Genomic DNA, 55,309 nt, shown 5'->3' with positions numbered 1-55,309 from the left:
CTCGCGCCGGTCCTCGCCGAGCTCCGCCGGCACCGCCCACTGACCGCGGCGGAGACGGCGCTCGCCGACGGGATCGTCGAGCGGCTGGCGGCGCAGGCCGGGACGCGCGTCGAGCCCTCGCTCTACGACGGCCTGGCCGGAGACGTCACCGCGCTCCGGCTGCTCGCGCCGGGACGCGAAGGCGTTGCGCTGGAGCGCCTCGCGGAGCTGCGTACCCCCGCCGGATGGCCGACCACGATGCGGTCCGACAGCCGCGAGCCGTCGACCGACGTGGTCATGGGCAGCGCCGGGGTCGTGCACGCCGCGGTGTGGGCCGGCGGCGACCGGGCCGAGGAGATCATGACGACCGGCGGCGAGGCGCTGCTGGCCGTCGCCGAGCCGACGGAAGCTGGCCTGGACTGGCGGATGTGGCCCGGCCACCGCTCCAGCACCCCGAACTTCTCGCACGGCACCGCCGGGGTGGCGGCCGCCCTCGCGGTCGCCGGGCGGGCGCTGGACCGCGCGGACTTCGTCGAGGCCGCGCGCCGCGGCGCCGACCACCTCCTCGCCGTGGCCGACCTGTCCGGCGACGGGTTCGTCGTGCCGCACACGTCGCCGCCGTCGCAGCGCGAGGTCGAGCCGGTCACGTACAACTGGTGCCACGGACCGGCGGGGACCTCGCAGCTGTTCCCCGCCCTCGCCCTCGCCGGGGTGCAGGAGGTCGGCGGTCACCCGGTCGGCGAGCTGCGCCACCGCTGTCTGCACTCGGTCCTCACCTCCGGCCTCCCGGCCCGGCTGCGCCCGGGCTTCTGGGACAACGACGGCCGCTGCTGCGGCACCGCGGGCGTCGGCGACATCCTCCTCGACGCCGCCCAGGACGCCCCCGACCCGGCGCCGTACCTTGACGGCGCACGGGCGATGGCCGACGCCCTCGCCGACCGCGCGATCCGCGACGAGACCGGCGCCTGCTGGCGGTTCGTCGAGCACCGCCAGGACCCGCCGCTGCTGCCGCCCGGCACCAGCTGGATGCAGGGCTCCGCCGGCATCGCGGCGTTCCTGCTGCGCCTCGCCCGCGTCGAGGACGAGGGCCTGGCCGCCGCCGTCGTCGACCGTCCGGACCAGTGGTGGGCCGTGCCCGCCGACCGGCGCGTCACCGGGCGGCGGTGAAGCGGGCCACCAGGTCCGGGTCGGCGAAGACGGAGACGACCGCGATCCCGTCCACCGCCGGGGTCAGCACGGCGACGCCGGCGGGTTCGCCGTGCCACCACACCAGCGCGGCGGGTTGGCCGTTGGCGCTGGTCGGCTCCATCCGCCACGCGCCCGGGGTGTCCATCGACGGCGCGGCGACGGCGATGCACGCGGCGTTGCCGTCGGCCCGGACGCCGGACGGCAGCAGCTCGAGCACCGCGTCGGTGCGCAGCACCCGTTCGAACGCGGCCGGATCGGCGTTCTCCCAGGCCGCCATGTACAGGTCGAGCAACTCCCGGGTGCGCGGGTCGGACGGCTCGGTGATCCGCTCCGGTGACGGCGCCACCTCGGCCAGCCGGGCCCGGGCACGCTGCAGAGCGCTCTTGACCGCCGGCACGCTGATGTCCAGCATCCGGGCCACGTCGGCGGCCGGGAACGCGAGGACCTCCCGCAGCAGCAGCACGGCCCGCTGCCGGGCGGGCAGGAACTGCAGCCCTGCGACGAACGCGAGCCGCACCCCTTCGCGGGCCACGACCTCGGTCGCCGGGTCCGCGGCGACGAGCGCCGTCGGGATCGGCTGGATCCACGGCCCGGACTCCGCAGGGTCCGTCGCGAGCCCCGACGGCAGCGCCCGCCGGCTCCGGCCGGTCAGCGCGGTCAGGCAGGCGTTGGTGACGATCCGGTAGAGCCACACCCGCACCGACGAGCGTTCCTCGAACGCCGGCCAGGCCCGGAACGCCCGCAGATACGCCTCCTGGACGGCGTCCTCGGCCTCGTCCCACGAGCCGAGCATGCGGTAGCTGTGCGCGAGCAGGCCGCGGCGTTCGCGCTCGAACTGGTCGGTCAGCGTGGCGGTGCGGTGGGCGGTCGTCATGTCCATGTAGACCCTGGCCGGCTGCGAAAGGAATCGCCGGTGGGACCGATGCCTTTCGGGCCGGGCGACGGTCAGTACCGTACCAGCGCCGCAGCGGGCGACGCAGGTGATGGGAGGAACGCGATGCGTGAGGACGATCCGGTCCGTCGGCACTGGGCCCTGTCCCGGCTGCAGTGGCAGGGCGTGCCCGACGCGGCGGAGCCGTGGGAGTCACTGACGGCGGAGCCGGCCGGGGTCGAGCACCGGGAGACCGACGCGGGCGGTGCGCCGGCGCTGTGGGTGGAGCCGCGCGAGACGGCCGACGGGGCGGTCATGATGTACATCCACGGCGGCGGGTTCGTCAGCGGCAGCGTCTGGACGCACCGCAAGCTGGCCGGCCACCTGGCGGCCGCGACCGGCACCCGGGCGCTGCTGGTGACCTATTCGTACGCCCCCGAACACGTGCACCCGGAGCAGCTGGACCAGGTCACCCGTGCGTACACGTGGCTGCTCGAGCAGGGAACCGACCCGGCCCGGCTCGTGCTGGCCGGTGACTCCTGCGGTGCGTGGCTCGCGGTGTCGCTGGCCGTGCGCGCCCGCGACCGGGGCCTGCCCCTGCCGGCCGCGCTGCTGCTCATCTCGCCGTTGGTGGACCTGACCCAGAGCGGAGCGAGCTACCGGACGAACGCCGCGACCGACCCGTTCTTCGCCAAGGAGATTGTGGACGGCCTCGCGGCGGGGTTCCTCGGACCGGCGAGCGCCACGGACCCCGGCATCGACCTGCTGCAGGCCGACCTGACCGGCCTGCCGCCGATGAAGATCCAGGTGGGCGGGGACGAGGCGCTGCTCGACGACAGCCGCGCCCTGCACGCCATCGCCGGCAAGACGGGCGTCGAGTCGGACCTGGAGGTGTTCGAGGGGCAGCTGCACACGTTCCAGATGGCCGCCGGCACCACCGACGCCGCCGACCAGGCCATCCGATCGTTCGCCGCCTGGTACGCTAGGCGCTCATAGGCGTCAATGTGCGGATTCGGTGGGGTTCGAGTCGGGGGTTTCGTATGCGTCCTGTCCGATGGCGTGCGGCGACTGCCACGCTCGCGGCCGGCGCCGCCTTCGCGGTGCTGCCGGCGACCGCCGCCCTCGCCGACCCGGTCGTGCCCCGGCACGCCGTCGTCACGTGCCAGAGCGCGAGTTTCTACGCGAACTACGACTCCGCCGCCGGACCGTACGGCCTCAAACGGGTCCTCGGCGCCGGCAACAAGATCGGTCACACGCCGGGCGCCCACCCGGTCTACAACGGCTGGGCGGCGACGTTCGACTTCGGCCCGAACGACTGGGGCTACGTCCGCATCGAGTGCATCGGCGGTTACGACTCATGGTGATGCTCCGGCAGGTCGCCGTCGTGGCCGCCGCAGCCGCCGCGCTGGTGGCCGTGCCGGCGACCGCGTATGCGGCGGACGGCAGGATCGGTGTGCGGGAGACCGTGTGCGCCACCGACCTGTTCGTCCGCACCCAGCCCAACGGCGCCTGGATGGGCACGCTGTCCAAGGGGCAGACGTTCCTCGTGGAAGGCCCCCGCAGCGGCGGTTACATCTACGGCTTCGCCTACGGCCACATCAACCGCCGCGGCTGGGTCCAGGACGGCTGGTTCTGCTGACCTGGCGCTGGTAGCCGCGCCCGGATCGTGCTCCGGTCAGTGCGGGTCGCCGGTGGGACGTGGGTGCGCCGCGCGGTGATCGGCGGGCGGGGTCGGGTCAGTGGCCGATGAGGGTCTGGGCGACCTGGCCGTCGCCGATGCGGCGGCCGTCGACGGTGGCGTGCACGTCGAAGAGGTAGCGACGGCCGCGGATGTCGGCGATGACGGCGGTCACCAGGAACTGCTCGCCGATGCGGGCCGGGCCGGTGTGCCGCACGCCGATCCAGGTGCCCAGCGACGCGGTCGCCGGGGCGAAGTGCGGGCGCAGCGCGTCGGCGGCGGTGTCCTCGAGGCAGGCGATCAGCGCCGGGGTGCTCAGCACCGGCTCGGCGTCCGGGACGTGGTCGGTCGTCTGGCCGGCGGTGACCGTGAAGGCGCGGGTGCAGGAGACGCCGGGGGCGAGGTCGGTGCGCAGCAGCCGGTGTGGTGACTCGTCGCGGGGGGCGCCGTGGCGGACGCGGAGGTCGGCGACCAGCCGCTCGCCGCGCAGCAGCCGCAGGGTCACCACCCGGCCGCTGGGGCCGCCGTCGAACGAGACCAGCCGCAGCGGGGCGGTCCCTGCGCCGGCCGGGTCGCCGTGCCAGATGAGCTGCTCCACGTGGGCGCCCGCCGGGATCGGCAGCAGTGGCAGGACGGTGAGGTCCGCCGGGGTGCCGGCGGGGGCTGTCCAGAGGTCCGGCACGCGCGCTCCCTACCTTGACATGCTCGAAGGGCCGGGAACAGAATGACACAACCAAGCGCTTGTTTGGTAGAGTCTTGGGGGTATTCGTGCACGACGTGTTCCCAGCCGGCGCCGCGCCGGCGCCCGGCAGCGTCCACGAGCGCTATGTCGCCGACCGGCTCGCCGGCGTGCGGGACGGCGAGACGCTGCCCGACACGGTCCGCCGGCACGCCGCGGCGCAGCCGGACGGCATCGCGTTCGTCGCCGGCGAGGACCGGCTCACCTGGGCGCAGTTCGACGCCCGGTCCACCGCGTTCGCGCGGCGGCTCGCCGACGCCGGGCTTGCCCGCGGCGCCCGCGTCGGCGTGCTGCTGCCCGACGGCGTCGAGGTGCACGTCGTGTACCTCGCCGCGATGAAGGCCGGCATGGTCGTCGTCGCGATCGGGCCGCGGGCCGCCCGCCTGGAGGTCCGGCACCTGCTGACCGTCGGCGGCGCCACCGCGCTCGTCAGCCAGTCCCAGCACCGTGGCGAGCCCGTCAGCGCCCTCGTCGAGGGGCTCGGCATCGCCGTACACCTCGAAATCCAGCGACTCGAGGACGGTGTGGTCGCGCCGAGGTCGCCGCACGAGTTGCGCCGTGACGAGATCCACCTGCTGAACTCGACGTCCGGCACCACCGGCATGCCCAAGTGCGTGGTGCACAACCAGGACCGGTGGTTCTACTACCACGAGCTCGCCGTCGAGTGCGGCGACCTGCGCACCGACGACGTGTTCCTGACGCTGATCCCCGCGCCCTACGGCTTCGCGCAGTGGACCGCGAACTTCACCCCGACGCTGCTGGGTGCCCCGACGGTCGTCATGCCCCGCTTCAACGCCGACGAGGCGCTGCGCCTCATCGAACGCGAACGGGTCACCGTGGTCTGCTGCGTCAGCACCCAGTTCATCATGATGCTCAACTCGCCGGTCGCCGAGGAGGTGGACCTGTCGTCGCTGCGGGTCATGTTCACCGGCGGCGAGGCGGTGCCGTTCGAGCGGGCCGCCGAGTTCGAGCGCCGCACCGGCGCCAAGGTGCTGCAGTTCTTCGGCTCCAACGAGACCGGCGCGCTGTCGCGGACCTCGGTCACCGACACCGTCGACCAGCGGCTGCGCACCGCCGGGAAGGTCATCGACGCGATGCGGGTGCGGCTGTTCGCCGAGGACGGCACCGACGTCACCGCCGCCGGCGGCCCCGGCCAGGCCGCGTGCGCGGGCCCCGCGACGTGCCTGGGCTACTTCGCCGACCCGGCCGCCAACGAGAAGCTGTTCACCGCCGACGGCTGGATGCTCACCGGCGACATCTGCGTCATCGACGCCGACGGCTACCTGCGGGTCGTGGACCGCAAGTCCGACTTCATCATCCGCGGCGGCAAGAACATCAGCGCCGCCGCCGTCGAGGACCACGTGGGCTCGCACCCCGCGGTCGCCATGGTGGCCGCGGTGGCGGCGCCGGACCCGACGTTCGGCGAGCGGGTCTGCGCGTTCGTGGTGCTGCGCGAGGACACCACCCTCGACCTCGACGACCTGCGCAAGCACCTCGACGCGCGCGGGGTCTCCCGCGACAACTGGCCGGAGCGCCTCGAGATCGTGGCCGACCTGCCCCGCGGCTCCGGCGGCAAGGTCGCCAAGGCCCAGCTCCGCCAGCGCCTCCGCGCCTGAGCCACGGCCGGGCCTTCGGCGGGAGGCGGACGCCGGACGCCGGGCGCCGCCGGAACATGCCGCGACGGGTTCGGAGCGGCTCATGACGGTGGGCGCAACAGGGGCACGGTCAGCTGTTCCGCGACGGCGCTGAGCCACTGCACGACCAGGTCGACGCGCCACACCTCGGGGTTGTGCGCGGTGCCCAGCAGGCCGCCGAGCCCGGTGGGCGCGTCGCCGTGCCCGGCCGCGAGGTACCCCTCGACCTCCTGCGCCGTGGCAGGACCCGGGTTCATCCCGCCGGGAAGGTAGACCTGCGCGGGGTTCGCCCGGGCCCACGCCTCCGCCGCCGGGCCGAACCGGGCCAGCAGATACCGGCGGTGCTGGTCGGGAGCCGTCATCATGAGCGGGGCGCCCCGATAGCCGGGCGGGACAGGATCCCCGGGCAGGCGCTGCGTCGTGCGGCGCCGGGCGTCACCCTCCGCGACCCGGCGGGCGCGGTACCCGGCGACGTCGAGCAGCTGCGCCCAGATCGTCGCCGCCGTGAGGAGCTGATACCGGTCGATGACCGTGCCCACGTCGACCGGGACCGGGGCGCCGATGTCCACGAACACCGCCGCGGCGCGCTCCGCGGTCAGGTTCGCGTCGGTGGCGATGCCGAGCTCGTAGCACTCCTGCAGGAGGTGGGACTCCTGGATCAGCTCCAGCGCGTGCTTCTCGATCCGGGCCCGCAGGGTGACCCCGTCCGACTGCCCGGCCGGGCCCGGCGGCGTCGGGAACCGGATCTCCTTCTGCTGCGCGACGTTGAGCATCGACGCGAGATACTCGGGCAGGTCCGGCTGGCGCACGCCACGCAGCGCCTGATCCGTCTGCCGCAGGCCGGACCTGCGGGCGAGCACCTGCGCGCTCCACGCCCCGGGCGCCTGGCGCGACCGGAGGGCCTGCGCGAGCTCCTGCTGGGCCGCCTCGCCGGCGTTGAGCGCGGCCTCGATCCGCTGCCGTCGTGCGGCGGAGGTGAGCTGTTCGGACCGTCGAAGGATGCCGGACGCCCGCGCCTCCGCCGCCCGCTGGGCCGCGATCCGGCGGGCCTGCCGCAGCGCGGGGTTCGCCGCCTCGATCTCGACCTCGATCAGCCGGCGGTACGCGGTGCCGGACAGTCGCAGGTGCCGCTGCAGGCTGCCCACAATCGTCTGCTGCAGGCCGGCGAGGATCGTCGCGCCGAGCGGACCCTCCACCGACCACAGCAGCAGGAACAGGAACACGTCGAGGGCCGGGTTGGCCTCCGGTGGCGTCTCGGCGGCGAGGAGCCGCTGGTCCTGGACCTCCTCGGCGCCGAGCGTGGCGCCGCTGCGGACGGCCTCCCAGAACGTGCGCTGGTAGGAGAACGCCAGCCGGACCTCGGCGATGAGCTGATGGCGCTCAGGCTCGCTCAACACGGCGGCGGTGTCGGCCACGGCGACCTACGACCCGTCGCCGGCCGGCCGGCACAGCCGGGCCTGAGGATCGGTGGGCTCGTCGAGCCGGACGGCGTCGTTGTACTTCGGCAGCGACGGGTCCGGGTCGAGCCAGATCAGCGTCGTCGGCAGGCGCACCTCCCAGCTCTGCTGCGGCTCACCGTCGTCGGGTGCCTGGTTCAGGGAGCGGATCTCGTCCGCGATCGAGAGGTACGCCTCCTGCCCGGGCGCCGGCGCCGCGCCGCCTCCCCACGGCCGGCCGAACCACAGCCAGTGGTTGACGGCGTTGGCGTAGCCGGGCCGGGCGGCGACCACCACCCGGGCGGCACCGGACCGCAGGAACCGCGCGTAGTCGGCGTCGGCGCCCTCGATCGGCTGCAGCGCCGGCCATTCAGCGTCCGGCGCCCAGTAGTACGGATACAGCACGTAGGTGAGCTTGTCCCATTCGAAGACCTGTTCCAGGAACTGGATCTCCGGCCCCGCCGCGAGTGCCTGGTCGAGGTTGACGAACGGGGCGGCGGTGCCGTCCGGGACCCGATCGACGGCGGTGACCCCGGCGAAGCGGTGCCCGTGCAGCATCTCGATCACGAGTCGTTTCAGCTCCTCCCGGATCACCTCCTGGTTGCGGGCCGGCGAGGACCCTTCGATGACGACGCTGCCGGCCCGCGCCCGCAGCGAGCGGACCTCGTTGTCATGCTGGGCCTGCCAGCTGCTGTGGGCGTCCAGCAGCGCCGCGTACGTGTCCAGCCGCCACCGCTCCAGCAGGCTCCTGGTCGGTGCGCACTGCAGGGCGACCGAGACCGTTCCCTTGTACGCGCCGGCGAGCGTGACGCCGACGGACACCTCACGTTCGATGTCGCCGGTCAGGTTCACGACCGCGGACTCCTGCGACAGCCAGGCGTCGACGAACTGTGGCATCGGCTGGTTCAGCGCCGGCTCCACCGTCTTGATGTCGTTGCGGTAGAGCGCGACGGTGTTGCCGGCGACGGTGACCTCCGCCCGGATGATGTGGTAGCCGTCGCGGTCGTCCCAGCCGTCCTGCGCCGGGTCGCCCTGCCACTGTTCGGGGTGGTCGAGCCAGTCCGCGTGGACCGGCACGCCCGCCGCGGCGACCTTCACCGCGGTGGCCTGGTAGCCGTCCGGGATCACGAGGTCAAGGGTGCTGCTGGCGACGGGCGGGGACGCGAGCGTGGGCACCGAGGCCGGTGCGGGGCTCGCTTCGTCCTCGGACACGGCAACCGAACCGGTGACCCACGTCGTGTCCTCCGGCGGCGGGTCGACCCGCGCCCGCCACCGCGCCGCGTACCGCCCGTAGTCCCCGGCGCCGAACGACGACATCGTGAACAGGTTGCCCTCGTCGGCGCGCAGCGGCTTGCCGTCCGTCGTGAACGGCGGGGGTGCCGGGATGCTCGGCGCCGGCCCGGTGTCCTGTTTGCCGATCCAGCGGATCAGGGCCGCGGGTTCGGGGATCAGGAACTCCATCAGGTACCGGTTCGGGTACCGGAACAGCTGCAGCCGCTTGACCTTGTCGACCCAGCGGTACATGCCGACGACGTCGCCGGTCGGCGCGTGGCTGTTGTCGATCTCGTGGAGGTTCTTCTCCTCGATCCGGGTCAGCGACCGCCGGACGCGTTCCTCCCGGACGCGCTGCTCGACGCGGCTGACGGTCCGCTCGATGCTCTCCGACGTCACCTGGACGGCATGGCGCCGCGACTCCTCGACGGACCAGTCCAGGCTGCCACCCACGTGGGTCTCGACGCGGGTGGGCCCGTACTGCCCGCCGGTGTCGACCTGGGCGTCCACCCGGATCGCCAGCGCGGTGTCGCGGCTGGCCTCGTCGGTCAGCTCGTGCCGGTCGGTGGTCTGGGTGTCCCGCTGGTCGGAGCGGACGGTCTCGACCTCGGTGGTCTCCGTCGTCTCCGTCTCGTCGATCCGCCGGTGGACGCGTTGCCGGCGCTCGCCCTTGAGCACGTTCTCGATGTGGGCGATCTCGCTGGGCTGGTAGCAGGCCCATTCCTCACGGACGACCCACAGGTCGTCGAAGCCCGCGCGGCGCAGGATCTGACGCCGGCGGCGGGCCGTGGGCGACTCGACGTCGACGATCGGGAACGGCGGGCTGGGCACCACGACCACCCGGTCCCGCAGCAGCCGCTGCACGCCGGTGCCGGTGAGCGGCCCGGCGGCCGGGTCCGCCAGCGCGTCGACGAGCCCGGCGACGAGCAGGAGCCGTTGCAGCCGGGCGGCGGATCGGGAGGCCTCCTCGCTGTCGGCGGTGTCGGCCGCCAGGACGGCGCAGAAGCTGCGGGCCAGGCACTCCCACGCGGACCGCCAACGCTCGTCGGTGACGAGCCTGCGCAGCACCTGGGCGTCGTCGCAGTCGTCGTCGACGAGCGGCGCCGCGAACCTGACCGCCGCCTTCCTGAGCCCGTCGGGGTCCAGGTCGCCGCCCTGGGCGGCGATCCACTCGTCGAGCCGCCGCACGAAGTCGATCACCGCGGTGAACGGGCGGGGCTTCGCCGGTTGCTCCGGCTCATGCGGTGTCCGTGACCGGTCGGGATGGGCGAAGCACGAGCCGTCGCCGATCCAGCCGTTCGCGGCCGCGATGACGGCGTGCCCGGGGTAGTCGCCGCCGTCGATCGGCTCGGCACCGGGGCGGGAGAACAACCGGTCCGGGTCGAGGTCGTCGCCGAACAGGCGCAGGACCGCCGACCGTGCCGGCTTGGCTCGCTGTGGGCCACGGGCGATCCGGAACCGCATGGTCTCACTCATTGGTCATCCGTTCGTCGGGTCGTCCGCCGGGTGCGGAGGGCACGGCCGCGTGTTCCAGGGCCGTGTCTGGAAGAAACCCCGGCCCGCCGCGGCGATACCTCTGTGTCGCCCACCCGACAATCCCGACGGTCGTGCCGCTCCCGGGCCGCCTCAAGTTCCGGTTCTGGCGCCCGGGGAAGCGGTGAGCAGGTCGCGCAGGCGGCCACGCTGGATCTGGCCGGTCGCCGGGGTCCGCGGGATCGTCGCCGTGGTCGCGACCCGCCGCGGCACCTTGAACCCGGCCAGCCGACCGTCCACATGGGACCGTACCTGCGGCACCGTCGGCGGCGGGCAGCCGTCCGCGACCACGAACACCGCGCAGACCACCTCGCCCCACCGGTCGTCGGGCAGGCCGACGACGGCGACGTCGAGCACGCCCGGCAGGTCCCGCAGCGCGTGCTCGACCTCGGCCGGCCCGACGGACTCGCCGCCGGTGCGGATCACCTCGCGGGTGCGGCCGGTCAGGAACAGGTACCCCTCCTCGTCGATGCGGCCCAGGTCGCCGGAGCGGTACTCGCCGGTGAGCGGTGCGGCGCCGAGGTAGCCGTTCATGAGCGCCGGACCCGTGACGAGGACCTCGCCGTCGTCGGCCAGCCACAGGGCGTTCGGGGTCGCGGCCCGCCCGACGCTGCCGGGCTTGCGGGCCAGGTCCCAGTCGTGCAGGGCCGCCATCCGGCCGGCCTCGGTGGAGCCGTACAGGATCGTCGTGGTCGTGCCGGGCAGCCTGGCCTTGATCCGCTCGACCAGGTCCGCGGCCACGCTGGAGGTGCCGGTGTCGGCGTGCAGCAGCGAGCGCAGGTCGGCGGCGCGGTGCTCGTGGTCCAGCAGCCGCTCCCAGACGGCCGGGATGCAGTACAGCGCCGACGGCCGCCGTCGCTGGACCACGTCGATCACCTCGACGGCGTCGGCGCGGCGCACCAGGTGCACGGCGGTGCGGTGCTGCCAGGCCTCCATCACGTAGTGCCAGCCGCCGTAGTGGTACAGCGGGAACGTGCACACCACGCCGCCGTGCCCGCGCAGGCCGCTGGTGAACGTGCCGCCGCCGGGCGCGGCCCGCAGCCAGCTCGCCCGGTGGCTGACCAGGGCGCCCTTGGGGGTGCCGGTGCTGCCGCTGGTCAGGTAGACGATGTGCGGCGCACGGTCGTCGACCGGCCGCCGATCGAAAATGCTGGACCCGTTTTCCAGCGTCTGGTGGTGTACGACTCCCGCCTCGCCGAACGGTTGTTCCGACAGCACGAGCCTCGGGTCGAGGTACCGCCGGACGGCGTCGCGTTCGTGCTCCGGCAGCGCGGGGTTCAGCGGGGCGAACACCGCGCCGAGCCGGGCGCAGGCGACGAACACGTCCAAGGATCGCAGCGTCGGCGTGGCACACCACAGCACGACGTCGCCGGTCCGCACGCCGAGCCCGGCGAGGGCGTTCGCGGTGCGGTTCGCGGCGACGTCCAGCTCCGCGAACGTCACCGCCTCGGAACCCAAGGTGGCGGCGGTCTGCCGTGGGGAGGTCAGTGCGGCCAGGGTGACGATGTCGCCGATCAACAGGCTCATGCGCGGTCCCATGCGCCGACCGTGACCTGGGCGGGGCCGGCCGCGCCGTGGGCGGCCTTGTCGCGGGTGATCTCCAGGGCCTTGGGCAGCGCGTCGATGCCGTCCAGGCGGTGCGTCACCAGGCAGTCGACGTCGACGTCGCCGCGGCGCACCAGGCGCAGCGCCTGCTCGAACGCGCCGCTGCTGGGGGAGTAGCCGCCCGCGCCGGACCTGGGGTGCAGCAGCGCCACGGACCGTTCCCGCAGCAGGCCCAGCGGGGCGGTCGCCTGCCGGGGCAGGACCGCCACCATCACGATCCGCCCGCCCCGGCGTACACATCGGGCGGCGAGGTCCAACGTGGACGTTCCGGCGAGCCCGGCGCTCGGCATGCCGCCGGCCGTCTCGAACACGACGTCGGCGCCGATGCCGTCGGTCGCGTCCAGGACCGCGGCGAGGACGTCGTCGGCCGCGTCGAGGGCCAGGTCCGCGCCGGTCAGCAGCGCGAGCCGTCGTTTGGCGGGGCTGCGGCCGGTGACGATGATCTGGCCGGCGCCGCCGTGGCGGGCCACCTGCGTGTGCAGCACACCCATGACGCCGGCGCCGAGGATCAGCACGGTGTCGCCGGGCTGCACCTCCGCGATCGCGTGCCCGTGCAGCGCCCCGGCGAGGGGCTGCACGGCGGCGGCCTGCGACGCGGTGACCCCGTCCGGGACGGCGACGACCGACTTCGCCGGGACCGCGACCCGCTCGGCGAACGCGCCGGGCCGGGTGAACCCGAGCACGCCGGGGGACGGGCACGCGTCGGGACGGTCCCGGCGGCAGGCGGCGCAGGTGCCGCACGCGGCCGTCTCCACCGCGGTCACCCGCGTGCCGACCGCGAACCCGGTCCCGGCCGCGCCGACGGCTCCGGTCGCGCTGACGAGCCCGGCGAACTCGTGGCCGCCGAAGCGGGTCGGGCCGGCGGCGAGCCGGGCCGTGAGGACGTCGTGCATGGCGACCGGGTCACCGGCGATGAGCATGCACTCGGTGACGCTCGGCTGGACGCAGGCGACGTCGATGACGACCTCGCCCGGCCCGGGGACCGGGTCCGGGACCTCCTCGACAGTCGTGTCGCCGAAGCCGTGCAGTACCAAAGCCCGCATCTCATGCTCTCCTCGACCGCTTGACGGTGCGGTTAGATTTTGTATTCAATATTCAAATCTCGTCAAGGGAGGCACGGATGGAGCGGGAGCTCATCGTCACCGGGGTCGGCGGGCAGGGCATCCAACTGCTCGCCAAGACCCTCGCGCTCGCCGCCACCCGGGAAGGGCGTTATGCGATGCTCGCCGCGGACTACGGCGGCGAGATGCGCGGCGGACCGTCCAAGGCCGGCGTCGTCGTCGGCGACGCCCCGCTGCACGCCCTGCCGATCCTGCCGTCGGCCTGGTCCGCGATCTTCGCCCACCACCGCTTCACCGAGGGCGTGCAGGACCGGCTGCGCCCCGGCGGCATCGTCGTGGCCAACACCCCGCTGGTCGACCCCGACGGGTTCCGCGCCGACCTGCGGGTGTTCGCGGTCGACGCGATGGCCGCTGCGAAGTCGGTCGAGGCGCCGCAGGCGTCCGGCTTCGTGCTGCTCGGCGCCTACAACGCCCTGACGCGCCTGGTCGAGCCGGAGTCGTTGACGGCCGCGATGGAGGAGCTGCTCCCGCCGTACCGGCGCCAGCACGCACCCGCGAATGCCAGGGCGCTCGGCGCCGGCGCCGCCGCGGTGGAGGTCACGGCATGAGCCTCGAACTGCTCGACGGCGGCGCCGCCATGGCCGAGGCCGCGATCGCCGCCGGCTGCCGGTTCTTCACCGGCTACCCGATGTCGCCGTTCACCGGCCTGCTGGAGGAGATGTCGCGGCGAATGCCCGCCGCCGACGGGGTGTGCCTCAACGCGGAGAGCGAGATCGAGGGCGTCAACATGACCCTCGGCGCCGCCGCGGCCGGCGCCCGCGCCGCGACCGGCTCGTGCGGCCAGGGCATCGCCCTCATGCAGGAGGCGATCGCCGAGGCCGCGCTGAACGAGACCCCGTTCGTCGTGTTCAACCTCGCCCGCAACCAGCAGGACTACTTCCAGGCCACCCGCGGCGGCGGCTGGGGCGACTACCGCACGATCACCCTCGCCCCGAAGGACATCCCGGAGGCGGTCGAGCACACCCAGCTGCTGTTCCACCTCGCCGACAAGCACCGCGCGCCGGTCATGCTGTACGGCGACCCGCTCCTGGCCCAGACCCGCGTCGGCGTCGACGTCCAGCCGCTCGACTTCGGCGCGCTGCCGGCCAAGGACTGGGCCCTGGACGGCACCGGCGGCGGCACCGGCCGCAGCCGCCAGATCTGGACCTGGGCGATGGGCAAGGCCAACGACCCCGGCCCCGGCCCCGACGGGCACTGGCGCGCCGTCGCGGACAAGTTCGACCGCATCGCCGCGCAGGAGCAGCGGCACGAGGAGTCCATGGTGGACGACGCGGAGACCGTCGTCGTCGCGTTCGGCACCGCGGCGAAGTTCGTCGAGCACGTCGTGGCCGGGCTGCGCGCCGAGGGCCACCGCATCGGCTGGTTCCGGCCGATCACGCTCTGGCCGTTCCCCGGCGCCGCGCTGCGCCGCGCCACCACCGGCGCCCGCAACGTCCTGGTGTTCGAGCTCAACGCCGGGCAGATGCTCGACGACGTGCGCATCCACGCCGCCGACCGTGACGCGGTCCGGTTCGTCGGCGGGGTCAGCATCGCCGAATCCGGGCTCTCCTACGGCCCGCTGCTCGACGCCCCCGTGATCCGCGAACGAATCCTAGGTGCGACATGATCATCGACACGTCAGGTCCGCCCGTCATCCCCGCCAAACAGGTCGCGGACTTCAAGCCCAGCCTCCTGCTCGGCGAGCACTCGCTGTGCCCCGGCTGCGGCGAGCCCGTCGCCCTGCGCATCCTCCTGGAGGTGCTGCAGGAGCTGGACATCGTGCAGCGCACCATCGGCGTCGTCGGGCACGGCTGCTACGGCAGCTTCGTGCGCATCATGGACGTCGACGTCCTGCAGTGCCTGCACGGCCGCGCCCCGGCGTGCGCCACCGGCATCAAACGGGTCCGGCCCGGCGTCGCCGTGTTCACCCTGCAGGGCGACGGCGACATGGCCAACGAGGGGCTGCAGGAGGTGCTGCACGCCGCCGCCCGCGGTGAGAACATCACCTGCGTGATGCTCAACAACGGGGTCTTCGGCGACACCGGCGGCCAGCAGACCGCCACCACCGTCCTCGGCCAGCGCACCAAGACCAGCATCGACGGCCGCGACCCGGACGTGCACGGCTACCCGATCCCGGTCGCCGACCTGGTCGCGTCGCTGCAGGGCGTCGGCTACGTCGCCCGCGGCGCCGTGTCGACCGCCGCCGGGGTGCTGCAGGCCAAACGCATGCTGCGCAAGGCGTTCCAGACCCAGCTCGACGGCGGCGGCTTCAGCCTGGTGGAGATCCTCACCATGTGCCCGACCGGCTGGTTCGTGCCGACCGCCGAAGGCCCCTCCTACCAGCAGGGCACCATGGAGCAGACCTACGGCATCGGCGAGCTGGTGACCCGGTGACCTCCTTCGACAGCGCCGACGCGGTCCGGCTGCAGCGCGCCAACACCAGCGAGGCGGTCGCCGCGCACGTGCTCGACCAGCTGTTCGCCGGCAAGCTGCGCAGCGGCCAGCGGCTCGACCTCGACGAGATCGCCGACCGGCTCGGGGTGAGCCGGGTGCCGGTCCGCGAGGGCCTCATCCAGCTCGAACGCGACGGCCTGGTCGAACGCGCCCACTACCGGCGGGCGTTCGTCGCCGACTTCGACGACGCCACGGTCCGTGAGGCGTTCGAGCTCTACGGCATGCTCAGCGCACTCACCAACCGCCGCGTCGCCGCCCGCCGCGACCCCGCGGTCCTGGAGACCCTCGGCAAGCTCGACGAGTCGCTGGCCGGCTGCGACGACCCGGCCGAGTTCGAGGCCCTGGCCCGCGAGTTCCGCCGGGTCGTCAACGTCGCCGGCGCCCGCAACCACCTGCGGGCGCTGCTGCGCACGTTCAGCGGCCTGGTCCCGGCGGCGGCCCGGTTCTCCATCGACGACGCCCTGCCCGCCGAACGCGCCGCCCTGCACGCCGAGTATGCCGCCATCCGCTCCGGCGACCCCGACGCCGCCGGCGCCGCGGCCCTCGCCCACCTGCGCCTCACCGCGGACAACGCCATTGCCGCACTGCGCCGCCGCGGCGTCTTCCCACCATCCGACGTGGACAGTCCCGAGTGGACCGACGCGGCGGCCGTTCTGAAGGGAGCGAATCCGTGAGCCGTGGGACCCTCGTGATCGACGTCGACCGTTGCAAGGGCTGCGAGCTGTGCCTGGCCGCCTGCCCGCCCAACGTGCTGACCATGTCCGCGACCGTCAACGAGCAGGGCTACCGGTATCCGGAGCTGCACGACGGCTGCACCGGCTGCACCGCCTGCCAGATCGTCTGCCCCGACTTCGTCTTCGCCGTCTACCGCTACACCCCGCCGCCGGCGTAACGGCGGCGGGGCATCGGGGCGCAGCGGTCAGTTGTTCGAGTTGGCACTGATCAGGAAGCCGGCGTTCGCCCTCGCGCCGCCGGTGTTGTAGCAGGCCACGTCGCGCGCGACGAGCGTGGTGCCAACGTGCGTCCACGGGTAGAGCAGGTTGCAGAACTCCGTACCGGCGCCGTAGGAGCTCACCTGCACGTTGTCCGGCAGCACACCGATGCTGGGGAACTGGACCAGCGACAGGCCGAGACCCGCGCCGGACAGGGTGTTGACGTTGAAGCCGAGCTGGGAGTTGAAGTTCGTCGGCGGCGGGCCGACCGGCGGGCGGAACCACAGGTAGCCGAAGTACCGCGGCGGCCAGCCGGCGCCCCACAGCGACTGGTTGTACTGGTACGTGAGGGTGAAGCTGGTCTTGAACGGCACGCCGGTCGAGGTGAAGCAGGCGACGTGGGCGAGCTGACCGCCGGGGTTGGACGTCCAGTCGCGGACCTTGCACCGGGCGGGGGTGCTGTTGACGGCGGTGACCTGGAGGCTGCCGTCGATCGGCCCGGCGGTCGACAGCCCGGGCAGTTTCACCTCGTACACCCCGACCGCGGGCGTCGGCGTGACGGTGTTGAGCGCGCCGGCGGAGTTGTACTGGTCGAGCAGGGCGCCGCTGGCCTCGTTGTAGTGGACGTAGCCGAACTCGCCGTTGATCGGCCCGGCCGGGCCGGAACTGCTCTCGAAGAACGCGCTGAACGCCGTCGGGGCCAGCACGCCGCCGGGTTGCGAGCACAGCACCACCACGATCTCGTCGGAGCCCGACGGGCCCCACTTGACCGCCTGGCAGAACCGGGGGCCGGTGTTGATCGCGGTCACGTGCACGACGCCGCCCTTGGCGGCCTGACCGGGGAACCTGATCGTGTAGACGCCGGACGGGCCGGCGGCGACGGTGGTCGCGGGCGGCCAGGTCCCCGACGGGACGGTGGCGGCGCCGCCCCACAGGACGAACGCGTGGGCGTCGGGCAGGGCCGCGGCGGCTGGCGGGGCGGCCACGGCAACCCCCACGGATGTGGTGACCAGTGCGATGAGCAGCGCGCCGATCAATCTGCGCATGTGGATCCTCCTTCTGGCGGAGAGGACAGGACGCCCGCAGAGAATCACGTGCGTCGATCAACGACACGACTGCGACGGTTTGCCGACAGTGCCGCCTTTACCGGCGTCGATCCTTGTGCGGCTCCGTGCGGCGCTGGTATGCGTACTCGATGGTCTTCGATGCAGCCGCCGTGACTGTCCCGCCCGACGGGCGCCGTGCCCGCCGTGTCCTGCTCGCGCTGCTGGCCGGGCTCGCCGTCGTGCTCGGCGGCGCGTGGTATTTCAGTCGCCCCGACCCGGTCACGGTCGACGCGGGCGACTGCCTGAAGAGCATCTCCTCGCAGTCGGTGAAGGTCGTCGACTGCGGGTCCGCCGAAGCGCGCTACGCGGTGCTCGGCCTGGTCGAGGACCGCAGCGAAGTGGACGCCGAGGCGGTCCAAACGGTCTGCCGCCAGTGGCCGGAGGCGAACGCCGACTTCTGGCGCGACCGGTGGGGCGACAAGGGGGTCGTCGTCTGTCTCAAGGCGAAGTAACCGGCTCGCCGCTGGGGGTCGACGAAAAACAACCAAGCGATTGCTTGATTTCTGGGTGCGGCACCTCTTAATCTTCTAAAAGATTTGGAGGTGAGCCGTGACACTCACGACAGCACCGCCCGGTCCCGCCGACGCGCCCATGCGCGACGGCGGCACCGCAACCTGGTCCCCGAGCATCACCCCGCCGATCGGCGTCGACCTCACCGAACGGCAGGCCCTGGCCTGCGCGTTCCGCATCCTCGGCCACAGCGGCTTCAGCGAGAACATCGCCGGGCACATCACGATGGTCAAGGACGGCGACACCGAAGGCGCCATGTGGGTCAACCCGTGGGGCCTGTGGTGGGAGGAGCTGACCGCGTCCGACCTGTGCGTGGTCGACCGGGACGGCACCGTCCTGGAAGGCCGGTGGGACGTCACCCCGGCCATCCACATCCACACCGAACTGCACCGGATCCGGCCCGACGCCAGGGTCGTCGTGCACAACCATCCGTACTACGTCACCGTGCTCGCCGCGATCGGTGTCCTGCCGCAGATCGTGCACCAGACCGGATGCATGTACGACGGTGACCTCGCCCTCGTGCACGAGTACACCGGCGAGGTCGACGACGCCGCGCTCGGCGCCGACCTGGCCCGCCAGATCGGCGACAGCTCGGTGGTCATCCTCGCCAGCCACGGCATCATCGTCACCGCCCCGACGATCCAGGAGGCGACGTACCGCTCGGCGAGCATCGACCGCGCCTGCCGCCTGGCCTACGACGTGATGCTGCTGGGCCGCGACCCGCTGCAGATCGCCCCCGGGCTGCGGCACGGGATGAAGAAGTCACTGCTGGAGCGCGGCACCGACGTGTACTGGGCCGGCGCCGTGCGCTCCCTGCTGCGCCGCGAACCCGAAGTATTGGACTAGGCACCGTCTGAGAGGCAACGCCATGGCATCGATCGACGAGCTACTGCAGAACACGGCGTTCACCGTCGCCGACCGCTCGAAGGTGACGTTCCTGCCGGACCCGCCCCGGCAGCCCCGCAAGTACACGTTCATCTCCGTCGACGACCACATCGTCGAGCCGCCCGACGCGTTCGAGGGACGGATGCCGGCGAAGTTCGCCGAGCAGGCCCCCAGGGTCGTCGAGCAGGACGGCAGCCACGTCTGGATCTACGACGGCAAGGAGTTCCCGAACGTCGGCTTCAACGCCGTCGTCGGCCGGCCCGTCGACGAGTACAGCATGGAGCCGAGCCGCTTCGACGACATGCGCCGCGGCTCGTGGGACATCCACGAACGCATCAAGGACATGGACCTCAGCGGCGTGTACGCCTCGCTGTGCTTCCCGTCGTTCCTGCCGGGCTTCGCCGGCCAGCGGCTGCAACTGTCCACGAAGGACACCGAGCTGGCCCTGGCGGCCACCCGCGCCTGGAACGACTGGAACATCGAGGCGTGGTCCGGCGCGTACCCCGACCGGATGATCCCGTGTCAGCTGCCGTACTTCCTGGACCCGGAGGTCGGCGCTGCGGAGATCCGCCGCAACGCCGAGCGCGGCTTCAAGGCCGTCACGTTCACCGAGGCACCCCACCTGCTCGGCATGCCGTCGTTGCACACCGGGCACTGGGACCCGATCATGCGCGCCTGCGAGGAGACCGGCACCGTCATCAACCTGCACATCGGCTCGTCGGGCACGTCACCGTCGACCGCCCCGGACGCCCCGCCGGACGTCGTGGGCGTGCTGTTCTTCGGGTACTCCATGTTCTCCGCCGTCGACTGGCTCTACTCCCGCATCCCGGTCCGGTTCCCGGACATCAAGATCGTGCTGTCGGAGGGCGGCATCGGCTGGGTACCCGGCCTCGTCGACCGGCTCAACCACATGCTCAGCTACCACGAGATGTACGGCACCTGGAAGGGCATCGACCTGACCCCCGCCGAGGTGCTGCTGCGCAACTTCTACTTCTGCGCGGTCGAGGACCCCTCGTCCTTCGCGCTGCGCGACGTCATCGGCGTCGACCACATCTTCCTCGAGCAGGACTACCCGCACTGCGACTCGACCTGGCCGCACACCCAGCGCACCATCGAGGAGGAGATCGGCGGCCTGCCCGAAGCCGACGTGCGGAAGATGACCTGGGAGAACGCCTCCAGGGTGTACCGGCACCCGGTGCCACCCGCGGTCCAGAACGACCCGGACGCCTACTAGACTCCGGCCCCATGGTCTCAGCCGACCGGCTCGCCGAGCAGGTGGCCGACCACATCCGCGGGCAGATCGTGCGCGGCGAGCTCGCCGACGGCGCCCCGCTGCCGAAGTCGGAGGAGCTCATCCAGCGGTACCCGGTGAGCATGCCGACGTTCCGCGAGGCGATGCGCATCCTGGAGGCCGAAGGCCTCATCACGGTGCGCCGGGGAAGGCTCGGCGGCGCGGTCGTGCACCGGCCCTCCCCGGCGAACCTCGGCTACAACCTGGGACTCGTCCTCGCCGCGCAGCGCGTCGGCATCGACGACGTCGCCACCGCACTGCGCCACGTCGAGCCGGCCTGCGCCGCCCTGTGCGCCGGCCGGCCCGACCGTTCGGTGTCCGTGGTCCCCGTGCTGCGGACGCTGCACGAGGAGTACCTCGCCCGCATCGACGACCTGGTCGAGGTCGTCGGCGTGTCCCGCCGCTTCCACGAGGCCCTCGTCGGCCTGTGCGGCAACCCACCCCTCATCGTGCTCGCCGGGGCCCTGGAAGCCCTGTGGTCCAGCCACGAACAGGACTGGGCCACCCGGATCCGGGAGACCACCGGCGTGCCGCTGCGCGAACGCCGCGCGGCCGGCGAGGTGCACGGGCGGATCCTCGCCCTCATCGAGCAGGGCGCCGCCGACGAGGTGCACCGGCTCGTCACCGAACACCTGACGTCCGCGCAGCGCAACCCCCGCCCGGCGGGCCCGACGTCCGTGATCGACGCCGGCCTGATCCGCCGCCAGCCGTGATATCAGCCAGGCCGCAGTATTTTCGAAAAGCGGCCGGAATTCGGGTGTCCGGCGGCAGCATGCTGTGCGATGCAGGTGGAGTCGGCTGGAGGCACCGATGGTGAGGTTGGATCCCGCGGGGGTGGGGCCGGTCCGCGAACCGGCGGACCAGCTCGCCGTGCGGCGGGCCAACCTGAGCCGGACGCTGCGCTACATCCGCGCCAACGGGACCCGCTCCCGGGCCGCCATCGCCGCCGCCACCGGCCTGCACAAGACCACCGTGTCCAGCCTCGTCGAGGAGCTGCTCAACCGCCGGCTGCTGCGCGAGGCCGGGTTCGAGCGCTCCGGCACCGCCGGCCGCCCCGGCCGGGGCGTGGCCCTGTCACCCGAGCTCGGCGCGGTCGGCATCGAGATCAACGTCGACTACCTGGCGGTGCACGGCTGCGACCTGACCGGCCGCACCGTCGTCGAACGCCGGGTCAGCTTCGACGCGCAACGCCGCGACGTCGAGGGCTGCCTCGACGACCTGGCCGACGCCGCCGACCGGACCCTCGCCGAGCTCGCGGAGCACGGCGTGACCCCGATCGGGCTGACCGTCGCGGTGCCCGGCCTCGTCGACGTCGCCCGCGGCGTGGTCGTCGTCGCGCCCAACCTCCGCTGGCGCGAGGTCCCCGTGGTGTCCCGCCTCGCCAAGGGCCTCGACCCCGCCCTGCAGGTCGGCGTGGACAACGACGCCAATCTCGCCGCGCTGGCCGAGTACACGTCGGGGGTCGCCGCCGGCACCGCCGACCTCGTCTACCTCACCGGCTCCGTCGGCGTCGGCGGCGGCGCGATCACCGGCGGGCGGCTGCTGCGCGGCGCCGACGGCTTCTCCGGCGAGATCGGCCACCTGCCCGTCGAGCCCGACGGCGACCCGTGCGGCTGCGGGCGCACCGGCTGCTGGGAGACCAAGGTCGGCCTCGCCGAGCTGGTCCGCCGGATCACCCCGGAGTTCGCGTACGGCCTCGGCGACGGACCCGTCCCCGACCCGCGGGAACGCATCGCCGAGGTGCGCCGCCGCCTCGACGCCCGGGACCCGGCGGCGCTCGCCGCGGTCGCCGGGATCGGCCGCTGGCTCGGCCATGGCGGCGCGATCCTCGTCAACCTGTTCAACCCGCGGGTGGTCGTCCTCGGCGGCTACTTCGCCGACCTCGCCGACCACCTCATCCCAGCCGCGCAGACCCAGCTCACCCGCCTCGCGATGGCGTCCCCGGCGGCCCGCTGCCACTTCGTCGCCTCGAACCTCGGCTTCACCGCCGCCGCCCGCGGCGGCGCCGGCGCCGTCATCGAGCGCATGATCGAGGACCCGACCGCCGCCCCGCCGGTTTAGCGCCGCCGGATGCGGGCCGGTTCAGCGCCGCGGGATGCGGGCCGCTTCGGCGGCGAGGTCCTGGCGGCTGAGGCCACCGCCGTACATCGACCCGGCGACCAGGTCGGTGAAGCGGACCAGCTCGGCGGTCCCTGGCGGCGGCCGATCGTACGCCGGCATGGGCGTGCTGCCCCTGCTCCAGTCCCGGCAGACCCAGGCACTGGCGTGCTGCGCGCGTTGCCAGACGTCCCACCATTCGTCCTCGTCATGGCCGAACAGCGGCTCGACCTCCGGCGCCTCGTCCATGCCGAACACGTCGGCAACGTTGTACACCGCCAGTTCGTCCGTGTGGTCCGCCAGCGCCGCGCCGAGCTGTGCGGCATCGGCGGCGAATCCGGCGGCGGTGCCCCAGTCGACCAGGTGCCGTACGAGCGCCGGCCGGTCCGCCGCCGGGGGATCGACCCCGGCGGGCAGCCGTAACGGGCTGAACCGGTGATGGTCGTAGGCGCAGCTTCCGCCGGCGTCCAGATGCAGGTCCGGGAAGTGCGCTGACCAGCTGCCGCCGTCCGGGGTCGCCGCGGCGAACTGCACGCACGCGGACTCGGAGACCCACGCGGCAAGGACCGGCGCACCGGTCACCGCCGCGGCCGGCCCGGGCCCCGACCCGACCGTCGGCCACTGATGGCCGAACGGCGCCGCCAGCGTCAGCAGCTGCCACCCGTCGTCGCGCCGGAGCAGTTGCTGCCAGGAGGTGCCGAACGCCGAACCGACCTCGGGCAGGTCCACCAGCAGCCGCTCCGAACGGGCCAGCACGATGGTGCCGTAGTAGCTCACGCGCCGGCACAGTACCCGCCGGCAGGGCCCGCTGTCCGTCAGGTGTCGGGTGTGACGGCGGACTCGGTGACCGGGCTGGTGCTGGACGCCTCCGGTTTCGAGGTGCTGGCCGGTGGGGACCGGGTCGGCGCCCGCCGCAGGATCGCCGCGTCCGACGTCGCGCTGCTGCACGCGCTGACGGTGCGGTACGTGCAGGCGGTCCGCGCCCGGTCGGACCCGGGAGTGTTCGTCGGGCTGGGCCGGGAGCTGTACCGCTGGCTGGACGGCGAATCCGGTCAGCTGGCGGGACTGCTGGCGGTGGCGACGGCGCCGCTGGTGTTCGAGGTGCGGGCACCGGCCCGGCCGTCGGACCCGGCGTGGGCGGTGCTGCGGGCCCCGTTCGAGCTGCTCGCCGACCCGGCCGGCGGTTTCCTGGCCGCGGACGTGCTGCTGCGGTTCGGGGTGGTGCGCCGGTTGGGGGTACCGGGTGCGCGCCCCGAACCCGACGGGTTCCGGCTGGGCCTGGCGTTCATGGCGGCCTCACCACGGGGCCAGGTGGAGCTGGACTTCGAGGCGGAGGAGGCGGCGATCCTCACCGCCGTCGGCGACACCCGCCTGGACCTGGTCGTGGACGACAGCGGCGATCCGGTGCAGCTCGGCCGCCGGCTCGCCGACCTGGGTGGCGTGCCGGTGGTGCACCTGTCCTGCCACGGCACCAACCAGTGGCGGCGGAGTCCCGGCGAACCCGGCGTGCCGGCGCTGTGGACGGAGGACGAGCTCGGCGAGGCCCGCCCAGCGACCGCCGGGGAACTGGTGGAGTGGTTGTCGCCGGCACCGCGGCTGGTGTTCGTGTCCGCGTGCCTGACGGCCGCCAGCGCTGAGGAGACCGGTCATCTGCCCGCAGGTCCGGGCGAACACGGCGACGCGGCGGACCGCGATCTGGGCGTTACCGGGCCCGTCCTGACGGACCCCGCGCCGGCCGATTCGACCAACGGTGTCGGGGTGACGCACTCGTTGGCGACGGCGCTGGTGTCGGCCGGGGTGCCGGCGGTGCTCGGCTGGGACGGGTCGGTGAGCGACCGGGCCGCGACCCTGTTCGCACAGCGGCTGTATGAGCGGCTCGGTGCCCGGGCGGACCTGGCCGTCGCGGTCGCGGATGCCCGGCAGGCGTTGCTGCGCTCCGACGACGCGGTCGTGCGCCGGGACTGGCATCTGGCCCGGCTGTGGCTGGGCCCGGCGGGCGGCGGCCCGCTGGTGGGGGGCGTGCGGCGCAGGAGCATGGTCCCGGCGAACCACGCGACGAAGACGTTCCTGGACCGCAAGCAGCACGTACCGGTCGCGGCGGCATCGATGTTCGTCGGCCGCCGGCCGGAGCTGCAGCGGTCGCTGCGGGCGCTGCGGTCCGGGGAGTGGGCCGGGGTGCTGTTGCAGGGTCAGGGCCGGTTGGGCAAGTCGAGCCTGGCGGCGCGGATCGCGGACCGCTGCCCGGACCGGGCGGTCGCGGTGGTGTTCGGCGACTACTCCGCGCTTGCCGTGCTGGACGCGATCGACGCCGCGGTCCGCACGAACCCGGCGGCCCGTGTGGTGATCGAGCGGGGCCGCGACGAGGTCCGGCGCCGGCCCGAGGCGATCGAACTGGTGCTGGTCGACCTGCTCACCGGACCGTGCGCCCAACCGGGTCCGCAGCAGCGGCCGCTGCTGCTGGTGATCGACGACCTGGAGCAGATCCTGGTCCCGGACGCGGCGGGTCCGCTCCGGGTCGCCGGCGAGCATGCCGCGACGTTGGCGGCGGTACTGCGGGCGTTCGACCCGGCCGAATCCGACAGCCGGCTGCTGCTGACGAGCCGGTTCACGTTCACCCTCGACGGGCTGGAACGCCGGCTGGACCTGGTGCAGCTGCCGCCGCTGTCCCCGGTCGCGCAGCTCAAGCTGCTCTGCCGGCAGCAGGGGGTGACCAGCGCCGCGCGGGTGTCGGAGCGGGCCGGCCTGGCGGGGCGGGCGGTCGGGGTCAGCCGGGGCAATCCGGGGTTGCAGGACCTCATCGGGCTGCGGCTGGTGTACGGCGAGCAGGTCGACACGAGCCGGGCCGAGCAGGTCCTGACCGGCATGGAAACCTACCTGCGGCGCGGGGACCTGCCGTCGGACGCCGAGGTCCGGGCGTTCCTGGAGAACCTCGCCCTGGACGCGCTGATCGAACAGGCCGGCCCCGCACACGTCGAACTGCTGCGCGCCGCCACCGTGTTCGAGACGCCGGTCCCCGCGACGGTCATGGACGCCCTGGCCGATGCGGTCGGCGGGTCGACGGCCCGGCTGCGCGGCCTCGGCCTGCTGGACAGCTTCCCGGACCTCTTCGACCCGGCCCGCGAGGCCGTCGCGGTCAACGCCCTGGCCGCCGGGCGGCTCACCGCCCTCGACCCCGGCGAGCGGCGCACCCTCGCCGCGCTGGCGGTCGGCCCGTTGTTCGATGCCTGGGGCGGCGCGACCGACGGGGATCGCCAGGTCCTGCAGCGGCCCGACGGCATCGCATCGCCCGCGGCGACACCTTGACGCTGCGCGGATGGTGACGGACACGTATAGATAAGGCATGACTGTCAGGTGGGGGATCGCGGTCGACTGCACCGACGCGGGCCGGCTGGCCGCGTTCTGGCGGGAGGCCCTCGGTTACGTGGACGCCCCGGTGCCGGAGGGGTACGCGAGCCGCGAGGAGTGGCTGGCCCGGTGGGAGGTGCCGCCGGAGGAGTGGAACGACAGTGCGTACCTGGTCGATCCGGAGGGCGCCGGGCCGAGCCTCTCGTTCTTGAAGGTGCCGGAGCCGAAGGTGGTCAAGAACCGGCTGCACATCGACATCAAGGCCGGCGGCCGGGATCAGCCGCAGGACGTCCGCTGGCCCAAGGTGACCGAAACGGTCCAGCGGTTGCTCAACGCCGGCGCCTCGGTGGTCGAGGAGTATTCCACCGGCGGCGTCCCCGACCACGTCACGATGGCCGATCCCGAGGGCAACGAGTTCTGCGTCGTCTGAACACGGCGGCGACCTACACGCCGTTGCGGGCGATGACGGTCTTGTACCAGTCGGCGCTGGCCTTGTGGGTGCGGCGCTGGCTGGCGTAGTCGACGTGGATGATGCCCCAGCGTTGGGTGTAGCCCTCGGCCCATTCGAAGTTGTCCATCAGCGACCACAGGTGGTAGCTCTCCAGCTTGACGCCGGCCTGGATGGAGCGGTGGGCGGCGGCCAGGTGGTCGTGCAGGAACGTGATGCGGTCCTGATCCTGCAGCGCGTTCTCGGTGGCCATCCCGTTCTCCGTGATCGTCACGGGGATGTCGCCGTAGTCGCGCTTGATCCGGGTCAGCAGGTCGAACAGGCCGTCGGGGTAGATCTCCTGCCAGGTCGCCTGGGACGTCGGGTGCTGCATGACCCGGCCGCCGGAGCCGGTGACGTGGGTGGGGCCGTAGTAGTTCACGCCGAGCAGGTCGTTGTGGGCGCCGATGACCGCGAGGTCGCCGTCCTTGATCGCGGCGCGGACCGGTGCGTCGGCGGCCTGCGAGTCCAGCCAGTCCTGCGGGTACTTGCCGCGCAGCAGCGGGTCGAGCCAGCGCCGGTTCTCCTCGGCGTCCGCCGTCGTCGCGGCCGCCGAGGCGGCGGGGGAGGAGTCGGCGGGGTAGGTGGGTGACAGGCTCAGCGCGGCGCCGATGCGGCCTTTGCCGTTCGCGGCGCGCAGCGCCTGGACCGCCAGGCCGTGGCCGAGCAGCAGGTGGTGACCGACCACGTTGGCCAGGCTGCGGTCCTGCTTGCCGGGTGCGTGGACGCCGGCGGTGTAGCCGACGTCGACGACCGTCTTCGGCTCGTTGAGCGTCAGCCAGGTCGGCACCTTGTCACCGAGGGCGGTGAACATCGTGTGCGCGTAGTCGGCGAACCACTTCGCGCAGTCGCGGTTCTCCCAGCCGCCGAGCTCCTGCAGCGCCTGCGGGGTGTCCCAGTGGAACAGGGTCACCACCGGCGCGATCCCGCGCTCGAGCAGCCCGTCGACGAGCTTGTGGTAGAAGTCGACGCCCTTGGTGTTGACCGTGCCCCGGCCGGTCGGCAGGACCCGCGGCCAGGAGATCGAGAACCGGTAGGAGGTCAGGCCGAGGTCCTTCATGATGTCGAGGTCCTCGACGTACCGGTGGTAGTGGTCGGCGGCCACGTCGCCGGTGTCCCCGTTGCGGATGCGACCCGGTTGATGGCTGAAGACGTCCCACACCGACGGGCCCCGGCCGTCCTCGTTGACGGCGCCTTCCAGTTGGTACGCCGACGTCGCCGCGCCCCAGCCGAAGCCCTTCGGGAACGCCAGGGCAGGAGGGGCCACGGACGGGGCGGCAACAGCAGAGTCCGAACGCGCGGAGCCACCGCGCGCGCAACCGGCAACCGCGCCTACCGCGGCCAGGGTGAGTACATCTCGCCTACGCATGCGGCGAAAGTAGCTCGGGTCAGGTTATAACCCCAAATATCGCCCGGAAGCGTGGTAGGAGCGAGCAAAAGCCGCCAAGCGATCAGCGCGCCATCGCGCCGCCAGGGCACGGGTCGATGCCGAGGTTGTGATACCAGCAGCCGCCGTCGGGAGCGGTGTCGAACGCGGTCGCCGCGACGGTGTTGCCGGCCAGGTCGTTGCCGTTGACCCGGCCCGCCTCGCAGCTGCCGTCGCCGGTGATGCGCAGGCCGTGGGTCTGGGTCTGGTGTGTCGCCCCGTTCCAGGCCCGGTTGTCGCGGATGGTGGGCGCGCGGACGGCAGCCCCGAGGGTGATGCCGGCCCGCACCGCCGGAGCGTCCGGCAGCCGGTACCGGGTCTCCCGGGGCGGGGTGCCCTCCGGCCACGCGGTGGCCGCGCCGGGCCGGACCGGGGCGAGGACGAGCTCGGTCGCGGTGTTCGCCACGACGATCGCCTGCTGCGCGCCCGCGGCGACCAGCTTGCCGAGGTGCCCGTCCGGGAGCCAGTCCGCGGTGGTGTCGCGCATCGACAGCCGGGTGTAGGAGACCGTGGCGCCGCCGCCGTTCTCGCCGGGTGCGGCCTGCCGGCCGTTGCCGCGCACCCGGTTGCCGGCCACGCACGCGTCGACGACGGGGGAGTCGACGAGGATGCCGTCCAGGGCGTTGCCCCAGATGTCGTTGCCGTCGAGGACCATGTCGGCGGCCGGGTGTTCGGCGCTGCCGGCCAGGCGGGTGACGCCGAGCGCGTCGGCGCGGTCCCGCAGCCCCGACGGGCCGAGGCTGTGCTGCCAGTACCCGTACCGGCCGTTGCGGCTGATGCGGTTGCCCGCCACGGTGTACGGGCCCGGCGTGTTGCCGATGGCGACGCCGTCCCAGATGTTGCCGTCGATGACGCAGCCGGTCACGATGCCGCCCCGCCCGGCGACCGACGACGTGCCCAGCGCCGACACGTCGTAGCCGGCCTGATGGTTCGCGGTCATCGTGCACGCCGAGACGATGAGCCCGTCGGCGCCCCAGTCGGAGATGCCGAACCGGTTGCCCTGCGCGTGGCAGCCGATGATGCGGATGCCACGCGGCGGGGTCCAGCGCCGTTTCTGGAGTTCGACGAAGATGCCGTTGGTGCCGTTGCCCACCGTCGTGCACGCGGTGATGGTGAGCCGTTCGGTGTCGCCCCAGCCGCCGATGCCGATCCCGATGCCGGCGCCGCCCATCTCCTCGCCGTTGTTCAGCCGGCCGCAGTGCACGGCCAGGACACTGTCGACGACCGTGTCCTGCAGGAAGTCGCAGCCGAAGCCGGTGGCGCCGGTGTCGTGGATGTACAGGTCGTGGAAGTGGCCGCGCAGGACGTACTGCAGGAACAGCCCTTTGGCGTTCACGTCGTACTCCGGCAGCGTCACGCCGGAGCCGTCGACCTCGAAGTGCGCGAAGGTGCAGTCGGCGATGTGGTTGTCGCGGCCGGCGCCGTGGTCCCGGGTGGTGAAGAACGCCAGCGGGGTCGGCGCGGTCGGCCGCTCCGGGTTGGACAGCGCGAACCGGGTCGCGGCCGGTCCGGCGCCGATCAGTGACACCCCGTTGCGCCACCGGACGCCCTCGTCCTGGATGGAGTACGTCCCGGCCGGGCAGAGAACGGTGCGGGGGCGGCCGTCCGCGGCATAGGCGGCGCCGAGGGTGTCGACCAGCGCGGCGAGCGCGGGCTGGTCGTTGGTGGTCCCGTTGCCGGCGAGGCCGTGCGCGTGTGCGTCGTAGACGAGCGGGTCGGCGGTGCGCATCACGACCACCCCCTTCCTGTCCTGGCGGCGCTGCCTGGTGGGCGCTACCTGGTGGCGTGGTAGAGCAGGGTCACGGCGGCGATGTCGGCGCCGTCGAGCCCGCTGGCCGCCGCTTCCTCGTACCGCTGCCGCACCATGCCGGCCGCCGGCAGCTCGACCCCGGCCTTGCGTGCCACGTCGAGGGCCAGGCCGGCGTCCTTGGCGCCGAGCGCCGTCGCCCACCACCCCTCCTGCGAGCCGGTCAGCACGTCCTCGAACCGGTTCTGCAGTCCGGCCGGCAGGACGGGGCTCGTCTCGAGCAGCTCGCGCAGCTCGTCTTCGCGCAGCCCGCCGGAGCGGCCGACGGCGAACGACTCGGCCAGGGCGACCACCTCCGACAGCAGCAGCATGTTGGTCGCCAGCTTGGCGGTGATGGCCAGTTGTGCCGTGTCGTACCGCCGTACGGTGTCCGACAGGGACGCGGTGACAGGGGCGATGCGCTCCGCGACGGCGGCGTCGCCACCGGCGAGCAGCACCGCGGTGCCGGCCTCGACCGCCGCCGGGCTGCCGACGACCGGCATCGCGAGGAACCGGCCGGGGAACGCCGCGGCGAGCTCGGCGCTGAGCTCGGGTGAGACCGTCGAGCAGTCGATGTACGTGGCCCGTTCGGCGATCGCCGTCCGCAGCGGCCCGAACGCCACGTCCCGGACCGCGTCGTCGTTGGCCAACATGGTGATGACCACGTCGGCGCCGACCACGGCGTCGGCGACGCTCGGCGCCTCCCAGGCGCCCGCGGACACGAGCGCGGCCGCCTTGCCGCGCGTGCGGTTCCACACCGCTACGCGGTGCCCGCCCCGCAGCAGCCTGCCGGCGATCGCGTGTCCCATCCGTCCCATGCCCAGAACAGTGACGTCCATGGTGGCTCCCGGTGTCGGTGTCGGTCCGATCCCCCCGCAGGTACCCGCGTGACCGCCTGCAAACGTGCGCCGCCCGCCGAGGCGTGAGCGCCACGTTGCGGGGCAATCACCTGGAGCCGGGAGCGCAGCGGGAGATGAGGGCATGAGGAGTACCCAGGGCGGTCTGATCCGCCGGATGGTCCTGGCCACCTGTGTGCTGCTGGTGTTCGTCGGAGGCGCCTTCGGTACCCTGCTGATCTCGATCAGCGAGGACCGTGAGACCAGCCGCCTGTCCCGGCGTTCCCACGAGCTGTTCGCGGCCGCCGACGACGTCCACCGGCACACGGTCGACATGCAGTCGGCCCAGCAGTCATACGCGCTGTCCGGCGACGGCGTGTTCCTCGACCGATGGCAGGCGGCGCACGCCGGCCTGCTCACGGCGAACGCGAGGCTCGAAGGGCTCGCCAGCACCGCGGGCCAGCGGCAGCAGGTGCAGCAGATCACGCAGACGAGCACGTCCTACGCCGTCGACTACTCGCTGCCGGCGCTGGACGCGACCCGGCGCGGGGATCCCGATGCCACGAGCGCGCCGGCCCTGCTGGAGGGTGACCGCCGAATCACGCAGCTGCGCGCCGATCTGGGTGCGTTGCGGGTGTCGGAGCGCGACGTCATCGTGGCCCGCGACAAGCGCGCCGAGGCGATGGCGAACCGGGAGATGATCGCGATCCTCGCCGGCCTGGCGGGCTCCGCGATCATCATCGCCCTCGTCGGCGGCTACCAGACCAGGCTGCTGGTGCAGCCGATCCGCCGCGCGGCCGCCATGGCCGACCGGCTCGCCGGCGGTGACCTGAGCACGCGCATGCCCGAGACCGGCAAGGCCGAGATCGGGCAGCTGGAGCGGTCGTTCAACGTCATGGGCGCCTCCATGCAGCGCAGCCACCAGGAGCTCGGCCAGCTCGTCGAGACGCAGACGGCGCTGCGGCGGGTCGCCACGCTCGTCGCGCGGGGCGGCACGTCCACCGAGGTCCTGGCGGCGGTCGTCGAGGAGCTCGGGCGGCTCATCGGCGTCGGCTCGGCGCGGATCGTGCGGTTCGAGCCCGACGGGTCCGGGATCGTGGTCGCCGCATGGGGCGCACCGGACCTGGACCTGTTGGTCGGCACGCGCCTGAGCCTGCAGGGCGACAGCGTCACGGCGCAGGTGCTGCGCACCGGTCAGGTCAGCCGCATGGACACCTATGAGGGGGCCGTCGGCAAGCTCGCCGAGCACCTGCGGGCACACGGCGCGCGCGCCGCGGTCAGCGCCCCGATCAACGTCGACGGCCGCGTCTGGGGTGCGGTCACGATCACGGCGATGGGGGAGCAGGCGATGCCGCCGGACGCCGCCGCGCGCCTGTCGGAGTCGACCGGGCTCATCGAGACCGCCGTCGCCAACGCCCAGGCCCACGACGACCTCATCGCCTCCCGGGCGCGGGTGGTCCTCGCCACCGACCAGGCCCGCCGGCGCATCGAGCGCAACCTGCACGACGGTGTGCAGCAGCGGCTGCTCTCCCTCGGCCTGGACATCCGCCGGATCCAGCACTGCGTCCCGGAGGACCAGCCGCACCTGCGCACGGAGCTGTCCGAGGTGGTCGCGGGGCTCAACGGCACGGTCGACGACGTCCGGGAGATCTCGCGTGGCGTGCACCCGGCGATCCTCACCGAGGGCGGCCTGCGGCCCGCGTTCAAGGCGCTTGCCCGCCGTTCGCCCGTCCCCGTCGAGCTCGACGTGCACCTGGACGCACGCCTGCCCGAGCCGGTGGAGGTCGCCGCGTACTACGCCGTCGGCGAGGCCCTCGCCAACGCGGCCAAGCACGCGCGGGCCTCCCTCATCCAGGTCAGCGCGTCGGTGGACGACGACCACCTGGAGCTGTCGGTGCGCGACGACGGCATCGGCGGCGCGGACCCGGACCGCGGGTCCGGCCTCGTCGGCCTCGCCGACCGGATCGAGGCCCTCGGCGGGACGATGCGCCTCGACAGCCCCGCCGGGCGGGGCACCCGCCTGCGGGTATGCCTCCCGCTGGCCCGGACCTGAGCCCGGACCCGCCCGCCGACCACCCCCTTGCACGTCCCCTCGATCATTGCCTGGCGTCAATATCAATTCGCACCCACGCAGTGATCGCCGCGTATGATTCGGCTGGTTCTACGCCGGCGTGCGACCGAGCTGACGGCGTGCGCCGCCACTGTCGAGCCCGATTCCCGACCCGGGAGCACTGCGTATGAGCCAGGTCCTCCGTCGCAACGCGACGTTTCTCGTCCTGATGGCGCTCGCGGCGGGCTGTGCCGCCGTCGTGTGGTTCGTCCTGCCCCACGACCGCGAGGTCAAGTCGCTGGGGATTTTCCTGTTCAAGCTGCTGCCGTTCGTCTTCGCCACCGAGGCGATCGCCCGGCTGGACGTCGAACTGGCGCGCCGCCTGCACCTCGTGCGGATCCTGATCCCGGCCGCGTTCTGCGTGTTCTTCCTCTACTTCGTGCCGAAGATCTTCTTCTACCTGGACGATTTTCCGACCGTCTATTACCACATCCTCGTGCTGACGCCGATCATCATCATGTCGCTCACCTTGGCGTACCGGCTCGGCGGCGGCACACCCGGAAACGTCCGGCGGATCGCCTACGCGATGCTGCTCATCATGGTCTCCGGCCTGGAAGACCTGGCATTCCTGAAGGTCAACCACCACACGGATCCGCAGTGGGCCACCATCCCCGACGTGTGGACCTGGGCGTCGCACATGACGGTGTTCCTCGGCCACCCGCCGACCAAGAACGAGGCGTTCGCCTTCATCGCCGTGCACGTCGTCCTGGTCATCTTCGTGCTGGCCGCGCCCTCCCGATGGCTCACCCCGCCGCAGTCGCTGCGCCGCGGCCGGCACACCGGACCGCCCACCGAGGCAGCCGCAGCCGAGCCGGTCGAGGCGCGGACGACCCGGATCTGACCGCAGGCGACGGGGAGGAGACGTGCCATGGCGATGCCGACGGCGGTGACGACAGCGCTGGTGACCGGTGGTGCCGGGTTCATCGGCGCGAACGTCGCCCGGTGCCTGCTCGACGACGGCCACCGGGTGGTCGTCCTGGACGACCTCAGCGGCGGATCACTGCGCAACGTCCCGGACGGAGCCCTGTTCCGGCACGGCAGCGTGTGCGACGCGACGGCCGTGGGCGCGCTGTTCGAGGAGTTCCGGTTCGACTACGTGTTCCACCTCGCCGCGTACGCCGCCGAAGGGCTGAGCCACTTCATCAAGCGGTTCAACTACACCAACAACGTGATCGGCAGCGTCACCCTGCTCAACGCCGCCGTCAACGCCGGCACGGTGCGCTGCTTCGTGTTCACCTCGTCCATCGCCGTGTACGGCAGCAACCAGGTGCCGATGAGCGAGGACCTGGTGCCGGCGCCGGAGGATCCGTACGGCATCGCGAAGCTCGCGGTCGAGCAGGAGCTGCGGGTCACCCACGACATGTTCGGGCTGCCGTACGTCATCTTCCGGCCGCACAACGTCTACGGCGAGTATCAGAACATCGGCGACCGGTACCGCAACGTCATCGGCATCTTCATGAACCAGGCCCTGCGGGACGAGCCGTTCACCATCTTCGGCGACGGCGAGCAGGTCCGCGCGTTCACGCACATCAGCGACGTGGCGCCGGTGCTGGCCCGGTCGGTGACGAACCCGGCCGCCTACAACGAGACCTTCAACATCGGCGGCGACACCGTGTACTCGCTCAACGCCCTCGCCCAGGCCACCGCCGCCGCCATGGACGTGCCGCTGCGGGTCACCCACCTGCCGGCCCGCAACGAGGTCCGGCACGCGTACGCCGATCACGACAAGGTCCGCAAGTGCTTCGGGCTCACCGACGACGAGATGCCGCTCGCCGACGGCCTCGCGTCGATGGCCGCCTGGGTCCGCCGGCACGGGCCACGGGACCCGTCGGTGTTCGAGGCGATCGAGGTGCGCCGGAACCTGCCGCCGTCGTGGCGGGCGGTGCTGCGCGACTGAAGTGTTTGTCCACTCATCGAGGGAGGTCGGTGGCATGGACCGTAGGCGCACCAACGATCCGGACGGCAGGCGGGCCTCATGACCGCGGTCCGGGCGGCGATCCCGAGGCCACGCACGGGCGACGAGGGACGCCCGGCGTCGCTGACGGCGTTCATCCCATGCTTCAACGAGGCCGGGCAGGTCGACGAGGTCCACGCCACCATCGACGCCGAACTGTCCGGCTACCCGGACCTGGAGATCCTGTTCGTCGACGACGGCTCCACCGACGGCACCCTGGACAAGGTGAAGGCGTTGTCCGCCAAGGATCCCAGAGTGCGGTACGTGTCGTTCTCCCGCAACTTCGGCCTCGAGGCCGCCCACGGCGCCGGGTTCCGTTACGCGAGCGGGGAGTGGGTGGTGCAGCTCGACGCGGACCTGCAGTCCCCGCCGGCCGAGGCACCCAAACTCATCGCCAAGGCCCTGGAGGGCTACGACGTGGTGTACGGCATCCGCCGCGAACGCAACGACCCGCTGTTCCGCCGCCTCGGCTCGGCCGTCCAGCAGCGCCTCGCGCAGCGGCTGTTCGGCGTCGACCTCGTCTACGGCTCGTCGGTGTTCCGCGTGGTGCGGGCCAGCGTCGCGCGGCGCGCCGTGGACCTGCGACTGGCCACCCCGTACTTCGTCGCCACGATGCCGCTGCTCGGCGCCCGCTGGGCCACTGTGGACGTCGCGCACCGGCGGCGCCAGGACGGCGGGTCACGGTGGGCGGTGTGGCGGCTGTTCACCCACAGCGCCGAGCTGTTCTTCGGCTTCTCGCTGCGCCCGCTCATGTGGCTGTACCTCGCCGTCGCGTGCGCCGTCCCGGTGGTGATCGCCGCCGGCTCGGTGGGGGTCGTCGCCGGTGAAGTCGTGCTCCTCGGCGCGGTCGGGGTGCTCGCCGCCTACGTGCACCGCCTCGTGCGCGGCTCCGTGCGCCCGGCGCTGTTCTACGTCCGCGAGGCGAACATCCCCATCGCCCCGCAGGACTCCCTGTACGCGGCCGGACCCGTCGTCCGGGAGGCGGCCCGATGATGCTGATCCTGGGGGCGAGCGAGGACCAGCTCCCCGTGTACCTGGAGGCGCGCCGCCGCGGCATCCGCACGATCGGGGTCGACGTGCGGGCCGACCGCCCCGGGCTCGCCTACGCCGACGAGTGGCTGCCGGTCAGCATCAAGGACCACGAGGGCATCGTCGCCGCGCTCGCCGGGCGCCGCCCCACCGCCGTCGTCGCCGCGGCCAGCGACGCCGGCCTGTGGAGCTGGCACGAGCTCAGCAACCGCTTCGAGGCGCCGTTCCGCTTCCCGGCCGGCGCCGCCCGCGCGTCGACGGACAAGTCCGCGTTCCACGAGATCGCCCGCGCCGCCGGCGTCCCCGGCTACCGCTGGCATCAGGGCACCGACCGGGCGGCGCTGACCCGCGCCGCGCACGCCATCGGCTTCCCGGTCGTGGTCAAACCGCCGGACACGTCCGGCAGCAAGGGCATCAGCCTCGTCGAGCGCCCGGCCGGCCTGCCGGCGGCGCTGGACTACGCGGCTGGCTTCACCACCGCTGGCGGCCCGCTGCTCGTCGAGGAGTTCGTGGCCGGGCGCAACCTCACCGTCGACGTGTTCATGCAGTCCGGCCGGGTCGGGTTCGCCGGCATCACCGAGAAGCGCATCATGCCGGGCCCCCGGTTCGTCATCGGCGGCCACACCGGACCGGCCCCCTTGGGCGCCGCCACCCGCGGGCGGCTCGTCGTCGCCGCCGGGCGGCTGTGCCGGGCGATCGGCCTCGTCGACGGCCCCGCGAACTTCGACGTCATCCTCCGCGACGACGGCTCCTTCGCCGTCCTGGAAGCCAACGCCCGCCTGTGCGGCAACGCTTTCCCGATGCTGATGCGGCACATGTACGGGGTCGACACCGTCGCCGCGCTCGTGTCACTGGCGCTGGGCGAACCGTTCGACCTCACCCCGACCCGCGACGGCGCCGGCATCATCCACGTCCTGGCCTCACCTCTGGACGGCGACGCGACGCTGGCATCGGTCAGCGGCATCGCGGAGGTCCGCGCGCTGCCGGGCGTCGTGTGCTGCGAGGTGTACGCCGAGCCCGGCGCCACCGTCCGCCCGTTCGACCAGGCCGCCAACAAGGTCGGTTACCTCGTGGTCACCGGCCCCGACCCGCGGACCGCGCAGGCCCGGCTCGACACGGCGCGGGACCTGCTGGCGCTCGAGTTCACGCCAGCCGACGTCGGCGCCGCAGCCGGTGTCGCAGCCGCACCGGCCGGGCTCAGTCTGCCCGGTTGACCGCGAGGGCCGGCGCGTACTCGCTGACCACCAGCTGGCCCTTGCCGCCGGCGGTCAGCGGGATGCGGTCGCTGAGGTGCAGCTGCAGCGGGATCGCCGCGCCGGCCCGCTCCTGCAGCGTCCGCTGCGTGCCGGCCACCACGGCGTCGGCCGGCAGCGAACCGTCCGGCACGACGAACACCCGGATCGTGCCGGCGGCGTCCTGCCGCACGTACATCTCCGCCACCCCCGGCTCGTGCATCGCCACGCCCAGGAACAGGTCGCCGAACAGCTTCCGGCCGTCCGGCAGGACCACCGCGTCGTTCATCCGGCCGCTGGTCAGGGTCATCGTCCGGAAGCGCCGCCCGCACCGGCACGGCTCGGCGTCGATGGTGCCGATGTCCCCGAGCGCGTAACGGACCAGCGGCATTGCGCGCTCGTCGAACGCCGTCACCACCACCTGCCCCTCGGCGCCGTCCGGCAGCACGGTGCCGTCCTCGCCGAGGATCTCCACGTAGACCCGGTCCTCGGCGAGATGCCGGCCGCCGAGGTGGCACTCGAAGTAGATGTTCAGCGTCTCGTAGGCGGAGTACTCGTCGCGGACCGGCACCCCGAAGCCCTCCTCGAGCAGCGCCCGGCACGCCGGCACGAGCAGCTCCGACTCGGTCAGCACCAGCCGCAGGTGCTCGCGCAGCGCGGCCCGCTGCGCGTCCGTCATCGTGCGGACCAGTTCCCGCAGGTGCACGGGGTAGCCGATCAGCACCTTCGGCCGGTACGCGAGCAGCCCGGTGATCCACTCGGCCGGTGGCGTGGTCGTCAGGATGACGTGCCGCCGGAACAGGCCCGCCTTCTCGACCAGCCGCGGCGGCATCGGAAACGGTTTGAGGTGCGCGAGCCGGTCCGTCGGCAGATATCGGCGGGTCGCGAAGAACCGGCGGACGCAGGCGGCCATGTGGTGGTCGTGGGCGTGCATGTCGTGCCAGCCGGAGATCCGCTGCCCGGTGGTGCCGCTGCTGGACCACGCCACGCATGCGTCGGTGTCGACCCCGTCGGCGACGAACTCCCGGTTCGGGGTGGCGCGCATGATCGCCTTGGTCACCAGCGGCACCCGGGCCAGGTCGGCGGTCGACGCCAGCTGCGGCAGGGTGCCCCGGTAGTAGGGCACGTTCGCGTTCGCGTGGGCGAGGAAACGGTTCAGCCGGCGCAGCTGGAACCGGCGCAGGGCCGCCCGGCTGCCGTACTGCCGCAGCAGCGTCACCGGCACGTACGCCATCTCACGCAGCAACATGGACGTCCTCCTTGACGGGTGGCCGCGCGGGCCGGGTGCGCCGCCCGAGCCGGGCGCGGAGCGTGGCGGCCTGCACGACCTCGGCGACCGCGAGCGCGAGCAGCAGGCCGATGCCGCCGGCGAGCGGCACCGCGACGAGACCGGCCGCGGCGGCCGCGGCCAGGCCGGCGGCGGCGGCCAGCCCGGTGATCCGGGTGGACGCCGCGTCGGAGTTCTCCACCAGGTATCCGGCGAAGATGACCGCGACGAGCATGGGTGTGCGCGCGGCGAGCAGCGCCGCCCACACCAGCACGGCGTGGCCGCCGCGGCTCACGTCGAGCAGGTCCGTGGCGGCGAGCAGCGCGCCGACGGCGGCGAGGTACACCACGTCGGCGGCGGCCACCCACCGGGTGATGCGCCGGGCCGCCTGCCGCCCGGCGGCGCCGCCCGCGCCGAGCAGCCGCATCGACGCCCACGGCGTGTACACGCGCAGCGCGTACAGCAGGAAGTTGATGCCCGCGGACCACACGACGTCGACGGCCACGAGCGGGCCCACCTGCCCCCGGAAGCTCGACACGGCCAGCAGCGCGACCAGGACGCTGGTGCACAGGTACATGCACACCTCGGGGCTGCCCATCAACGCCACCGTGCACCAGATCCGGCGGACGAACCCCGGGCGCCGGCGGATCGCCAGCGACGGCCGCCCGAGCCGCACCAGCAGCAGCAGGCACAGCACGACCTGGGTGGCCACGAGGCAGCCGACGTATCCGAGCGGGCCGAGCCCGAGCACCACCAGGCCGAGCAGCCCGGCCTGCACGACGGTCAGCACGAAGAAGGTGCGGGCGTCGTGCCACGGCGCACCCATCGCCCGGTGCAGCCCCACCAGCAGCAGCAACACCCCGGTCATGGTGCACATGGCGGCGACGCCGAGGTAGACCGCCACCGGGCCGTCCGGCGCCACCGCGGCGGCGACCGCGAACGCCACCAGCGGCGGCGCCGGCAGCACCCACAGCAGCGCGGCGGCCGCCCGCAGGATCAGCGGCCCGGTGCGCGGCGCCCGCGGCAGCAGCTTCAGCACCGTCTTCTCCGGGCCGGCCACCAGCAGCGCGATGACCCACGAGCAGACGGCGACGGCACCGGCGTAGGTCGCGTAGCGCGCGCTGCCCCACAGCGGCAGCAGCGCGACGGTCGCCACCAGCTGCGCCAGCCGGTACGCGCCGCGGCCGGCCATCAGCGACGCCAGGGTGCGCAGCCCGATGCGGGCAGGCCCGGTCACTGCGCCACCGTCGCGGTCAGCTCCATCCGGTCCAGTCTGCACCTCGCATGCGTGGCCGTCTATGTGCGGCCGACCGTCCGCGGCGCGGTCCGGCCGTGTGGGCTTCGCCACGTCCGGGTGCGGGCCACCAGAACCGAAACATTCGTGGTGGACGCTACGCGCTGACCGGGTCCGCGACAGAGTTCGCGGCCAGGCCCCACGGCCGGGCTTTGCGGCTGGTGAAAGGTGGACCACGTGGAGATCCTGGTAGTCACGGCCCAGCAGATGGACGGGGCGGCGAGCCGCGTCCTGCCGGCCCTGGACCTGCTGGCGCACTCGCGGCGGGTGGTCGGATACGACGTGCGCGCCTGCACCACGGGCACCGACCCCGACGTGGTCCTCGTCGACGCCCGGCACCGGCTCGCCGAGGCCCGCGGCTTCTGCCGGCTGCTGCGCACGACCGGCCTGCGGATGCCGATGCTCGCCGTCGTCGAGGAGTCCGGCCTCGTCGCCGTCGCCGCCGACTGGGGCATCGACGACGTCGTCCTGTCCGGCGCCGGACCGGCCGAGGTCGACGCCCGGCTGCGGCTGGCGACCCAGGCGGCATTAGCGGCGGCCAGCGCGTCCAACAGCATGATCAGCGCCGGTGCGCTGCGCATCGACCCGGACACCTACGCCGCCAAGCTCAAGGGCCGCCCGCTCAACCTCACGTACAAGGAGTTCGAGCTGCTGCGGTATCTCGCCCAGCACCCCGGCCGGGTCTTCACCCGCGACCAGCTGCTCCGTGAGGTGTGGGGCTACGACTACTTCGGCGGTCACCGCACCGTCGACGTGCACGTGCGTCGCCTCCGCGCGAAGCTCGGCAGCGAGTACGAGTCGATGATCGGCACCGTCCGACAGGTCGGCTACACGCTGGTGCTGCCGGCCCGCTCCGAGCCCCAGCCGGTCGTCGCCGAGGCAGAGGCCCTGCTGCAACGGGCCTGAGCGGCGCCCTGCCCGGGCGGTGGGATCTCCGGTGCCGGCGCTGCGACGTCCGGCTGCGGCCGGCGGCTCAGCTGCCGGGCTCCGGCTGGAAGCGCCGGCCGCCGTGGGGTGGCGCGGACGACGTCAGCGTGAACGCGTTGAGCAGCCACCGCGTGAAGGGTTGTGCCGTGGTGATGGACAGGCGGCTGCCGGCGCCGGCGACCTGGTGATGCAGGCGGCGGAGCTGGATCGCGGCGGACGCGTCGAGGAACGGCACGCCGTCGAGGTCGAGCTCGATGGCGGCGGGGCGGCGCTCGGCGAGGGACCGGTCGATGTGTTCACGGAGACGGTTGACGCTGCGCGCGTCGAGTTCGCCGACGACGATGACGTGCAGGGAGGTCTCGCCGTTGCGGGCGAGGATGACCGTCGGTGTCGACGTGGGCTGTGGATGCTCGGCCATACGCGGTGCCGCCCCTTCGGAGACTGAGGCTAGTGACGCGAACTGTGGTGGGAGGTCTTGCCCGCGGGGCGGGTCTGCGGGCGGGGCCGGCGCCACGCCGACAGGCCCGTGACGACACACGCGGGCAGGCGGCCCGGCGGCTCGAGGTCGAGCAGGCAACCGCGGACCTCCTCGGCGGTTGCGGCGGTGAACTCACCGCTGAAGGTGAGCTGAACGCGGTCAGATACTGCCGCGACGGGATCGTTGGACGACGGTGAGCGCATGGCCCGACCTCCGGCGTGTCGGATGCCGGGGTCCGGGGCATGGTCCGTTGCAACGTCGTCAGTGAATATACCGCAGCGACGACCCTCGCGGTGCGTGCGCGACCGGATCGAGTCGCCGCACCGGGCGCCGTGATCCTCCTGCGGGCCGTACCGGTGACAGGCACCGGTACGGCCCAGGGCGGTCAGCCGCCGTGCGTTCCGGCGACGGCCCGGGTGGCCGCGTTGAGCCGGTTCCAGGTGTTGATCGAGGCGATCACGATGACGAGGGCGGCGAGCTGCTGCTCGTCGTAGTGCTCGGCGGCCTCGTCCCAGACGTCGTCGGGCACGGCGTCGCCGCGGTCGGCGATCCGGGTGGTGGCCTCGGTCAGCGCGAGCGCGGCCCGCTCGGCGTCGTTGAAGTACGGCGCGTCCCGCCAGCCGGCGACGGTGAAGATCCGCTCGTCGCTCTCGCCGGCCTTGCGCATGTCGGCCGCGTGCATCTCCAGGCAGACGGCGCAGCCGTTGATCTGGCTGGCCCGCAGGTAGATGAGGTTACGGGTGGCCTCGGGCAAGGTGTCGCCGGTGGAGTTCCCCAGGGCGGTCAGGGCCTTCAACGCGGCCGGGAAGACCGCGACCGGGTGCTTGATACGTGCCTGCATGACTGCGTTCCTCCGTGGTGTGTGCTCGTTCGTCAACCACATGACCCCGGCCGCCACGGGAATGTGACAGCATCGAGGGCATGGATTGGGTGCCGGTCTTCGGTTACGAGAACGTCCCGGGTTGTCCGCGGCCGGCGGCGGCGCTGCGGGCCTGACTGCGTGACCGCGGCATCGACTGGATGCCGCTGGCCGACGACCAGGTGCGCATCGACCTGTGCTGCGGACGGGATGAGACCGGCCGGCCGTGGGGCTATTTCGGCGTGCAGGTCGACGCCGGCGCGCTGTGGCGGCTCGGCCTGCACCCGGACCAGCCGACGTCCCGCGCCGTCGGCCCGTCGCCGCCCGGCTGGTGGCACGCCGCCGCCGAGCGCACCTGGCGCCGGCCCCCCGACGGATCCGGCGGGCCGCGGCCCCGGCGCCGCCCGCGCCCGAGCTGACGCCGGGTCCCGCCGGGTGCGGCCGGCGGCTATCGTTCGGGCATGGTCACATTCGCGGTCGATGATGTCACGCCGGCCGGTTCGCGACTGCCGGAGCGGCCGCTGGGCGAGCTGTTCCCCGACGCGCTCGCGGTCGGCGGCGACCCGCTGCTGCCGGTGCTCGCGCCGGACGGCGTGCACCCGCTGCTGAGCGCGGTGGCCAGGGCGTTCGCCGACCACCGGCCGCTGGTGCTGTCACCCGACGCGGTGTGGCTGACGATCGCGCACGGCGTCGCCCAGCACATCCGGCTGCACGCCGGGGAACTGCGCCCGCAGCTGGTCCAGCACGCCGGTCGCAAGCGGCTCAGCGTGACCCTCTTCGAGGTGCCGAGCGACGCCGCCGGCTGGGCCGACGCCACCGAGTCGCTCGCCAAGCTGCTCGCCGCCGAGGTCGGGGACGCCGAACTGTTCGATTGCGACTTCTCCACGAGCACTGACGTCGATCGGGCGGCCGGACGCATCGTGCGGCTCGACGCATACTCGCCCTACTTCGCGTACTGGCTGATTGCCGTCTGCGGCATCCCGTCGGTCACGGTGACCGGCACCGTCGAGGACTGGCAACGCATCCGCGCCCGCGTCGACGCGCTCGAAGGCTTCGGCCTGCGGCAGTGGTGCCGGTCGCTCGCGCCGATCGCCGACGAGTTCGTCCGGGCCGCGGCCGGCGCACCGGACCTGGATTTCTGGCGGCGGATCTACAACCCGGTCGACGCCTACGGCGGCAAGTTCATCACCGGGTGGATCACCCGCTGCTACCCCTACCTCCGCGGCACCGCGCTCGACGAGCCGAACCCGATGCTGCAGCTGCCGATCGGTGAACCGCGCAACGTGACCGTCGGGGCCCGCGGTTTCTACCACGGTCCCGGGCTCACCAGCACGTCGGTGCCCGCCACGCTGTCGCGGGTGATCGTCAACATCAACGATCGGGTCGGCGGCGACAACCGGGCGGTGGCGCTGCACGGCGGCCTCGTCGGCGTCGCCCAGGACCCCGACGGCGCGCTGCGGCCGGTCGCCGGCTGGTATGTGGCACCGGCGGCCGTCGAGCTCGACGACGTGATCGACCGGATGGAGCGCGAACACGAGACCACCCCGCCCGGTGACCCGTGCGAGCAGGGGCCGGCCGAGGTGCTCAGGCTGTCGGCCCGGCTCGGCACCGCGTCGCTGTTCGGCGGCCGCTGGCGGCTGCCGCCGGTCGGCGAGCGGCGCTTCGTCGACACCGGCAACTGGGACGTTGTCATCGACACGCTCTTCGAGCTGTCCGACGGCCGGACCATCGCCTCGGCCGTCAACTCCGCGACGATGAGCACCCACTGGGTGCTGTGCCGGCTAGCGCACATCGAGGTGGGGGAGGGGTACGCGCCCCGGGCCCACCTGCTCGACGACCCCGCCGACGTCCCGGTGCTCGGCACCTCCCTCGCCATGCTGCTGGACGCCGCCCTGGACGCCGGCGGCGACGTCGCGCACCTGGAGACCGGCCGCCTCGACCGGCTCCTCGCCGCGGCGGCGGCGGACCGCAGCACCGACCGCGACCGGCAGGGCTGAACCCGTGGCGGCGGCACCGCGGCCCGAGCGCGGCGCAGGGCAGGCCCGCTTCGCGCGGGCGTTCGCCGCCGCCGTCCCGCGCATGGACGCCCGCGGCGCCGCGGCGCACCGCAGGCGGCTCCTCGCCGGGCTCACCGGCACCGTCATCGAGGTCGGCGCCGGCACCGGTGCCTGTTTCGCGCACTACCCGCCGCAGGTCACCGCCGTGCGCGCGGTCGAGCCCGACCCGTTCCTGCGCGACATCGCGACCACGGCCGCGGCGGGCGCTCCGGTGCCCGTCACCGTCGTGGCCGGCACCGCCGAGTACCTGCCCGCGGAGTCCGGCACGTTCGACGCGGCCGTGTGCTCCCTGGTGCTGTGCAGCGTCCCGGACCCCGACGCCGCCCTCGCCGAGATCCGGCGGGTGCTGCGGCCCGGCGGGCAGCTGCGTTTCTACGAGCACGTGCGCTCCACCCGCCGGCTCGTCGGTCTCCTCGAGGACGCCGCCACGCCGCTGTGGTCCCGCCTAGCCGGCGGCTGCCATCCCAACCGCGACACCGTCGCGACCATCGCCCGCAACGGCTTCACCGTCGCCGACGTCGACCGGTTCGGGTTCGCGCCGGCCGCCCTCACGCCGAAGACCGCGCACCTGCTGGGCCGGGCGTACCTGGCGCCGTGACGTCGGCGGCGCCTCGCGCGCGGAGCATCGCCCAGCCGACGAGCGCGGCCGCCGCGACGGTGAGCGTGAGGCTGGCGATCGTGACCGCCTCCTGGAACTGGCTGGTCTGCTGCCGGCTCCAGTGCGACGTGGCGACGTCGCCGGTGAACAGCGCCGCGAGGATGGTGCCGGTGACGGCGATGCCGGCGCCGGCGGTGACCTCGGTGGCCGTGTCGGTGAGCGCCGCGCCGATCGTGGTCCGGTTCTTCGGCAGGCCGCGCAGCACGTTGACCCCGGCGACGACGCCGACGACGCGCATCCCGGCGGCCACGAACACCAGCGCGGTCGCGACCCACACGTAGCCGAACCGGCCCAGCAGGGCGTAGACGGCGAGGCCGACCACGACCGCCGCGGCGCTGAGCCAGGCGGCCCGGTCGAGGCCGACCCGTCGCACGAACGGATTGATGAACGCGCCGCCCGCGACGAGGACGACGACCTGCGGCAGCATCCCGACGGCGGCGAGCGCGGGCGTCCATCCCCAGTCCAGCTGCAGCTGCAGCGTCACCAGGTAGCCGAGGCCGGCGGTGGCCAGCCCGGCGGCGGCCTTGTAGGCCAGGCCGCTGGCGACCAGGGGGCGGGCGACGAGCTTCAGGTCCAGCAGCGGGAACCGCGCCGAACGCTCGCGGAGGACGAAGAGGACCGCGGCGAGGACGGTGGCGGCGGTGGCCGTCCACGGCGCCCACGAGCCGCTGCCGTCGTGCACGAACAGCGTCGGCGCGACCAGCGCGAGCACGATCGTCGCCGTGCCCAGCACCGCGCCGAGGACGTCGACCGGGTCGCGATGCAGGTCCGCCGCCTCGTCCGCGGCGATGCCGATCCGCACGCCGATGATGGCGAGGACCGCGATCGGCACGTTGACCAGCAGCAGCACCTGCCACGGTGCGATCGCGAGCACGAAACCGCCGGCCGTCGGGCCGATCGCCAGCCCGACCAGGCCCACGGTCGAGATGAGGGTCGTCGCGCGAACGCGCAGGCCGTCGTCCTCGAACAGCCGGAACGCGAGCGACAGCGACCCCGGTGTCGTCATCGCGGCCGCGACCCCCATCACCGCCCGCACGGCGATCAGCTGCTCCGCGGTGGTGACGAACGCGGTCGCCAGGCTCGCGATCCCGAGCAGCGCCAGCCCGGCGAGCATGACGCGCCGGCGGCCGAACCGGTCGGCCATCGCGCCGAACACCAGCATCAGCCCGCCGAAGACGACCGCATACGCGCCGGTCACCCATTGCAGCTCGACCGTGGAGGCGTGCAGGTCGCGCCCGATCGTGGGCAGCGCGACGTTGAGGATCGAGTTGTCCAGCATCTCGAACAGGAACACCGCGGACAGCCCTGCCAGGGCCACCCAGGCGTCCCGCAGCGACCGGGGCGAGCGGTGGTCCTGGCGGGTGGCGGTCACGCGGACCGAGGTGTCGTCCATGCCCCGACCATAAAGCTAACGGTTAGGACTTTGCAACGGTTAGTGGTTTGCGATACGGTGGTTCGCGTGACCGAGCAGCCAGGACGCCGCGAACGCAAGAAGGCCGCCACCCGCAGGGCCATCGCCGACACGGCGCTGCGCATGTTCCACGAGCGCGGCTACGACGCGGTGGGGATCCGGGAGATCGCGGCGGCGGCGGACGTGGCCATCACGACGGTGTTCGCGCACTTCCCGTCGAAGGAGGCGCTCGTCTTCGACGAGGACCAGCAGCGGGAGGAGCGGCTCATCCAGGCCGTGACCGGCCGCGAGCCGGGCACGTCGATCCCGCAGGCGTTGCGGCAGCACCTCCAGGCCGCCACCGCCCGCGACTTCGCCAGGACCGGCACGGCAACCTTCTGGCGGCTCGTGGACAGCTCCCCGGCGCTGCGCGACTACGCGTCGAGGATGTGGCTGCGGCACGAGGACGCCCTGACGGCCGCGATCGCCGCCGATCTCGGCCTGGCGGAGCCGTCCACCGCCTGCCGGGCGTTCGCCCGCTTCGTGCTCGCCGTCTACCCGCTGGCCCGCGAGGCGGCGGACCCGGCGACCGCGGTCGAGGAGATCTTCGACCTGATCGGCCCCGGCTGGGACGCCACGGTCGCCGGCCGTGCCTGACCCGCGCCGTGCCTGACCCGCGCCGTGCCTGGCCCGCGCCGTGCCTGGCCCGCGCCGTGCCTGGCCCGCGCCGTGCCTGACCCGCGCCGCGCCTCAGGCGATCGCCATTGGGCCGGTCGTGCCGGTGACCTGCCAGCCCCCGCCGGCCGTGCGCTCGACGACGTAGGTCAGCCAGGTGGCGCCGAGGCAGGCGACGAACCCGTTGATCCCGACCTCGACCCGGTCGCCTTCGCCGTCGACCGCGTCGAGGGTGATCAGGATCCCGTCGTCCTTCACCACATCGCAGCCGTCCCGCGGCACGATCACCGACTTCCGGTCGGCGACGAAGGACACCGGCCCGACGTCGCTCAGGGCGCCGACGATGTGCTGCTGGATGCCGCCGGGCAGGGGTTCGCCTGCGTTGGCCGGCGGTGCCTCCGGCCGACCGCTGTCGGGCACGACGCGGTCGAGCACGAAGATCTGCCGGAACGTGCGCTCGGGGAACGAGTTCTCCGCCGGGGTGCCCAGGTACCTGCGCAGCACCTGCACGTAGACCTCGGCGTCCCGGGTGGCCCCGGCGCTGGCGGGCGGGCCGGACGCCGGGGCCGCGGGTGCCGGGTCCTGGGCGGCGGCGTCGCGCGCGCAGGCCGCGGCGGCCGCCAGCACGAGGACGGCCATCAGGCCCGCGAGTCTGTTTCGCACGTCGTACCCCATCTTCGTGGCGGAAGCAGTCGGAGGGTTCGACGCGAGCCGACGCCTTTCGGATCCGTCGGCACGGCACCGATTTCGAACATCACCCGGCCCGGGTCACCATGTCGCGAGTCACCATGTCGCGGGTCACCAGGTGTGGCCCACGTTGACGACGAGCGCGGCGACGGCGGTGGCGAAGAAGACCGCCGGGCCGATGAGCTGGCGGGACCCCACGCGCAGGTGCGCGACGAACGCGCCGGTGAAGTACAGCACGAGACCGGCCGCCGCGAGCACGCCCAGCAGCGGCACGGCGAACCCGGCCAGCAGCCCCAACGTCCCCGCCGCCAGCAGCGAGCCCAGCACCGGCACCCACGACCGCGGCACCCGCTTCATGTCCGCCTGGGTCTTCGGATAGTCGTGGCCGATGAGGTACGTGACGGCGGCGCTGCCGTTGAAGACCGCGGCGACGACGGTGAGCGTGACGTAGGCGACGAACATGTGCCCTCCCTGGCGGTTGCGTGCGTGCAGGACGTGCCGGCCCGGTGGGACGTGACGGCGCCACCCTGTGACCTGAGGCACAGGCGCGCTCCAGACGCGTTTTGGAACGGTGTTCCAGCTATGTCAGGATGGGCGCATGGCAACCAGGACGCGCCGACCGGAGCGGCGTGAGGACGCGCTCTCCCGGACGCGCATCGTCGCCGCCGCCGTCGAGCTGCTCGACGTCACGGGCGAGGGCGGGCTGACGTTCCGCGCGCTCGCCGCGCACCTGAGGACCGGGCCCGGCGCGATCTACTGGCACGTGGCGAACAAGGACGAGCTGCTCACCGCCGGCACCGACGCCGTCCTCGCCGGCGCGATGGCCACCGACGTGGCCGGGGACACCCCGCAGGACGCGATCCGGTCGCTCGCCCTCGGTGTCTTCGACGCGATCGACGCCCACCCCTGGGCCGGCACGCAGCTGACCCGGACCCCGTCACAGCCCTCGGTGCTGCGGCTCTTCGAACGCATCGGGCAGCAGCTGCGGGCGCTCGACGTCCCCGCCGCCGCCCAGTTCAGCTCGGCGTCCGCGCTGCTCAACTACATCCTCGGCGTCGCCGGGCAGAACGCCGCGCTCGCCCGCTCGCAGGAGCCAGGCACGGACCGGGCCGCGGTCCTGGAAGCCGCGTCGGCGAACCTCGACGCGGACGAGTTCCCGTTCACCCGCAGTGTCGCCGGCCAGCTGCGCGACCACGACGACCGCGAGCAGTTCCTCGCCGGCATCGACCTCGTCCTCGCCGGCATCGCCGGCCTCCAGTAGGCGCCGGGCGCCCGGCACGATCGGCACACCCTGATCCCTGCGTTCTGGACTGGCGGGTCCATTTTTCCGGAGGCACAGTCGGACCGACGACCCGACAAACCCGGAGGACCCCATGCACCACTACTACCTGCTCGGCCGATCCGGGCTGCGGGTCAGCCGGCTCGCGCTCGGCACCATGAACTTCGGCGTCGACGGCTTCCACGCCGCCTACGGCCGCACCGAGGAGCAGGTCGAGCCCATTTTCCGCCGGTACCTCGAATCCGGCGGCAACTTCATCGACACCGCGGACTTCTACACGGCGGGGGAGAGCGAACGCATCCTCGGCCGGCTCATCGCCCGTGCCGGTGTCCGCGACCGGCTGGTGCTGACCAGCAAGTTCACCAACAGCGTCGACCCCACGGACCCCAACGCCGGCGGCAACGGCCGCAAGCACATGCTCCGCGCCCTCGACGCGTCGCTGCGCCGCCTCGGCACCGACCACCTCGACCTGTTCCTGCTGCACACCTGGGACCGCATCACGCCGGTCGAGGAGGTTGTGCGGACCTTCGACGACCTCGTGCGGGCCGGGAAGATCCGCTACGCCGGCCTGTCCGACGTCCCCGCCTGGTACGCCGCCCGCGCGCAGAGCTACGCCGAGGCGCACGCCCTCACCCCGATGGTCACGCTGCAGCTGCCGTACTCGCTGATCGCGCGCGGCATCGAACCGGAGTACGTGCCGATGGCCCAGACGCTCGGCATGGGCCTGACCGCGTGGAGCCCGGTCGGCGGCGGCCTGCTGACCGGCAAGTACCGGCGCGGCGCCGACGGCCTCACCGGCCCCGGGCGGCTCACCACCCCCGGCGCCGGCCGTGCGGTCTCCGACCGCGACTGGAAGGTGATCGACGCCCTGGAGGCGGTCGCGCTCGAACTGGGCCGCAGCATGGCCCAGGTGGCGGTCAACTGGGTGGTCACCCAGCCCGGCGTCGGCTCCGCCGTCATCGGCGCCAGCAGCGTCGAGCAGCTCGACGGCAACCTCGCCGCCCTGGACTTCGAGCTCCCGCCCGAGCACCGCCGCCGCCTCGACGAGGCCGGCGCGCCGCCACTCGCCCCGCCCTACGCCATGTTCACGCCGCAGTACCAGTCGTGGCTGGTCACCCCCGGGCTCGGCATCGGCGACAAGCCGGTCGGCTACGCGCCGCCGGTGTTCAACGGCTGACCCCCGGGTCCCGGCCAGGGGGTGCCCCTGGGGCGGTCGCGGGCCGGGAGGACGACAGTATGGACAGGTGCCGCACGGCATCCCGCTGGTACCCCAGAAGGAGCAGACGATGGTGGACTTCAAGCTCGAAGTCGTGGTCCTGCCGGTCTCGGACGTGGACCGGGCCAAGGAGTTCTACACGAGGATCGGGTTCCGCGAGGACGTCGACTACACCGGACCCGAGGGCTTCCGGGTGGTGCACTTCACCCCGCCCGGCTCGGCCGCGTCGATCCTCATCGGCTCCCGGGTCACCGACGCCGCACCCGGATCGGCGCAGGGCGTGCACTTCGTCGTCGACGACATCGTCGCCGCCCGCGAGGAACTCCTGGGCCACGGCGTCGAGGTGAGCGAGGTCTTCCACGACGCCGGCGGGGTGTTCCACCACACCGGCACCACCGGCCGGCTCGCCGGCCCGCACCCGGACCGGCAGTCCTACGGTTCGTTCCTGTCCTTCCAGGACCCGGACGGCAACGGCTTCGTCCTGCAGGAGGTCACCAGGCGCCTCCCCGGCCGGATCGACCAGGTCGTCTACGGCTCGGTCGCGGAGGTGGAGCAGGCACTGCGCGACGCGGCCGCCGCGCACGGCGAATACGAGAAGGAACTCGGCCACGAGGACGCGAACTGGCCCGCCTGGTACGCCGGACACATGGCCCGCACGGCCGGCCTGGGCACCTGAGCGGGGCCGCACCGTTGGGAGGACCGATGACCCGCACGCTGACCAGCAAGGGTGCGCAGACCCTGTCCCGGATCGTGGCCGGCGCCGCCGCCGAGATCCGCGAGCACGGCGTCGACGAGGTGCGCCTCGAGGACGTGATGGCCCGCACCCGCACCAGCAAGAGCCAGCTCTTCCACTACTTCCCGGGTGGCAAGGAGGAGCTGCTGCTCGCGGTCGCGCAGTACGAGGCCGACCGGGTCCTCGACGACCAGCAGCCGATGCTCGGCGAGCTCACCAGCTGGCCGGCGTGGGAGCAGTGGCGGGACCGGCTCATCGTGCGCTACCGCGAGCAGGGCACCCAGTGCCCGCTCCACATCCTGCTGGGCCACGTGGGCCGCCGCACCCCGGCGGCCCAGGCCGTCGTCACCGGGCTCATGCACCGCTGGCAGGCCGCGATCGCCACCGGCATCCGCTCGATGCAGGCGAGCGGTGACGTCGCGGCCGCCGTGGACGCCGACCGCACCGCCGCGGCGCTGCTGGCCGGCATCCAGGGCGGCGTGCTGCTCCTGCTGGCCACCGGCCGCACCGACCACCTGGAGGCCGCCCTGGACCTCGCCATTGACGCGCTGCGTGGTCCTACCGGTGACCCGCCTGCCACGGGCCGGTGATCACGCAGGTCACGCCCGGGTACTGCACGTTGATGAACAGGTGCCGGCCGTCGGCGGTGAACGCGGCGCCGGCCAGCTCGCTGGCGCCGGTCGGGCCCGGCTTCGGGAAGTCCTCCGGGTTCCAGTAGTGCAGGTCCAGCGGGGCGATCACGCGGGCCAGGTTGGCGATGCCGCCGGACGGGGTCAGCACCCGCAGCCAGTTGTCGCCGCCCGCCTCGTCCTCACCGTCGCCGTCCTCGGCGAGCAGGATCGTGCCGTCGGGGGCGACGGCCACGGTGTCCGGCTGGTTGAGGGTCCGCGGGTTCGGCGACTCGAACAGCAGCTGCAGCGTCCCGCCGTCGTGGCTGGTCGGCACGTATCGCCACACCTGGCCGTTCTCGCCGTCGCCGGCCTCGCTCGCCACGAACGTCACGCCGCCGTCCGCCCACGCGGAGCCCTCGAGGCCGAGGAACCGGCAGCCGCCGCGGGCCCGGCCCTGCGAGTACACCGCGCCGGGGTTGTCCTCGGCGTCGGACGGGTCCGGCTCGTCGATGTCGACCCAGTGCGTGTCGAGGACCTCGCCGACCCGCTGCCCGGTGGCCGTGTCGTAGTTCTTGTCGCCGGTGACGGCGAGCATCTGCAGCCGCCCACCGGCGGCGAGCTGGCCCGTGCGGCGGGGCACGAACCGGTAGAAGCCGTCGCCCGGGTCGCCGTTGTCCTCGGTCATGTAGACGATGCCGGTGCGCGGGTCGATCGGCGCGGTCTCGTGCTCGAAGCGGCCCATCGCCTTCAGCGGCACCGGTGCCACCGGCCCGCGCGCGCCGGCCGGCACCTCGAACACGTAACCGTGCGGCTTCTCGTAGCCGGCGCCGACGCCGTCGGTGGTCTCCTCGCACGACAGCCACGAACCCCACGGCGTCGGCGCGCCGCTGCAGTTGGACAGCGTGCCGTTGAGCACCAGGAAGCTCTCGACCAGCCGGCCGGCGCCGATGTCGTACAGCGACGAGGTGCACCCGGCCGGCGCCGCGCGGTCGTAGGCGTCGCGCGGGCCGAGCGCGCGCTGCTTGACGCCGGGGATGTCCAGGTCCAGCTCGTGGTTGCGGATCACCCGCACCCGCCCGCGGCCGGCCGCGAACAGCGCCTGGCCGTCGTGGCAGCCGGGCGTCACCAGGCCGTCGTTCATGCGGGTGCCGGCGGCGCCGAACGTCCGGTACGTGAACCCGGCCGGCAGCGCCAGCTCCCGCCCGGCCGGCGCGAGGGGGCCGTAGCCGTCGACCGGAGGCCGGCCGTATCCACCGGACGCGGCGGCCGGCGCGGCGGCGGCCGGCCCGGCGCCCAGGAACGCGCCGCCGAGCCCACCGCCGACGAGACCGATGCCGGTGACCGCCAAGACATCACGCCTGTTCAATGCCATCGAATCCTCGCTCCGCCGGTGCCGATCCTGATCGACAGGCTCGCTGGTCACGAGGTACAACATGGCGTTGCGTCGGTGAACATCCCGCGACCCGCAGACGGCGTTTCGGCTGCTGCTCACAGCGTGCAGGTGACCGCCGGGACCGGGTTGGTGGTGCTGTTCCAGCTGGCGAGGAACCCGAACGACGTCGACCCGCCGGGCGCCAGGACGCCGTTGTAGGTGACGTTGCGGGCCGTCACGGTCGCCCCGCTCTGGCTGACGGTGGTGTTCCACGCCTGGCTGACCTGCTGGCCGCCGGTGAACGTGAAGGTCGCCGTCCAGCCGGTGGAGGCGGTGGCGGACGTGTTCTGCACCGCGACCTCACCCTGGAAGTTCCCGCCCCACTGCGAGATCACCCGGTACGTGGCGGCGCAGCGGCCACTGTTCGACGGGCTTGCCGACGCACTCCGGGACGGGCTCGTTGACGGGCTCGCCGAGCGGGACGGGGACGTGCTCGCCGTGGGCTGGACCCCGCCGTCCAGGACCCGGGTGAGGACCGGGAACCAGGCGTTCGCCATCTTCGTGAAGCCGGCGTCGTTCGGGTGTACCCCATCGCCGGTGTCCGCGACAGCGTCGAAGCCGGTCCACAGGTCCGCGACGACCACCGGCGACTGCGCCGTTGTCAGGCCGGCCGCCCACCCGGGAATCGCGGCGTTGAGCGCCACCACGTCCGCCGGGCACGTCGCGCACGCCCCGGCGCTCATCGGGATGATCTGCGCCACCACGACCTTCACCGCCGGGTTGTTCGCCCGCATCTGCCCGACCAGCTTCGTGAACGCGGCCAGCTTCGTCGCCAGCGGGATGTACCCGCCCCACATGTCGTTCGTGCCAAGATGCATGAGCACCACGTCGGGCCGGGCCGCGCTCAGCCACGACGGCAACTGGTTGTTGTCGGCGATCCCGGTCGCGGAGTAACCGCCGTGCCCCTCATGGTCGAAGTCGTACGCGTAGCCGGGGTTGCAGCCCCCGCCGTCGGAGACCCCACCGACGAAGTCGACGTTCGTGTATCCACTGGTCTGCAACCGCTGCCACAGCTTGGCCCGCCAGCAACCCGGCCCGGCGGTGATGGAGTCGCCGAGCGGCATGATCCGCACGGGTGCCGCCGCCGACATGGCGGGCCGGGCGACGACGAAGGTGACCGCGACAAGGGCCGCGGCGAGCATGACGTACAGCGTCGATCTCAACGACATGAGCACTCCTGGGAGACAGGCGTGCGCGGATCCACCCACGCACTGGCGGACTGCACCGGCCGGCTCCCATGGCATCGTGCGGCGTCGATGCTACCCCACCCCGCACCCGCAGCGGCGGGTGTTCTTCCACCGCTGCACCGACGACGACCACGAACGCCCGCCACCAGTACGAGTGACCCGCCTGCTGCATAGAATGGCGGCGATGCCCGGGCGGGTGTGCTCGCCGACGGAGGTCGCTGTGGTCGAGGACGAGGTGGTGCGGACGCCGCCGCGCTGGGAGTACTGGGTCGGTGGGCTCGTCGTGCTGCTGGTGCTCGCCGCTCCGGTCTGGGCGGTCGTCGTCTACAACACGCCCTACGGGTTGCCGCGCACGATCGTCGGCCCCGGTTGCCCCGCCGACCGTGGCGGCGGGCGCGAGGCACTGGCCGGCCCGGACGGCGACGGCTGGCAGCGGGCCGGCGGCGGGTACACCGGACACGGCTGCTCCGGCGACGTGCTGCTGTCCCGGGTGAGCGGCGCGGCCACCGGCACGGACTCGTTCGTGTGGCGGTTCCGGCCCGGCGGGGGAAACACCACCTGCTCCGTCCGCGTGCACGTCCCCGGCCCGGCCGCGTCGCTCGGCCCTGCCGTCTATCTGCTGCGGGGCGGCGTGGCCGAGAGACCGCCGGTCCGCATCGACCAGGCCGCGCACCGTGGCGCCTGGGTCATGCTGGTGACCGTCCCGGTCCGCGGCGAGGACCCGGCCCTGGAGCTGGTGTTGACCGACGCGGGCGAGGGCGACCACGCTGTCGCGGCGGACGCGGCGTTCACCGACTGCAACGGCGCACCTCCCGCCTGAGGCGCGGGCCGCACCGACCCCGTCCGACGAAATCGACAGGAGAAATACCGATGAGCTTCGACACCCCGCGGGGTACCCGCGGCGGCCGCCAGCCCAAAGGACGGATCATGCGTTGGGCGAACACGCTGATGGCCCGGCGCATCCGCCGGCGCGGCGGCACGATGATGGGCTTCAACACGCTTGTGCTGCTCACCGTCGGACGCCGCAGTGGCGTCGAGCGCGCCACCCCGGTCGGCTGGTTCCCAGGCCCTGACGGCACCCGGTTCATCGTCGCGTCCGCCAACGGGGCCGCCGACAACCCCGCCTGGTACTACAACCTCGCCGCCCACCCCGACCGTGTCCGCATCGAGGTCGACGGCCGCACCGTCGCCGTGACCGCCGAGCAGCTGCGCGGGACACCACGCGAGCAGGCCTGGCAGCAGATCGTCGGCGCGGCGCCCCGGTTCGGCCAGTATCAGGAGAAGACCGATCGTGAGCTGCCAGTCATCCGGTTGACCGAGCGCCCAGCCGGCGACTGACTTGCATCCGGTACCCAGGTACGGGTTTACCGTCATGGGAGACGGCGCCGGCGTGGCGCTGCCCGTCGCGAGGAGTTTGTCGACATGCGTTCGCCGGACAGGGCAGGGCTGCGCACTGGCGAGGTCGCCGAACGGGCGGGCGTGAACATCCAGACGCTGCGCTACTACGAGCGCCGTGGCCTGCTCAGCGAGCCGATCCGCTCCAACGGCGGGCACCGCCTGTACCCACCCGACACCGTCGCCCTGCTCAACGTCATCAAGGCGGCGCAGCGGCTCGGCTTCACCCTCGACGAGGTCGGCGAACTGCTCGACACGGGCAGGCGCCGGCACCCGACGGCCGGCCTGCGGCAGCGTGCGATCGACAAGATCACCGAGATCGACGCGAAGATCGCCGACCTCACCGCGATCCGCGGCACGCTGACCGAGGTCGTCGACGCCCGTTGCGACAGCCTGACCAACTGCACCTGCGCCGACTGCCCGATCCCGTTCCTCACGATCGGCACCGTCACCCACCCGGACGGCGATCCCGCCTGAGCCGGCCCGGCATCACGGACCCGGGCGGCCACCGGCGGCCTCCGCGAGCAGGGCGGCGGCCACCGACACCGACGGCAGGCCGTCGGTGTCGCCGTGGGAGCCGACGACACCGGCGGCGAACCGGGTGCCGAGCCACGCGGCGCCGCGCGGGGGCAGGCCGGCGAGGCGGGCG

At 73.1% G+C, this 55,309-nt stretch carries 55 protein-coding genes (1 of these 55 cut by a window edge); 34 read left to right on the top strand and 21 right to left on the bottom strand.

Annotation, left to right across the window (positions count from 1 at the left end; genetic code table 11):
- Positions 1-1,146, top strand: partial view of a lanthionine synthetase LanC family protein gene (locus AB0K00_RS33595; RefSeq protein ID WP_363528717.1) — the 3' portion only. It extends 165 nt beyond the left edge of the window; the window shows 1,146 of its 1,311 coding nt (coding positions 166-1,311); its start codon lies off the left edge, out of view; it ends in the stop codon at positions 1,144-1,146.
- Here the strand turns inward: AB0K00_RS33595 and AB0K00_RS33590 are convergent.
- Positions 1,130-2,041, bottom strand: coding sequence for an RNA polymerase subunit sigma-70 (locus AB0K00_RS33590; protein WP_363528714.1), 912 nt, complete (start codon positions 2,039-2,041; stop codon positions 1,130-1,132). The two genes, AB0K00_RS33595 and AB0K00_RS33590, sit on opposite strands and share 17 nt — an antisense overlap.
- A 123-nt stretch (positions 2,042-2,164) precedes the next feature.
- On the opposite strand from AB0K00_RS33590, the gene AB0K00_RS33585 reads away from it, so the two are divergent.
- The 3 genes from AB0K00_RS33585 to AB0K00_RS33575 are packed head-to-tail and all read left to right on the top strand — an operon-like array spanning position 2,165 to position 3,677.
- The gene (locus AB0K00_RS33585) at positions 2,165-3,034 is read left to right on the top strand and encodes an alpha/beta hydrolase (protein WP_363528712.1); all 870 of its coding nucleotides are present in this window, start codon (positions 2,165-2,167) and stop codon (positions 3,032-3,034) included.
- Positions 3,035-3,078: 44 nt separating this feature from the next.
- Positions 3,079-3,402: a hypothetical protein gene (locus AB0K00_RS33580; protein ID WP_363528709.1), complete on the top strand. Its 324-nt coding sequence runs from the start codon at positions 3,079-3,081 to the stop codon at positions 3,400-3,402.
- The gene (locus AB0K00_RS33575) at positions 3,396-3,677 is read left to right on the top strand and encodes a hypothetical protein (RefSeq protein WP_363528706.1); all 282 of its coding nucleotides are present in this window, start codon (positions 3,396-3,398) and stop codon (positions 3,675-3,677) included. Before AB0K00_RS33580 ends, AB0K00_RS33575 begins: the two co-directional genes overlap by 7 nt.
- 97 nt (positions 3,678-3,774) lie before the next feature.
- On the opposite strand, the gene AB0K00_RS33570 is transcribed toward AB0K00_RS33575, so the two are convergent.
- On the bottom strand, positions 3,775-4,398 hold the full coding sequence (locus AB0K00_RS33570) for a hypothetical protein (protein ID WP_363528703.1): 624 nt from the start codon (positions 4,396-4,398) through the stop codon (positions 3,775-3,777).
- A gap of 74 nt (positions 4,399-4,472) precedes the next feature.
- On the opposite strand from AB0K00_RS33570, the gene AB0K00_RS33565 reads away from it, so the two are divergent.
- Positions 4,473-6,071 (top strand): AMP-binding protein, encoded by a 1,599-nt coding sequence (locus AB0K00_RS33565; RefSeq protein ID WP_363528700.1) that lies wholly within the window; start codon positions 4,473-4,475, stop codon positions 6,069-6,071.
- An 80-nt stretch (positions 6,072-6,151) separates the two neighbouring features.
- Here AB0K00_RS33565 and AB0K00_RS33560 read toward each other — a convergent pair whose 3' ends face one another.
- The 4 genes from AB0K00_RS33560 to AB0K00_RS33545 form a co-directional block, all read right to left on the bottom strand.
- The gene (locus tag AB0K00_RS33560) at positions 6,152-7,483 is read right to left on the bottom strand and encodes a hypothetical protein (protein WP_363528697.1); all 1,332 of its coding nucleotides are present in this window, start codon (positions 7,481-7,483) and stop codon (positions 6,152-6,154) included.
- A 27-nt stretch (positions 7,484-7,510) separates the two neighbouring features.
- A complete protein-coding gene (locus tag AB0K00_RS33555; RefSeq protein WP_363528694.1) occupies positions 7,511-10,273 on the bottom strand; it encodes a hypothetical protein in 2,763 nt (920 codons plus the stop codon).
- A gap of 150 nt (positions 10,274-10,423) precedes the next feature.
- Entirely contained in the window at positions 10,424-11,857 is a 1,434-nt protein-coding gene (locus tag AB0K00_RS33550; RefSeq protein WP_363528691.1) for a class I adenylate-forming enzyme family protein, read from the bottom strand.
- The gene (locus AB0K00_RS33545) at positions 11,854-12,978 is read right to left on the bottom strand and encodes a zinc-binding dehydrogenase (protein WP_363528688.1); all 1,125 of its coding nucleotides are present in this window, start codon (positions 12,976-12,978) and stop codon (positions 11,854-11,856) included. The genes AB0K00_RS33550 and AB0K00_RS33545 overlap by 4 nt, the downstream gene beginning before the upstream one ends.
- A 77-nt stretch (positions 12,979-13,055) precedes the next feature.
- Between AB0K00_RS33545 and AB0K00_RS33540 the strand changes: the two genes are divergently transcribed.
- From AB0K00_RS33540 to AB0K00_RS33520, 5 genes are read left to right on the top strand one after another with little or no spacing between them, the layout of a single operon-like run.
- Positions 13,056-13,604 carry a 2-oxoacid:acceptor oxidoreductase family protein gene (locus AB0K00_RS33540; RefSeq protein WP_363528686.1) on the top strand — a complete coding sequence of 183 codons (549 nt, stop codon included), beginning with the start codon at positions 13,056-13,058 and terminating at the stop codon, positions 13,602-13,604.
- Entirely contained in the window at positions 13,601-14,662 is a 1,062-nt protein-coding gene (locus AB0K00_RS33535) for a 3-methyl-2-oxobutanoate dehydrogenase subunit beta (RefSeq protein WP_363528683.1), read from the top strand. Before AB0K00_RS33540 ends, AB0K00_RS33535 begins: the two co-directional genes overlap by 4 nt.
- A complete protein-coding gene (locus AB0K00_RS33530) occupies positions 14,659-15,429 on the top strand; it encodes a thiamine pyrophosphate-dependent enzyme (RefSeq protein ID WP_363528680.1) in 771 nt (256 codons plus the stop codon). The genes AB0K00_RS33535 and AB0K00_RS33530 overlap by 4 nt, the downstream gene beginning before the upstream one ends.
- Complete coding sequence (locus tag AB0K00_RS33525) at positions 15,426-16,163, top strand: GntR family transcriptional regulator (protein WP_363528677.1); 738 nt, start codon at positions 15,426-15,428, stop codon at positions 16,161-16,163. Before AB0K00_RS33530 ends, AB0K00_RS33525 begins: the two co-directional genes overlap by 4 nt.
- The gene (locus tag AB0K00_RS33520; protein ID WP_363528674.1) at positions 16,160-16,381 is read left to right on the top strand and encodes a 4Fe-4S dicluster domain-containing protein; all 222 of its coding nucleotides are present in this window, start codon (positions 16,160-16,162) and stop codon (positions 16,379-16,381) included. Before AB0K00_RS33525 ends, AB0K00_RS33520 begins: the two co-directional genes overlap by 4 nt.
- 27 nt (positions 16,382-16,408) lie before the next feature.
- Here AB0K00_RS33520 and AB0K00_RS33515 read toward each other — a convergent pair whose 3' ends face one another.
- On the bottom strand, positions 16,409-17,467 hold the full coding sequence (locus tag AB0K00_RS33515; protein WP_363528671.1) for a hypothetical protein: 1,059 nt from the start codon (positions 17,465-17,467) through the stop codon (positions 16,409-16,411).
- 170 nt (positions 17,468-17,637) lie between these two features.
- On the opposite strand from AB0K00_RS33515, the gene AB0K00_RS33510 reads away from it, so the two are divergent.
- The 5 genes from AB0K00_RS33510 (at position 17,638) to AB0K00_RS33490 (ending at position 22,274) form a co-directional block, all read left to right on the top strand.
- Positions 17,638-17,979 (top strand): hypothetical protein, encoded by a 342-nt coding sequence (locus AB0K00_RS33510; RefSeq protein WP_363528668.1) that lies wholly within the window; start codon positions 17,638-17,640, stop codon positions 17,977-17,979.
- A 97-nt stretch (positions 17,980-18,076) separates the two neighbouring features.
- Positions 18,077-18,883, top strand: coding sequence for a class II aldolase/adducin family protein (locus AB0K00_RS33505; RefSeq protein ID WP_363528665.1), 807 nt, complete (start codon positions 18,077-18,079; stop codon positions 18,881-18,883).
- Positions 18,884-18,905: 22 nt separating this feature from the next.
- On the top strand, positions 18,906-20,156 hold the full coding sequence (locus AB0K00_RS33500; protein WP_363528662.1) for an amidohydrolase family protein: 1,251 nt from the start codon (positions 18,906-18,908) through the stop codon (positions 20,154-20,156).
- Positions 20,157-20,167: 11 nt separating this feature from the next.
- The gene (locus AB0K00_RS33495) at positions 20,168-20,926 is read left to right on the top strand and encodes a GntR family transcriptional regulator (RefSeq protein ID WP_363528659.1); all 759 of its coding nucleotides are present in this window, start codon (positions 20,168-20,170) and stop codon (positions 20,924-20,926) included.
- A gap of 97 nt (positions 20,927-21,023) precedes the next feature.
- Positions 21,024-22,274: an ROK family protein gene (locus AB0K00_RS33490; RefSeq protein WP_363528657.1), complete on the top strand. Its 1,251-nt coding sequence runs from the start codon at positions 21,024-21,026 to the stop codon at positions 22,272-22,274.
- A gap of 21 nt (positions 22,275-22,295) precedes the next feature.
- Here AB0K00_RS33490 and AB0K00_RS33485 read toward each other — a convergent pair whose 3' ends face one another.
- The gene (locus tag AB0K00_RS33485; protein ID WP_363528655.1) at positions 22,296-23,087 is read right to left on the bottom strand and encodes a hypothetical protein; all 792 of its coding nucleotides are present in this window, start codon (positions 23,085-23,087) and stop codon (positions 22,296-22,298) included.
- Positions 23,088-23,138: 51 nt separating this feature from the next.
- On the opposite strand from AB0K00_RS33485, the gene AB0K00_RS33480 reads away from it, so the two are divergent.
- Both AB0K00_RS33480 and AB0K00_RS33475 read left to right on the top strand, forming a co-directional pair.
- Positions 23,139-25,613, top strand: a complete 2,475-nt coding sequence (locus AB0K00_RS33480) for a CHAT domain-containing protein (protein ID WP_363528652.1) — start codon at positions 23,139-23,141, stop codon at positions 25,611-25,613.
- Positions 25,614-25,650: 37 nt separating this feature from the next.
- On the top strand, positions 25,651-26,085 hold the full coding sequence (locus tag AB0K00_RS33475) for a VOC family protein (RefSeq protein ID WP_363528649.1): 435 nt from the start codon (positions 25,651-25,653) through the stop codon (positions 26,083-26,085).
- A gap of 13 nt (positions 26,086-26,098) precedes the next feature.
- Here the strand turns inward: AB0K00_RS33475 and AB0K00_RS33470 are convergent, their stop codons facing one another.
- The 3 genes from AB0K00_RS33470 to AB0K00_RS33460 all read right to left on the bottom strand — a co-directional run bounded on the left by AB0K00_RS33470 (position 26,099) and on the right by AB0K00_RS33460 (position 30,193).
- Positions 26,099-27,409: a GH1 family beta-glucosidase gene (locus AB0K00_RS33470; protein ID WP_363528647.1), complete on the bottom strand. Its 1,311-nt coding sequence runs from the start codon at positions 27,407-27,409 to the stop codon at positions 26,099-26,101.
- A gap of 184 nt (positions 27,410-27,593) precedes the next feature.
- On the bottom strand, positions 27,594-29,297 hold the full coding sequence (locus AB0K00_RS33465; RefSeq protein WP_363528914.1) for a right-handed parallel beta-helix repeat-containing protein: 1,704 nt from the start codon (positions 29,295-29,297) through the stop codon (positions 27,594-27,596).
- 44 nt (positions 29,298-29,341) lie between these two features.
- The gene (locus AB0K00_RS33460; RefSeq protein ID WP_363528645.1) at positions 29,342-30,193 is read right to left on the bottom strand and encodes an NAD(P)-dependent oxidoreductase; all 852 of its coding nucleotides are present in this window, start codon (positions 30,191-30,193) and stop codon (positions 29,342-29,344) included.
- A 142-nt stretch (positions 30,194-30,335) separates the two neighbouring features.
- On the opposite strand from AB0K00_RS33460, the gene AB0K00_RS33455 reads away from it, so the two are divergent.
- The 5 genes from AB0K00_RS33455 to AB0K00_RS33435 all read left to right on the top strand — a co-directional run bounded on the left by AB0K00_RS33455 (position 30,336) and on the right by AB0K00_RS33435 (position 36,497).
- Positions 30,336-32,243 carry a HAMP domain-containing protein gene (locus AB0K00_RS33455; protein WP_363528642.1) on the top strand — a complete coding sequence of 636 codons (1,908 nt, stop codon included), beginning with the start codon at positions 30,336-30,338 and terminating at the stop codon, positions 32,241-32,243.
- A gap of 184 nt (positions 32,244-32,427) precedes the next feature.
- The gene (locus AB0K00_RS33450) at positions 32,428-33,141 is read left to right on the top strand and encodes a hypothetical protein (RefSeq protein ID WP_363528640.1); all 714 of its coding nucleotides are present in this window, start codon (positions 32,428-32,430) and stop codon (positions 33,139-33,141) included.
- A 27-nt stretch (positions 33,142-33,168) separates the two neighbouring features.
- Positions 33,169-34,197, top strand: coding sequence for an NAD-dependent epimerase/dehydratase family protein (locus AB0K00_RS33445; protein WP_363528637.1), 1,029 nt, complete (start codon positions 33,169-33,171; stop codon positions 34,195-34,197).
- Positions 34,198-34,275: 78 nt separating this feature from the next.
- Entirely contained in the window at positions 34,276-35,247 is a 972-nt protein-coding gene (locus AB0K00_RS33440; protein WP_363528634.1) for a glycosyltransferase family 2 protein, read from the top strand.
- Positions 35,244-36,497 carry an ATP-grasp domain-containing protein gene (locus AB0K00_RS33435; RefSeq protein ID WP_363528631.1) on the top strand — a complete coding sequence of 418 codons (1,254 nt, stop codon included), beginning with the start codon at positions 35,244-35,246 and terminating at the stop codon, positions 36,495-36,497. The genes AB0K00_RS33440 and AB0K00_RS33435 overlap by 4 nt, the downstream gene beginning before the upstream one ends.
- On the opposite strand, the gene AB0K00_RS33430 is transcribed toward AB0K00_RS33435, so the two are convergent.
- On the bottom strand, positions 36,481-37,764 hold the full coding sequence (locus AB0K00_RS33430) for a hypothetical protein (RefSeq protein ID WP_363528628.1): 1,284 nt from the start codon (positions 37,762-37,764) through the stop codon (positions 36,481-36,483). The two genes, AB0K00_RS33435 and AB0K00_RS33430, sit on opposite strands and share 17 nt — an antisense overlap.
- Positions 37,751-39,019, bottom strand: coding sequence for a hypothetical protein (locus AB0K00_RS33425; RefSeq protein ID WP_363528625.1), 1,269 nt, complete (start codon positions 39,017-39,019; stop codon positions 37,751-37,753). The genes AB0K00_RS33430 and AB0K00_RS33425 overlap by 14 nt, the downstream gene beginning before the upstream one ends.
- Positions 39,020-39,253: 234 nt before the next feature.
- Between AB0K00_RS33425 and AB0K00_RS33420 the strand changes: the two genes are divergently transcribed.
- Entirely contained in the window at positions 39,254-39,982 is a 729-nt protein-coding gene (locus tag AB0K00_RS33420) for a response regulator transcription factor (RefSeq protein ID WP_363528623.1), read from the top strand.
- 67 nt (positions 39,983-40,049) lie between these two features.
- Here AB0K00_RS33420 and AB0K00_RS33415 read toward each other — a convergent pair whose 3' ends face one another.
- The 3 genes from AB0K00_RS33415 to AB0K00_RS33405 all read right to left on the bottom strand — a co-directional run bounded on the left by AB0K00_RS33415 (position 40,050) and on the right by AB0K00_RS33405 (position 41,322).
- On the bottom strand, positions 40,050-40,421 hold the full coding sequence (locus AB0K00_RS33415) for an STAS domain-containing protein (protein WP_363528620.1): 372 nt from the start codon (positions 40,419-40,421) through the stop codon (positions 40,050-40,052).
- A 29-nt stretch (positions 40,422-40,450) separates the two neighbouring features.
- The gene (locus AB0K00_RS33410; RefSeq protein WP_363528617.1) at positions 40,451-40,684 is read right to left on the bottom strand and encodes a hypothetical protein; all 234 of its coding nucleotides are present in this window, start codon (positions 40,682-40,684) and stop codon (positions 40,451-40,453) included.
- Positions 40,685-40,866: 182 nt separating this feature from the next.
- On the bottom strand, positions 40,867-41,322 hold the full coding sequence (locus tag AB0K00_RS33405; protein WP_363528614.1) for a carboxymuconolactone decarboxylase family protein: 456 nt from the start codon (positions 41,320-41,322) through the stop codon (positions 40,867-40,869).
- A gap of 179 nt (positions 41,323-41,501) precedes the next feature.
- Here AB0K00_RS33405 and AB0K00_RS33400 point away from each other — a divergent pair, with 179 nt between their 5' ends.
- The 3 genes from AB0K00_RS33400 to AB0K00_RS33390 are packed head-to-tail and all read left to right on the top strand — an operon-like array spanning position 41,502 to position 43,995.
- Positions 41,502-41,759 (top strand): hypothetical protein, encoded by a 258-nt coding sequence (locus AB0K00_RS33400; protein ID WP_363528611.1) that lies wholly within the window; start codon positions 41,502-41,504, stop codon positions 41,757-41,759.
- 42 nt (positions 41,760-41,801) lie between these two features.
- Positions 41,802-43,337 carry a DUF4419 domain-containing protein gene (locus AB0K00_RS33395; RefSeq protein ID WP_363528608.1) on the top strand — a complete coding sequence of 512 codons (1,536 nt, stop codon included), beginning with the start codon at positions 41,802-41,804 and terminating at the stop codon, positions 43,335-43,337.
- A 4-nt stretch (positions 43,338-43,341) separates the two neighbouring features.
- Positions 43,342-43,995 (top strand): class I SAM-dependent methyltransferase, encoded by a 654-nt coding sequence (locus AB0K00_RS33390; RefSeq protein WP_363528605.1) that lies wholly within the window; start codon positions 43,342-43,344, stop codon positions 43,993-43,995.
- Here AB0K00_RS33390 and AB0K00_RS33385 read toward each other — a convergent pair.
- On the bottom strand, positions 43,946-45,448 hold the full coding sequence (locus AB0K00_RS33385) for an MFS transporter (RefSeq protein ID WP_363528602.1): 1,503 nt from the start codon (positions 45,446-45,448) through the stop codon (positions 43,946-43,948). The two genes, AB0K00_RS33390 and AB0K00_RS33385, sit on opposite strands and share 50 nt — an antisense overlap.
- 66 nt (positions 45,449-45,514) lie before the next feature.
- Between AB0K00_RS33385 and AB0K00_RS33380 the strand changes: the two genes are divergently transcribed.
- On the top strand, positions 45,515-46,102 hold the full coding sequence (locus AB0K00_RS33380) for a TetR family transcriptional regulator (RefSeq protein WP_363528599.1): 588 nt from the start codon (positions 45,515-45,517) through the stop codon (positions 46,100-46,102).
- A gap of 93 nt (positions 46,103-46,195) precedes the next feature.
- Here the strand turns inward: AB0K00_RS33380 and AB0K00_RS33375 are convergent, their stop codons facing one another.
- Positions 46,196-46,783 carry a hypothetical protein gene (locus AB0K00_RS33375; protein ID WP_363528596.1) on the bottom strand — a complete coding sequence of 196 codons (588 nt, stop codon included), beginning with the start codon at positions 46,781-46,783 and terminating at the stop codon, positions 46,196-46,198.
- Positions 46,784-46,918: 135 nt separating this feature from the next.
- Positions 46,919-47,269, bottom strand: a complete 351-nt coding sequence (locus tag AB0K00_RS33370; protein ID WP_363528593.1) for a DoxX family protein — start codon at positions 47,267-47,269, stop codon at positions 46,919-46,921.
- Between the two features lie 136 nt (positions 47,270-47,405).
- Here AB0K00_RS33370 and AB0K00_RS33365 point away from each other — a divergent pair, with 136 nt between their 5' ends.
- From AB0K00_RS33365 to AB0K00_RS33350, 4 genes are all read left to right on the top strand, one after another.
- Complete coding sequence (locus tag AB0K00_RS33365) at positions 47,406-48,068, top strand: TetR family transcriptional regulator (protein ID WP_363528591.1); 663 nt, start codon at positions 47,406-47,408, stop codon at positions 48,066-48,068.
- A 112-nt stretch (positions 48,069-48,180) separates the two neighbouring features.
- On the top strand, positions 48,181-49,263 hold the full coding sequence (locus tag AB0K00_RS33360) for an aldo/keto reductase (protein WP_363528588.1): 1,083 nt from the start codon (positions 48,181-48,183) through the stop codon (positions 49,261-49,263).
- Between the two features lie 109 nt (positions 49,264-49,372).
- On the top strand, positions 49,373-49,978 hold the full coding sequence (locus AB0K00_RS33355; protein WP_363528585.1) for a VOC family protein: 606 nt from the start codon (positions 49,373-49,375) through the stop codon (positions 49,976-49,978).
- Between the two features lie 26 nt (positions 49,979-50,004).
- Entirely contained in the window at positions 50,005-50,625 is a 621-nt protein-coding gene (locus AB0K00_RS33350; protein WP_363528582.1) for a TetR/AcrR family transcriptional regulator, read from the top strand.
- Here AB0K00_RS33350 and AB0K00_RS33345 read toward each other — a convergent pair.
- Complete coding sequence (locus AB0K00_RS33345; RefSeq protein ID WP_363528579.1) at positions 50,594-52,018, bottom strand: alkaline phosphatase PhoX; 1,425 nt, start codon at positions 52,016-52,018, stop codon at positions 50,594-50,596. The genes AB0K00_RS33350 and AB0K00_RS33345 overlap by 32 nt on opposite strands.
- Before the next feature lie 116 nt (positions 52,019-52,134).
- A complete protein-coding gene (locus tag AB0K00_RS33340) occupies positions 52,135-53,247 on the bottom strand; it encodes a cellulose binding domain-containing protein (RefSeq protein ID WP_363528576.1) in 1,113 nt (370 codons plus the stop codon).
- A 76-nt stretch (positions 53,248-53,323) separates the two neighbouring features.
- Here AB0K00_RS33340 and AB0K00_RS33335 point away from each other — a divergent pair, with 76 nt between their 5' ends.
- The 3 genes from AB0K00_RS33335 (at position 53,324) to AB0K00_RS33325 (ending at position 55,137) form a co-directional block, all read left to right on the top strand.
- Entirely contained in the window at positions 53,324-54,085 is a 762-nt protein-coding gene (locus AB0K00_RS33335; protein ID WP_363528573.1) for a hypothetical protein, read from the top strand.
- Between the two features lie 107 nt (positions 54,086-54,192).
- The gene (locus AB0K00_RS33330; protein ID WP_363528570.1) at positions 54,193-54,603 is read left to right on the top strand and encodes a nitroreductase/quinone reductase family protein; all 411 of its coding nucleotides are present in this window, start codon (positions 54,193-54,195) and stop codon (positions 54,601-54,603) included.
- 84 nt (positions 54,604-54,687) lie between these two features.
- Positions 54,688-55,137, top strand: coding sequence for a MerR family transcriptional regulator (locus tag AB0K00_RS33325; RefSeq protein WP_363528567.1), 450 nt, complete (start codon positions 54,688-54,690; stop codon positions 55,135-55,137).
- Positions 55,138-55,309: the final 172 nt, after the last annotated feature.

The organism is Dactylosporangium sp. NPDC049525 (genome assembly GCF_040676755.1).
GTDB lineage: Bacteria > Actinomycetota > Actinomycetes > Mycobacteriales > Micromonosporaceae > Dactylosporangium.
This window is presented reverse-complemented; position numbering and strand designations above follow the sequence as displayed.

Bases quoted from the DNA above. Each gene is read 5' to 3' on its own strand.
- AB0K00_RS33590 (WP_363528714.1), bottom strand. From the start codon at position 2,041: ATGACGACCGCCCACCGCACCGCCACGCTGACCGACCAGTTCGAGCGC.
- AB0K00_RS33585 (WP_363528712.1), top strand. From the start codon at position 2,165: ATGCGTGAGGACGATCCGGTCCGTCGGCACTGGGCCCTGTCCCGGCTG.
- AB0K00_RS33580 (WP_363528709.1), top strand. From the start codon at position 3,079: ATGCGTCCTGTCCGATGGCGTGCGGCGACTGCCACGCTCGCGGCCGGC.
- AB0K00_RS33575 (WP_363528706.1), top strand. From the start codon at position 3,396: ATGGTGATGCTCCGGCAGGTCGCCGTCGTGGCCGCCGCAGCCGCCGCG.
- AB0K00_RS33555 (WP_363528694.1), bottom strand. From the start codon at position 10,273: ATGAGTGAGACCATGCGGTTCCGGATCGCCCGTGGCCCACAGCGAGCC.
- AB0K00_RS33550 (WP_363528691.1), bottom strand. From the start codon at position 11,857: ATGAGCCTGTTGATCGGCGACATCGTCACCCTGGCCGCACTGACCTCC.
- AB0K00_RS33545 (WP_363528688.1), bottom strand. From the start codon at position 12,978: ATGCGGGCTTTGGTACTGCACGGCTTCGGCGACACGACTGTCGAGGAG.
- AB0K00_RS33540 (WP_363528686.1), top strand. From the start codon at position 13,056: ATGGAGCGGGAGCTCATCGTCACCGGGGTCGGCGGGCAGGGCATCCAA.
- AB0K00_RS33535 (WP_363528683.1), top strand. From the start codon at position 13,601: ATGAGCCTCGAACTGCTCGACGGCGGCGCCGCCATGGCCGAGGCCGCG.
- AB0K00_RS33530 (WP_363528680.1), top strand. From the start codon at position 14,659: ATGATCATCGACACGTCAGGTCCGCCCGTCATCCCCGCCAAACAGGTC.
- AB0K00_RS33515 (WP_363528671.1), bottom strand. From the start codon at position 17,467: ATGCGCAGATTGATCGGCGCGCTGCTCATCGCACTGGTCACCACATCC.
- AB0K00_RS33500 (WP_363528662.1), top strand. From the start codon at position 18,906: ATGGCATCGATCGACGAGCTACTGCAGAACACGGCGTTCACCGTCGCC.
- AB0K00_RS33495 (WP_363528659.1), top strand. From the start codon at position 20,168: ATGGTCTCAGCCGACCGGCTCGCCGAGCAGGTGGCCGACCACATCCGC.
- AB0K00_RS33490 (WP_363528657.1), top strand. From the start codon at position 21,024: ATGGTGAGGTTGGATCCCGCGGGGGTGGGGCCGGTCCGCGAACCGGCG.
- AB0K00_RS33475 (WP_363528649.1), top strand. From the start codon at position 25,651: ATGACTGTCAGGTGGGGGATCGCGGTCGACTGCACCGACGCGGGCCGG.
- AB0K00_RS33465 (WP_363528914.1), bottom strand. From the start codon at position 29,297: ATGCGCACCGCCGACCCGCTCGTCTACGACGCACACGCGCACGGCCTC.
- AB0K00_RS33460 (WP_363528645.1), bottom strand. From the start codon at position 30,193: ATGGACGTCACTGTTCTGGGCATGGGACGGATGGGACACGCGATCGCC.
- AB0K00_RS33455 (WP_363528642.1), top strand. From the start codon at position 30,336: ATGAGGAGTACCCAGGGCGGTCTGATCCGCCGGATGGTCCTGGCCACC.
- AB0K00_RS33450 (WP_363528640.1), top strand. From the start codon at position 32,428: ATGAGCCAGGTCCTCCGTCGCAACGCGACGTTTCTCGTCCTGATGGCG.
- AB0K00_RS33445 (WP_363528637.1), top strand. From the start codon at position 33,169: ATGGCGATGCCGACGGCGGTGACGACAGCGCTGGTGACCGGTGGTGCC.
- AB0K00_RS33440 (WP_363528634.1), top strand. From the start codon at position 34,276: ATGACCGCGGTCCGGGCGGCGATCCCGAGGCCACGCACGGGCGACGAG.
- AB0K00_RS33435 (WP_363528631.1), top strand. From the start codon at position 35,244: ATGATGCTGATCCTGGGGGCGAGCGAGGACCAGCTCCCCGTGTACCTG.
- AB0K00_RS33430 (WP_363528628.1), bottom strand. From the start codon at position 37,764: ATGTTGCTGCGTGAGATGGCGTACGTGCCGGTGACGCTGCTGCGGCAG.
- AB0K00_RS33415 (WP_363528620.1), bottom strand. From the start codon at position 40,421: ATGGCCGAGCATCCACAGCCCACGTCGACACCGACGGTCATCCTCGCC.
- AB0K00_RS33410 (WP_363528617.1), bottom strand. From the start codon at position 40,684: ATGCGCTCACCGTCGTCCAACGATCCCGTCGCGGCAGTATCTGACCGC.
- AB0K00_RS33405 (WP_363528614.1), bottom strand. From the start codon at position 41,322: ATGCAGGCACGTATCAAGCACCCGGTCGCGGTCTTCCCGGCCGCGTTG.
- AB0K00_RS33400 (WP_363528611.1), top strand. From the start codon at position 41,502: ATGCCGCTGGCCGACGACCAGGTGCGCATCGACCTGTGCTGCGGACGG.
- AB0K00_RS33395 (WP_363528608.1), top strand. From the start codon at position 41,802: ATGGTCACATTCGCGGTCGATGATGTCACGCCGGCCGGTTCGCGACTG.
- AB0K00_RS33385 (WP_363528602.1), bottom strand. From the start codon at position 45,448: ATGGACGACACCTCGGTCCGCGTGACCGCCACCCGCCAGGACCACCGC.
- AB0K00_RS33370 (WP_363528593.1), bottom strand. From the start codon at position 47,269: ATGTTCGTCGCCTACGTCACGCTCACCGTCGTCGCCGCGGTCTTCAAC.
- AB0K00_RS33365 (WP_363528591.1), top strand. From the start codon at position 47,406: ATGGCAACCAGGACGCGCCGACCGGAGCGGCGTGAGGACGCGCTCTCC.
- AB0K00_RS33360 (WP_363528588.1), top strand. From the start codon at position 48,181: ATGCACCACTACTACCTGCTCGGCCGATCCGGGCTGCGGGTCAGCCGG.
- AB0K00_RS33355 (WP_363528585.1), top strand. From the start codon at position 49,373: ATGGTGGACTTCAAGCTCGAAGTCGTGGTCCTGCCGGTCTCGGACGTG.
- AB0K00_RS33350 (WP_363528582.1), top strand. From the start codon at position 50,005: ATGACCCGCACGCTGACCAGCAAGGGTGCGCAGACCCTGTCCCGGATC.
- AB0K00_RS33345 (WP_363528579.1), bottom strand. From the start codon at position 52,018: ATGGCATTGAACAGGCGTGATGTCTTGGCGGTCACCGGCATCGGTCTC.
- AB0K00_RS33340 (WP_363528576.1), bottom strand. From the start codon at position 53,247: ATGTCGTTGAGATCGACGCTGTACGTCATGCTCGCCGCGGCCCTTGTC.
- AB0K00_RS33330 (WP_363528570.1), top strand. From the start codon at position 54,193: ATGCGTTGGGCGAACACGCTGATGGCCCGGCGCATCCGCCGGCGCGGC.
- AB0K00_RS33325 (WP_363528567.1), top strand. From the start codon at position 54,688: ATGCGTTCGCCGGACAGGGCAGGGCTGCGCACTGGCGAGGTCGCCGAA.